Raw genomic sequence first — 47,280 nt, 5'->3', positions numbered from 1 at the left:
ACTTCGGATTTACCGGAGTATTATTCTTATGTACCTCATAATGAAGGTGAGGTCCGGTAGAACGACCGGAATTCCCGGATTTGGCGATAACCTGTCCTACTTTCACTTTATCGTTTACTTTAGCGACTAACTGCGACAAATGTCCGTAAAGAGTTGCCAGTCCGTTTCCGTGAGAAACGATCACACAGTTTCCATATCCTCCTTTCTGTCCGGAAAAAATAACCGTTCCGGCTGCAGTTGCCACGACATCCGATCCGTAAGCAACGGCAATATCCAGTCCTTTATGAAACTGCATCTGATCTGCTTCTGCAGGCGCATTGTTCTTTTCTACTGGTTTTTCAGATCCGGCTGCAACAGATTTTGCTGACGAAGCAGGAGCGGGAGCTGAAGCAGGAGCTTTTGGAGTTACCATTACTTTTACTTCTCTTTTATTTCCATAGCTGTCTGTTACTTCTATAATTTTTTCTACAGGTTCAGCTTTTACTTCCGGAGCTGCGGCTGCAACGGCAGCAGGTTTTGCAGCACTGCTTTTTACGGAGGCTAAAACGGTTTTAAAAGGGATAGGATTTTTTCTCACTCCGAAATTAGACGAAATATAACCTTCAGTAGGCATTCCCAAAGGAACTTCCAGTAACTTTTTCTGAAGATTCATCAGATATTGGCTGTATCGGTTTGCCTGTTTTGCCAGATAAATAGAGTTGGAGATACTGTCTTTACTCAGAATAGTAACTTTCTCGTTGGGAACATCCTTAGATTTAAGGAAAGAATTCAGCTCCGCTACGGTTTGATCCACTAATGTAAGATCAGTTTTCATTTTCAGATAATCTACACTGTCTTTTTCAGTGTTTATTTTTACAAGGTTTACTTCATAATTTTTGTTGTCCTTTTCCGAATACAACTTCGCAATGAAAATACCTTGCGCAAAAACTACTAATAAAAGTCCTCCTAAAAGCACATTTATGTTCTTTTTACTGCTTAGAAATTTCTTCATTTTTCTTCTCTTAGTATAATTACAAAACGGTTTTAAGCCTGCAAATTTAATTAAAAATAAACTTTCAGGCTTATTTTTAACAAAACTTTAGTTTTTTCTGTAATTAACGGTCGATTAGATATTTAATTGTGTTGAAGTGTTAATTTTGTCTAAATTTGGTTTTTATCATGCTCCGAAAATCCTTCTTTCCGTCTTTGTTTTAATATATTTGCAGTTCACATTTCTATTATGGCAAAAAAGAAAACAAATATAGAATCGAACCCGAAGAAAAGCAAAAATGATGTTGCGGTAGGAGTAGTCGGAAGTGGAAGTTTTGCGACTGCTATTGTGAAAATGCTTGTAGAAAACTGTAAAGTCGTGCACTGGTGCGTAAGAAATGAGTACGTAAAAGGAGCGATCGAACAGAGAGGTCATAACCCGACTTATCTTACAGCAGTTAATTTCAATCTTAAAAATTTAAAGCTTACCACAGATATCAACGAGCTTGTTTCTGCGTGTGATATTATTGTCTTGGCAACGCCGTCGATCTATCTTTCCGATACGCTGGAGAAAATGACTTGTGAATATCAGAATAAAATTTTTGTTTCTGCCATTAAAGGAATTATTCCGAAGGTAAATGATGTCGTAGCACATTATTTAAGAGACGAATTTAAAATAGGTTTCAGGAATCAGGCAGTGATTGCAGGACCTTGTCACGCAGAAGAAGTGGCAATGGAAAGACTGTCCTATCTTACCGTTGCAACCGTAGAAGATGAAGTTTCACAGAAACTGGTGGATATTTTCAATTCAGATTTTATTAAAATGCATTCCAGCAAAGATATTTTAGGAAACGAATACAGTGCGATTCTTAAAAATATTTTCGCTATCGGAGCCGGAATTGCGAGTGGTTTAGGATATGGAGACAACTTTACCGCGGTTTTCGTTTCCAATGCGATCCGTGAAATGGAAACTTTTCTGGAGGCCATTTACGAAGCGCCGAGAGATGTTAACGAAAGTGCTTATCTGGGAGATTTACTGGTTACCGCGTATTCATTATTCTCCAGAAACAGAAATTTAGGAAATCTTATAGGAAAAGGATATACCGTAAAATCAGCAATCCAGTCGATGAACATGATTGCAGAAGGATATTATGCCGCGAATTCTATTTATAAAACGTCAAAGGAAAAAGGGCTGAAACTTCCGATTGTAGATACGATCTATGGAATTCTGTATGAAGGAAAAAATGCAGAAAAACAGTTTAAAAAACTCACCGCAAAACTCAATTAATTTTCAATTTTAAATAACACAAAAACATCAGAAGTCTTTTTCTGGTGTTTTTTTATGTTTAGAATTCTTTTTTATTGAGAACTGTTTCCTGCTTTTGCTACTCGCTTTTTTAGGTTTTCGGCGGCGGCTTTGCCGCCGCCGAAAATACAAAAAGAGCTCAGATATGCCGCTCAATCAGTGCTATAAAATAGTCGGATCATAAAAATTCCAGACAATAATTAGCTGTCCGGCATAATAGAATTTAAAACAGATCAATACTTCCACAGATTCTGTAAATTAATTTTTTTGATAAAACCCATATTAAAATCGTTTAACCGAACCCTATTTTAAGAAACTTTTCCCGAACTTTGAAGTAATAAAATTTAAATTATGTCACAATCGCTTACAAGCAGAACGCCGAAACCCAAATACGACGTTGTTCTAATAGGTGGCGGAATTATGAGTGCCACTTTAGCTACCTTATTACACGAATTTGATCCTGAGCTCGAAATAGCTATTTTCGAAAGGCTGGGACGGTTTGCTAAAGAAAGTACAGCAGCCTGGAATAACGCAGGAACAGGTCACTCAGCATTTTGTGAGCTCAATTATACCCCTGAGAAATCCGACGGAACAATTGATATTTCAAAGGCAGAAAGCATCGCCGAACAGTTTGAAATTTCAAAACAGTTCTGGTCTTATTTAATTACAAAAGGTTACATCAGCGAACCGAAGGATTTCATTAATTCCTGTCCGCACATGAGTCTCGTTTTTGGAGAAAAAGATGCGGAATATCTTAAAAAACGTCATGAGAAAATGTCAGAATCCGTTCTCTTTAAAGGGATGGAATTTTCAACCGATCACGATAAATTGAGAGAATGGATTCCTCTGGTGATGAGTAAAAGAAACCAGTCGGAAGTAATGGCGGCAACCAAAATGGATCTGGGAACTGATGTTAATTTCGGAACGTTAACCAGAAAAATGGGAAGACATTTGCTGGAAGATTCCAATGTTGAAGTTTTCCTTTACCACGAAGTAAAAGACATTGATCCGAAAGAAGACGGAAGCTGGGAAATGAAAGTAAAAGACAGAATTCACAGCCACAAACAGGAAGTGGAAGCTGATTTTGTATTTATCGGAGCAGGAGGCTATGCTTTACCGCTGTTAGACAGTTCAGACATCAAAGAAAGCGAAGGATACGGAGGTTTTCCGGTTTCCGGACAATGGCTGGTAACTCATAATCAGGAATTGGTAGAAAAACATCAGGCAAAAGTGTATACACAGGCAACTGTGGATGCACCGCCCATGTCGGTTCCACATTTGGATTTAAGAATAATCGACGGACAGAAAGCTTTACTTTTCGGACCTTTTGCAGGATTTTCAACTAAATTTTTAAAAGAAGGAAGCTATCTGGATTTACCTGAAAGTGTGAATACTAAAAATTTAAGATCGCTTTTCGGAGCTTGGTGGCATAATATTCCTTTAACCAAATATCTGGTTCAGCAGGTCGCCATGACGAAGTCCCAGAGAATTCAGCATTTGAGAGAATTTATTAAAGATGCCAAAGAAGAGGACTGGGAACTGAAAGTTGCCGGACAAAGAGTTCAGATCATTAAAAAGGATGAAAAACATGGTGGAAAACTGGAATTCGGAACCGAAGTAGTGGTAAATAAAAAAGGAACAATTGCTTCTCTGTTGGGAGCTTCTCCCGGAGCGTCAACAGCAGTATATGCAATGCTGAACGTGCTTGAAAAATGCTTCCCCGAAAAACTTCATGGCGAATGGAAAGAAAAACTGCTGGAAATGGTACCTTCCTACGGGCAAAAACTGGCAGATCATCCTGAGCTTACGGAAAAAGTGAGAAACTATTCAAAAGAAAAATTACAACTCGAATATTAAAAAAAAGTGAGCGTTGAATAGTCAGTTTTTTAAATTAAAGTATTAAATTACAAACAATTGACTATTCACTTCTCACAAAGATATTATGTCAGAAACACTTATAAAACCTGTGATCGTGAAAGAATTATTAGAATCCCTTCAAACCAAATTTGAGGAGGAACAGCAGGTTATTGTCCATTGCTGTTTTCCGGCATCACCCTTTTTTGGAAACCTCATCAGAATATGGCAGTCAACCTATCTTTTTGATAATCAGTCGGAACATCAGAGCAAATTAATTCATGCGGAAAATATTACCATTTATCCCAACTGGACCCCGGTTCCTTTTATGAGAGATTTTTGGTTCACCTTGGTGTTTTCAGGGTTGCCGAAAGACTGTAAAAGCTTTGATTTAAAAGAAGTTATTCCGGAAGAAGGCGGATTTTTTGTAGAATCCATTAAAAGGAATTCATCAGACATTTACCGCGTGAAAATTTCAGAATCTTACTGAAAATTTAATCCGCTGAATGGCTTATTTACCGTAAAATCTTTATCGTAAATCATAGTTTTAAGTTCATGAAAAAATACCTACTTATCTTTTTACTCTTTCCACTTCTGATATTTTCTCAAAAATTGTCAAAAGAAGAATCCGAAATTAAAAAATTTCAGAAAGAACTGAATGCTGAATATGTAAACCCGAAAGAAACACCTTTACGCGGCGATAATTTTAAAAATTTCAAACAGCATCCTTTCTTTCCGATCAGTTTAAAATTCAGAATTACTGCAAAATTCGAGAAAACGGAAAACGCAGAACCGTTTGATCTTCCTACCTCTTCAGGCAAAACAAAACCTTACAGAGAATTTGGAAAAGCAACATTTCAGTTAGACGGAAAGTCATATACATTAACAATATATCAAAGTTTGGATTTAATCAAACAGAAAAAATACAAAGACCATTTATTTCTGCCTTTCCGTGATGCCACCAATGAAAAAGAAACCTACGGCGGCGGAAAATATCTGGATTTAACCATCCCAAAAGGCAAAACCATTATTCTGGATTTTAATAAATCGTATCACCCTTACTGTGCTTACAACGCTTACGATTACAACTGTCCCGTTGTTCCCGAAGAAAATAAACTTCCGGTTGAAATTCGGGCAGGAGTAATGTATGAAGACATTTATCATCATTAAATTATGGTAAAATTAAAATTTTACGAACCGAAAGATTTTTCCGGAGTAAGCTATACTTTGGACGAACTGCAGTCACAATACACCGCAACCGCAGAACAGGCATTACAGAAAATTGAAGAGCGGAGCGACACCCTTGCTTTTCCCATCATCATTCTGGAAAATCATCATCCTGCCGGTTTTTTTGTGCTGGATTTCGGAAATGATAAATTAGACCTTACAGACAATCAGAATTCTACGTTATTGCGCTCCCTTTCCATAAATCCTGAATTGCAGGGAAAAGGAATCGGAAAAGCAGCAATGATCCTCCTTGACGAATTTGTTCGGGAACACTTCAAAGATTGCAGCGAAATCGTTCTTGCAGTCAACCAAAACAATAGTTCTGCTTACGAATTATACCTTAAAGTTGGCTATAAATTCGACGGAAAAACAAGAATGGGCAGAAGCGGAATACAATATCTGATGTACAAAAAATTGTAAAACAGAATTTTTGAAAAAATTATCGTTTCAATAAAAAATAGTTTTAGCATAATCCTTAAAAATCAAACTTTAAGAAATTTTTAATTCAGAATTTTCATGTTTGGCGTGAAACTTTCACCTAAATTTGAGTAACATCAAATAATAAAATATGGAAATATCTCTTCACAATCAGGTCGCTGTCGTTACAGGAGCTTCCAGCGGAATCGGTTCGGGAATTGCAAAATCACTCGCTTCAGCCGGAGCAACAGTTATTGTCAATCACTCTTCGGAGCATTCCTCAGACGAAGCCAAAGCCGTTTTAAAAGAAATCACCGATGCAGGCGGAAACGGAATAACCTATCAGTGCGATGTTTCCAAAGAAGATCAGGTCATCAAAATGTTTCAGGATGTGGTTTCACAATTCGGAACAGTCGATATTCTCATCAACAACGCAGGTGTTCAGAAAGACGCAAAATTTACCGAAATGACAATCGATCAGTGGAATACCGTCATCGGAATCAATCTTACTGGGCAATTCTTATGTGCAAGAGAAGCCATTAAAGAATTTCTTCGCCGTGGTATCGATCCTTCGCGTTCCATTGCCTGTGGAAAAATTATTCACATCAGTTCCGTTCACGAAGTCATTCCTTGGGCAGGTCATGCCAATTATGCTTCAAGCAAAGGCGCAATCAGAATGCTCATGCAGACTTTGGCGCAGGAATACGGAGCCGACAAAATCCGTGTGAATTCCATCTGTCCCGGAGCGATTCAGACGCCCATCAACAAAGATGCATGGAGCACTCCCGAAGCGTTAAACTCTTTATTAGATTTGATTCCTTACAATAGAATCGGGCAGCCGCAGGACATCGGAAATATGGCGGCGTTTCTGGCAAGTGACCTTGCAGATTACATCACCGGAGCAAGTATTTTCGTAGATGGCGGAATGACAACGTTCGAAAGCTTTTCAACAGGAGGATAATTTTTTTTGCGCATATTTCCGGCTTTCACTACTCGCTTTTTTGTGCCTTTGCTTTTTCCGGAGCTTACAAAAAGAGCTCAGACAGACCGTTCAATCCGGAGCGCATGGCAGCCGAATAATCAATATAAGTTATTAAAGGAAATTAATGGTGAATCCGCTTCACCGTAAATTTAAAAAAATACATTCAGATTTTCATTTTTCAGAATTAAAATTTACGCAATCAAACCTCATAGGTTTTTAAAACCTATGAGGTTTACCAAAAAATTAAATATTCGTAGTTAATCATCATTTATAAAAAACATGAAAGAAAAAGAAAGACTGTCCGACGTTACATGGAAAAAATGGGGACCTTATGTCAGCAACCGAGAATGGGGTTTGGTGCGCGAAGATTACAGTGCAGATGGTGATGCATGGAACTACACCAATCACGACATTGCGGAAGCCAAAACCTATCGTTGGGGCGAAGAAGGAATCTGCGGTATCTGCGATGACCTTCAGAAACTTGTTTTTTCAGTCGGATTCTGGAACAAAAAAGATAAAATGGTGAAAGAACGCTTCTTTGGCCTATCAAACGGTCAGGGAAACCATGGTGAAGATGTGAAAGAATATTTTTATTATCTCGACTCTACGCCTACGCATTCTTATATGAAAATGCTGTATAAGTATCCTCAAAATGCATTTCCCTACGAAGATCTCATAAAAACCAATGCAGAAAGAGGAAAAGAAGATCCCGAATACGAATTAATCGATACCGGAATTTTCGACCAAAACGAATACTTTGATATTTTTATTGAATACGCCAAAGAAAGTCAGAACGATATTCTGGTAAAACTAACGGTCGTCAATAAATCAGAACAAGAAGCTCCGTTAATCATTCTTCCTACAGTCTGGTTCAGAAATACATGGAATTGGGGATATAATAATTACAAACCACAGATGAATTCTGAAAATTCAGATTGCATCAGGATTAATCATCATGATTTAGAAATCAAAAATGTATACGCAGGAAATGCTCAGAAAGTATTATTCTGCGATAACGAAACGAATAATGAAAGACTTTATCAGTCTCAGAACCAGTCAAAATATACAAAAGACGGAATCAACGATTTTATCATCAACGGAAATTCCCAGTCCGTAAACCCAAAAGATTTCGGAACAAAAGCATCCTTTCTCATCGACGAAAATTTTAAGCCAAAAGAAACAAAAACGTTTGAATTCAGACTTTCGGATCAGGATTTAAAACAGCCTTTTCAGGATTTTGAGAAAATTTTCGTTTCAAGACAGAAAGAAGCAGACGAATTTTATAAAGACATTCAGTGCGGAATAAAAACAGAAGACGAAAAACTGGTTCAGCGACAGGCTTTTGCAGGAATGCTCTGGAACAAAATGTTCTATCATTACAATGTGGAACGTTGGCTGAAAGGAGATCCTTCACAGTTTCCACCGCCAAAATCCCGTGAACACATCAGAAATTCTGAATGGAAGCACCTCAACAACGAGCATATTATTTCCATGCCCGACAAATGGGAATATCCGTGGTACGCAACGTGGGATCTTGCTTTTCATACCATCAGTTTTTCATTAATTGATCCCGATTTTGCAAAACATCAGCTCAAACTGTTTCTTTTTGAGTGGTATATGCATCCAAACGGACAGCTTCCGGCTTATGAATGGGATTTTAGTGATGTAAATCCTCCCGTTCATGCATGGGCAGTTTTCAGGGTTTTTAAAATTGATGAATATCTGAAAGGAAATCCTGATCTGCAATTTCTGGAAAGTGCTTTTCAGAAACTCCTGATGAATTTCACATGGTGGGTCAATAAAAAAGATAACAACGGGAATAATATTTTCGAAGGAGGATTTTTAGGTCTCGACAACATCGGCGTTTTCGACCGGAATATGCCACTTCCAAACGGAGAACATCTTGAGCAATCCGACGGAACGAGCTGGATGGCAATGTTTGCTTTAAATATGATGAGAATTGCTCTGGAACTTGCTTTGTATAACAATGTGTATGAAGAAATGGCGATGAAGTTTTTTGAGCATTTTCTGGCAATTGCCAATTCTCTGGACAACATGGGAGAAGAATGTTTCAGTTTGTGGGATGAAGAAGATGAATTCTTTTATGATGCCATTGCTTCGAGCGATGGAGGTCATATGTATCTGAAATTAAGAACAATTGTGGGACTTATTCCTATGTTTGCCGTGGAGATTATTGATGATGAAATGATTGAGAAGCTTCCGAATTTTAAGAAAAGAATGACCTGGGTTCTGGAAAATAAACCTGAACTGGCTGCTTTGGTTTCTCATTGGGAAGTAAAAGGTGATGAATCCAAACATTTGCTTTCTCTTTTAAGAGGTCATCGTTTAAAGAGATTATTAAGCAGAATGCTCGATCCGGATCAGTTTTTAAGCGAATTCGGCGTTCGTGCGCTGTCAAAAGAATATGAAGACAATCCGTTTACCCTAAATCTCAACGGAACAGATTATAAGGTAAAATATACTCCCGCAGAAAGCGACAGCGGACTTTTCGGAGGAAACAGCAATTGGCGTGGTCCGATCTGGTTTCCGATTAATTTTTTAATTATTGAAAGTCTGCAACGTTTCTTTTTCTATTACAGTCCCGATTTTTTGGTAGAATATCCTACCGGAAGCGGAAACTATTCTAATCTTGATGAAATTGCAGAGGCTTTAAGCAGAAGACTGTCTTCATTATTTTTGAAGGATGAACATGGAAACCGTCCATTTAATTCCCAATACCCCAGATTTCAGACCGATCCGGATTTTAAAGATTATATTTTATTCTATGAATATTTTCACGGAGATACCGGTCGTGGGGTGGGAGCATCGCATCAGACAGGCTGGACAGGACTTATTGCCAAAATTTTAATGCCAAGATTTTCACGGAAAAATATTGCAGAATCTGAGACTGAAACACCGAAAAATGTGGAATTTTAAATCAATAATATCTTACTTAACGCCAATTCTCAGGTGTTAATCATTCAAATATCTGTTGAATAACTTCCAGAGAAGCCGGAATTTTAAAATCGGTGATATGGTAATGATAGTACACGAGTAAGCTGTCTAAAAAGTCTTTCCTGAAATTGGAATGTATTTTAATGCCGTAAGGATTTTCAGCAGAAAGAATTCTTTTCCAGATGGCTGAAACTTCTTCTGTAAACAGTTGGTGCATTATTTCATGGGTAAAAGTTCCTGTTTCAGGATCAAGAAATTTTCCTTCGTTCAATAATGGTGCAACGCCCTGAATTTTTAGAATTTTAATTAAAAAAATAAGATGCGACTGATAGTTGCGGCTTTCCAGCTCATCCGTAAATTCTTCAAGACAGAAAAAAATATGATGATTTTTGTTTTCATGTCTTAAATTCTGATTTAAAAAATCTGAAATAAAAAACACAACCGTATTACAGCGAATATCCGTATAAATATCGTTGCTTTTAATCATTTCAAATTTTGAAATCGTCTGGATTCCGTTTCCTTTTACAGGATTTACAGAGAAATTAAGCTTGCTTAATGGCAGAAGAAGGGCTTTTTTCTTATTTTTCTTAGCATATATTCCTTTCAAAAAATAAGACTGAAACCCGTCTTCTTCAGTGAAACAATGCAAAACCGCATCATTTTCACCATATTTTATATAAGATAATAAAAATCCGCTTTGTGAATTCATTAATTTACGACAGCAATCTTCGCTGTAGCTTTATCGGAGCCGTCTTCATTGGTCATTAATACGAAATATACTCCCGAAGCAACTCTTGTTCCTCTCTGGTTATTGAGATCCCACTCATAATATCCACCTCTTGCCACTGCGGAATGTACAACGTTTCCGGCAGCATCAGCAATTCGGATGTTGGTAACTTCTGCCAAACCTTTAATAGTAACTTTTCCTTTAAAATTAGAATAAACTACAGGGTTTGGATATACCAGAACGTTTCCGAAATTTGATGTTACATCGGCAACATCTCCCTGATACGTCACAATTCCATCATAAGAAACAAAATATACTTTTCCTGTTTTTTTATCAACTTTAATGTCCGTAATGGTATTTGTTGGAAGTGGAGAGTTTTCTTTGGTAAAATGTTTAATGGTCTGCTGTCCGTCTGCGGAAAGATAATACACTCCGCCGCCGTCAACAGAAACCCACTTATGATCTCCCGCATCCACTTCGATCTGTAAAATCTGCCCGTCTCTGAAAAGTTCTTCACCCAATCCGTTCTGTTCAATAATGATAGGTTCCATATTTGCTGTAGAAGGGGTTTTTATTGTTGAAACGGCGTTAGATAAAATTCTTAATCCCACATCTGTACCAATCCATGCGTCTCCCGATTTATCGATAACTACAGAAATCGTTCCATTGGCTGTGGTTGGGAAACCATTGGGCTGGGTTAAAATATAGGCGGTGTCGTCCGATGTACTTTGCGTTTTCTTTGTATCATACGCTATAAAATTATTTGTTCGCGGAGTAGGAATAAAAAGAAGCCCTTCACTGTAAAGAGCCTTTTGTGCCGCTCCAAATTGAGACGTGGTATTTTTTATGACAAAATCATCTCCTGTTCTGTCATATGCACCGATTGCTGTATAAGGCCCAAGTGCAGCACCATCACCGGAGAAAGCTATAGAAGCAAAAAGATTGTTTGAGTCATCAAAGGTTAAACCGACAGGACGTCTTGTGAAGATATTTGTCGTTCCTAAATCATACCTTTTGACGAAAGTAAAATCCTTGTTTCCTGCATTGTATTTCATTTTATAAATTCCGCGTGATCCATCCGTCATGTAGTTTGCAAAAAATACATCAGTTGGATTTACAGGATCTGCAACAACATCCAATACATTGAATACGGTTGAATTTCCTTTAAAATAAGAAGGATAGATCCAGCTCATCCCGTCAAAATAATAGAATCCTGGATTTTTTGAGTTTATAATTGCTGTGTTAAACCTGTTTTCTCTTCCTCCGGTAGAAACCAAAATCTGATTTTCTCCGTAAAGACTGATTTTATAGGCATAATTCTGATAAGGACCATCCGGTTTGAAGGTATTTCCCCCCTCGTTTTTAATTCCTGAAAAAATTGTTCCGCCATAAACACTGCTTCCTATAGTGGTTGCAGTGTTACATTCCTCACCAAAAGTTACGTTTGCGTTAAAGTTTCCGTTGGTTCCGAATGTATACACTCTGCTGAGATCCGTAACTACAATACTGTTATTAGTTACTACAACATCATGAACATTGGTAAATGACTGTGAAAGGGGAGTAAAAGCTCCTCCGTTATATACATAAGCTGTATTGGCTGAAGAAAAGCTCAGAATCCCTTCTGAATCGATATGCTTGAATGTACCTGTCAATTCTGTAGTCCAGGTTGAAAAGACAGGGAAAGTAGTATTCATTTCATGGCTTCTAAGACCGGTGTTGGTTACAGAAAAAACTTTATTTCCGAAGATCGTGGCTTCATTACTTGCCTGATAGACTCCTCCTGATAAAAAGAATGCAGAATCTTTAAATTCTTTCTTCTTCAAATCGAATATTGAAACACCGTAACCTACAGAAATAACAGCAAGGTCTCCGGTAATTGAGATATGGTTGATTTTTTTGCTTCCGTTATATCCGGTCGCAATAGGAATATCAACAACATACGTAATTCCATCCGGAGTGATGACGTCCAGCGAGCCGTTTTGATAACCTACCAAACCGATTTTGTTCTGCGGATTGTAATCAAAAGCTGAAACTTTAACCTCATGTAAACCGTTTGCTTTAGACAGTTTGGTAATTTCACCAGTAGAAATGGTATAGTAGAAAACCCCGCTTTCTGCTGCTGCAACTATTTTTCCGTTATCTTCTTTCATGGCAAGAACATTATTGTAGGAGAATAAGTCTGCCCATTTTTTTGAAGAAATAGTCTGTGCATGTGCAACTTGCAGGGATGCTAAAATACCAAGAGAGATTAAAGAGAGTTTTTTCATGCTTATGCTATTATGCTGCTGTCTATTACCTGATTGTTCCAGGAAATATGTTTTACATTTTTATTAGTGTCAAAGAAGAAATCTATTCTGCCCAACAGAAGACCTGCCCATCCTACCTGATTTACCAAAACACTTTTGCCTGCTCTGTTGGTAAAAGTCTGTGGTTCCGGTAAGAAAGTATGGGTATGGCCGCCCAGAATAATATCAATATTTTCTGTTTTGGAAGCTAAGATTTTATCACTTATTTTATTAGGTTCGTCTTTATAATCGTAACCGATATGTGAAAGGCAGATCACAAGATCACATTTTTGTTCGTTTTTCAGGAAGTTGGAATAATGTTGGGCAACGTCAACAGGATCGGAGTAAACCGTTTCCCCGTATTGTTTTTTGCCAACCAGTCCGTCCAGTTGAATGCCCACTCCGAAAATTCCTACCTTGATTCCGTTTTTATTGAATATTTTGTATGGAGACGTTTTTCCGTCCAGAACGGTATTTTTAAAATCGTAATTTGAACAGATAAAAGGGAATTTTGCATTGGGTAAAACTTTCAAAAATCCGTTCAGTCCGTTATCAAAATCATGATTTCCCATGGTGGAAGCATCATATTTCATCATGGACATTAATTTAAACTCCAATTCACCGCCGAAAAAGTTGAAATAAGGAGTTCCCTGAAAAATATCTCCGGAATCCAGAAGCAAAACATTGTTTTCCTGATTTCTGATCTGTTGTATTAAACCTGCCCTTCTTGCAAAACCTCCCTGATTGGGATTTTTGGTATAGCTTGCGTCAAAAGGCTCTATTCTGCTGTGCTGATCGTTGGTGTGAAGAATAGTAAGTTTCGTTGCGGACTTTAAATCAAGAATGTTTAATTCTTCCGCCATCATCATATTGGGAGCTAAAGCCATTGCTAAAGTTCCGCTACCTATTGTTTTTAAAAAACTTTTTCTATCCATTACTTTTTACCGATAAAATTTAGACGAACATCTGTATTGGGATCTACTTCAGGAGTTTTCTTAAAATAATCGATAAAAAGATCTCTTAATTTAATTCCTGTCGGGATCATTTCCCCTTTCGAGAAGAATTTCATATTGTCGCCTCCCAAAGCCAGATAATCTGAAGTGGCAATATAATAATCCTGTTCAGGATTTACTGTCTTTCCGTTGATTAAAGTTTTGGTTAGCTGTCCGTTATTGGTTTCTATATATAAATGAGACACAGGATTGTTTACCTGATGTTTTGCATAATAATCAAAAAGTCCCTGAAGATCGCTGCCTTTCATTTTTACGATAATCACTTCATTTTCAAAAGGCATCACTTCAAATACACTTTTCAGTAAAATATCTCCTTTCCCGATCGTGGTACGGATTCCTCCGATGTTGATGAGGGCTGCATCTACATTTTTCTGTAAATTTTTCTTCGCCCAAACATCTGCTCCGTCGAAAGTATAATCTGCTAAAAGATTACCTAAGTTACTGTTATCGCCTTGTTTTGTAAGATCTACATTGGTGTGAGAGATCTTTTGGTTCATCTCTTTATCCAGTTTTTGCTTGTAAGGTTCGATAATTTTTACAAATTCCTCATCATTTTTTAGCTCATTATTAATAGAAATATTTTTCTGGGTATTTATCTCTGCAATCTGCATGGAAGAGGCCGATGAAGCCGTCTTACAAGCCGAAAGGGCAGCCAGAGCAATTCCTAATAACAAGAATTTATTTTTCATACGTCGACAATTATATTATTAAGGTATTGGTAATTATCATTCTATTGTATATTGATAAACAATTTAGATGATAACTCCATTATATCTTTTAGTATATGCAAATATAATTATATGTATAATAAAACATTATTAATTATTAGAAATTCTTCTCACAAATGATTAAATTTGGCAAAAATAATTCTAACAGATGAGCATTTTAAAAGGAGTAGGTGTTGCTTTGGTAACGCCCTTTAATGAAGATTTATCCGTAGATTTCGAAAGTTTAACAAAATTGGTAAACTACAATATCGAAAACGGAACCGGTTATTTAGTTGTTTTGGGAACTACAGCGGAGGCTGCAACGCTTTCTGCTGAGGAAAAGAAACAGGTAATTGAGCATATCATTAAGGTTAATAATAAACGTGTTCCTTTGGTTTTGGGAATCGGCGGAAACAATACTCTTGAAGTAAAGAAACAGATTGAAGAAGCAGATCTATCTGAATTTACTGCAGTACTTTCTGTTTCTCCTTATTACAACAAACCCAATCAGGAAGGGCTTTATCAGCATTATAAAATGTTGGCTTCAACCGGAAAAAATATTATTATCTACAACGTTCCTTCGAGAACAGGACAAAATGTTGAAGCAGAAACAACGCTGCGCTTGGCAAGAGAATTCCCTAATTTATTCCTGATTAAAGAAGCGGCTCCGAATATTCTTCAGTACTTCGATATTTTAAGAAAGAAGCCGGAAGGTTTCAATCTGGTTTCTGGGGATGATGAATATACGCTTCCTGTAACTTTGGCAGGTGGAGCAGGGGTAATTTCTGTAATCGGGCAGGCATATCCTAAAGAATTTTCTACCATGGTTCAGTTGGCTTTTGATAAAAAAGTGGATGAAGCCTACGAAATTCATAACAAGCTGGTTGAGATCACAAGACTGATTTTTGCTGAGGGAAATCCTTGCGGAGTTAAAGTGATTCTTGCAGAAATGGGAATCATCAAAAACTATCTGAGACTTCCTTTAGTAGCTGCTTCAGAAGGGCTTCATGCTAAAATTAAAGCTGAAATGGCAAATATTTAAAAGAAAGTTATTAATCTGCTTTGCAGTGATTTGTATATTTATAACATCATTTTGAAGCGATACCAAAATATCAGGTGAAAGAATCAGTTCTTTCACCTTTTTCAATTTTTAAAATGTAATTAAATGAAATTAACAGAAGCAACAGAAAAAGATATTCCGATGATTCAGGATTTGGCAAGAAGATCCTGGGAAAGTGCATATAAGGGGATTATCTCGAATGAACAGATTAATTATATGTTGGAGAAAATGTATTCAGAAGAGGAAATTTCATCCCATTTAAAGAATCCGGATTATCATTATTTTTTAATTTTTGATGAAAATAATCATTCTTTTGAAGGTTTCATGGGATATGAAAACGGTTACGAAGATGCCACGACAAAGCTCCACAGAATCTATCTGGTTCCGGAAAGTAAAGGAAAAGGTTTTGGAAAAGAAGCCCTGAACTTTTTAAAGAAGAAAATTTCTGAGAGTAATGATAAAAGAATTATTCTGAATGTGAATAAAGATAATAACGCTAAACATTTCTACGAATCTCAGGGATTTAAAGTATTTGATGAGGTGGTTCTGGATATAGGAGACGGTTTTGTAATGGATGATTACCTGATGGAATTCAAGCTTTAAAGAAAAGAAGATTGGAATTTTATAAATCTTAAACATAATTCTATAAAATGTGATTTATTTATTTTTCGCATCTTTGCTGTACCAAATCACCTTCAAAAGTACATTCATATGCTTGGTGCTAAGCTTTATTGGCTTTTTATCAGTATATTTTTTTTCATCCTTAGTGTTTAAATTCCTGTATTTAATAATGCAGGAGTTTTTTATTTATGCAAAAAATAGCAGATTTTTATTATTTCACTTTTAATTGAAATAAAATTTTTATATTTACATTGAAACATTAAAGGATATATAAAAGATGAAAATGTACGTAAAATTTGACTTCAATACCCTCTGTAAAAAGATTCTTGATGAGAAACTTCGGGAGCACGGTCTTAAATACAGGCTTCTGAATTTCGGAGAAGTAGAGTTCTATGAATCTCTTACTCAGGAACAGCACAAGAATTTTAAAAAAAACCTTGAAGATTACGGAATAGAAATAATTGAAAATCAAAAGGCTGCGTTGGTACAAAAAATTAAAGATGCCATTGTAGAACTTATTTCTTCCGAAGAAGGAATCTCTGTAAAAGCTTCCATTTACATTGCCGAAAAACTCAATCACAGCTACGGATATCTTTCGAATCTGTTCTCGGAGATTACGCATACTTCCATTGAAAATTTCCTCATTATCCGCAAAATAGAGTTTGCAAAAGAACTGATCATCAGTAAAAAGCTTAGTTTTACGGAGATCGCTTACCGCTTAAATTATTCCAGTGTAGCACATCTCAGCACACAGTTTAAAAATACAACGGGAATGACACCTTCTCAGTTCCAGAAAATTATTTCGCTGAGGAGAAAATTATCCCATATCAACGAACAATATCTGAAGGCTGTATGACCAAAGATTATCTGAATATAATTCTTGTAGAAGAGGACGAAGGAAAACGAATCTTTTTTGAAAATATATTTTCGGACTCAAAAATTGCCCTTAAAACAAATGCTTTTCACAAGATAAAATGTGTGATGGATTTGTTGGATGAAGAAGATATTTTGATTCCTGAAATGCTCTGGATTAATAAAGATATTATTGTAAAAGACGATTTTGATTTTTTTTCAGTAATACAATCACATATGAAATTTAATGATACTGTAATTGTTATTTATTCGGAAAATTTTAAAAATGACGAAGAAGACGATTTCTTGGTAAAAGGAATTAATGTTATTATGAAACTTCCTGATAATTATACAGATATGAAGAAAAAAGTGAGTGAGATTATCGCTATAAACTGGCAATATCACACTTCGGGATTCAATAAAAATAATTTTATCATGAAAGTGTGAAAAATTTGATTAAATTATTTTGGAATTAAAATTAAATTTTTATATTTGTAATGTAATACTCACACAAAGGTGATAATTAAGTAGAAATACATTGATTATCTCTTGAGAAATTACCAAAATTGGAACACAGATTTATCATATCAAAAAACGATAAATGAAGAATGAAAATTGTTTCAGTTTTTTAAAAAAATTATATAAATCACAATGTTAGTTAAACAAAATGAATTATAATAATTTCCAATTAAAAGCGCAGAAGATCTTTAAACAAAACGGTACAATCATGAAAACTTAGTACTGCCAAAGGAGAATATATCGTTTCATTTTTTCAAATCCTTTGTCAGAAACCTAGTTAGTTTTTATAAATAAGCAATTGGAAACTTAATTCATTTTGTTTTTTTTACATCATTTTTTAAGCTTAAACATCATTACAATTACTATATTCATCACACCACATCACAAAATATTAAGCGAAAGGCTTATGTGAATTTTAAAGAAGTAAAGTAATTTTTCTTCAAATAACAGTTTTATAAGGGGGAACCGCGTGAAGACAAGATCTTTTCGCGGTTTTTTGTTTTCAGGAGATTTTACTCCATTTATTTTTTCCTTTGTAATTTCTCAGATAATCATTTTTAATAATCTGGTTTTCCGGTCTGGATAATAGCGGATCCGCTTCAAGTATTTTTTCTATCGTCTTTTTTGTTGCTTTGATAATGGCAGCATCATTCACAAGATCCAGCCTTTTAAAATCCACAACACCACTTTGCTGAGTCCCCAAAATATCTCCCGGACCGCGAAGCTGCATATCTACCTCAGAAATTTTGAAGCCGTCATTGGTTTCTACCATCGTTTTAATACGCGTTCTGCTGTCTTTAGACAATTTATCCGAAGTCATTAAAATACAATAACTCTGTTCCGCACCACGACCGACACGTCCGCGAAGCTGGTGAAGCTGAGAAAGCCCGAATCTTTCAGAACTTTCAATGACCATAACCGAGGCGTTCGGAACATTTACCCCGACTTCAATTACGGTGGTAGCAACCATAATTTCTGCTTTTCCGGAGGCAAAATAATTCATGGCAGCATCTTTTTCATCCGGTTTCATCTTTCCGTGGAGCATGGCTACGTTATAGTGTGTGAAATTATCCATCACATTTTCCAGACCTTCCATCAGGTTTTTGTAGTCTAAAGTTTCAGATTCTTCAATTAAAGGGTACACAAAATAAACCTGCCGTCCTTTATGGATTTCCTCGCGGCAGAAATTATAAACATAAGCGCGGTCTTTTTCCCTTCTGTGAGCCGTGATGATGGGTTTTCTTCCAACAGGAAGCTCATCGATAACCGAGACATCAAGATCCGAATAAAAACTCATCGCAAGAGTTCTCGGAATCGGCGTTGCTGTCATGACCAGAATATGAGGCGGAATTTTATTTTTTGCCCAAAGTTTTGCTCTTTGTGCCACACCAAACCGATGCTGCTCGTCGATGATTGCCAAGCCGAGATTCTTAAATTTCACTTTATCTTCCAAAACCGCATGAGTTCCCACAAGAATAGAAAGTTCGCCGCTTTCCAGTTCTTCATGAATTTTATTCCGTTCAGATTTTTTTGTAGAACCTGTTAAAAGCCGGATCTTAACTTCTGTCTTTTCTAAAAGTTCCTTAATTCCGTTATAATGTTGCTGAGCAAGAATTTCCGTAGGAGCCATGATGCAGCTCTGGAAACCGTTGTCTTTCGCAATTAGCATCGTTAAAAGAGCAACCATGGTTTTTCCGGAACCTACATCTCCCTGCAAAAGACGGTTCATCTGGATCGGACGTTTCATATCCATCCGGATTTCTTTGAGTACTCTTTTCTGAGCTCCCGTTAAATCAAACGGAAGATGATTTTCATAAAAATCATTAAAATAATCTCCAACGATGGGGAAAGGGTTTCCTGCGGTATGACTTTTGTGGTGAAGTTTTTTCAGCCCGAATCCTAACTGAAAGAAAAATGATTCTTCAAATTTTAAACGGTAATCGGCTTTCTCAAAATGCTCCATATCCTTCGGAAAATGAATATTGAGATAGGTGTGCTGCCTTGATAAAAACTTAAATGCCTTCATCAGATAATCCGGAAAATTCTCATGAATAAGATTCGGGATTTCTTTGCAGACATTTCGTAAAACTACCTGAAAAAATCTTTGATTCAGTCCTCTTTTGGTCAGTTTTTCCGAACTTGGATAAATGGGTCTTAAACGGTTTTCGGAATCTTTCTTTTCTTCAATTTCTATTTCGGGATGCGGCATAGAAAACTGGTTGTTGAAAACATTGATTTTCCCGAAAATAAAAACTTCTTTATTCACAGGAAGCTGTTCTTTCAGCCATTTTGAATACTGAAACCAAACCAGATCCATCGATCCTGTATCATCATTGAATTTCGCAGAAAGCCTTTTGGTTTTTCCGGTCTGTATTTCCTGAATGTTGGTGATTTTCCCTTTCAGTTGCACGTCTGTGGAAACGTCTCCAAGCTGCGAAATTTTATGAACTTTGCTCTTATCCAGATAACGGAGCGGGTAGAAATTCAGGAGATCTTCCACGGTGGAAATTCCCAGAACGCTTTTGATGAGTTTGGCTTTTTCCGGACCGATTCCTTTTACGTATTCTATGGAGGTTTCTAAATTCATTTTTAGGAGCCACGAATTTCGGGAAAAATTAGAAATTAAAAAAGGCTCTCATTGCTGAAAGCCTGTATTTTTATTCTTTTATTTTAGATTTAAATTTTTTCTGATAATCTTCCCACTGCTCCCGCGAACGGATTTTCTTGAAAAGATCTTTAGAAATAAATTCCAGATAAGGTTCTAATTCCTTTGCGGATAATTCTCCCTGCAAAATGGTGATTGGATTACCGCTTTCATCCAGAAAAACCGTACTCGGAACGGCTGCAACATTCATATACTGAGTGAATTCGTGTAAGGAATTTCTTCCTTTCTTATGTTCTGTATTCGGATTAGAAAACTTTCTTCCAAAAATTTCGATCTCCTTTTTATCTTCCGCATTGAATTTTACCGGATAATAACTTTCATTCAGCATATCAGCAATTACCTGATGTCCGTATGTTTTTTTATCCATGATCTTACACGGAGCGCACCAGTCTGCGTAAAAATCGATGAGAATTTTTTTAGGATTTTCTTTCTGTGCTTTCAGTGCTTCTTCAATCGTCATCCATTTTACCTGCGCAAAACTGAAAGTGACTAAAAAGAGTGCTATTAAACTTATAATTTTCTTCATGATTTGGTATTTTTGAAGTAAATGTAAGCATTTACTTCTTTTTATTTTACATCCTGCATTAATTTTTTCACAAGCGGGGAAATCAAAATTAATACCACTCCGGCAATTACCGCGTACAATCCCAATTGTTTATATCCATCGGTATAAGTGATCAAAGCATCATAGTTGGTAGAACCTTCTTTTGCAGTCGCCAAACCTGCCCCGATAATTCCTGCCACGTACTGTCCGTAAGCCGAAGCCAGAAACCACATTCCCATCATCATTCCCTGAAGATTTTTCGTGGAAAGTTTCGTCATGATGGATAATCCGATAGGAGAGAGGCATAGTTCTCCCAGAGTGATAACGAGTAAAGCGATGGTAAAGAAATTAAGAGAGGTAATCCCCTGAAGATTGGCAAAAAGTCTAGTTGCGAACAAAATATAGTATCCTAAACCTAAGAAAATGAATCCCAAACCAAATTTAATAATGGTGTTTGGTTCAATTTTTCTTTTACCCAGCCAAATCCAAAGTAATCCGATTAAAGGAGCTAAAAAGATAATAAAGAATGCACCTCCGGAATTATTAACGCCATTCGGATCCAATCCCAATAAATCTTTATTTAAATTTTTTGCTGCGAAAATGCTTAATGAACCTCCGCTTTGCTCATAAATTCCCCAGAATAAAATGGAAAACAGGATGAACACCAATGCTGCCCAAAGTTTATTACGTTCAGCAGAGGTTACTTTGGTCATTTCATAAAATAAATAGATCAGAGTAAGCGGTCCTATTGTCCACATAAAATAATCCGTATATTCTGTTTTGGCAACCATCACCATGATAATCGGAACAAAGATTAATGACAATGCATATACTCCATATTCCTGCCATTTTGGGATAGGTGAGGACTTTACCTCATTTTCAGGATGACCGGGCTGAAGTCCGATCGTTCCTAAGCTTCTCTGGGTAAAAACAAAATTAATTAAACTGATAACCATTACAAAAGCGGCTAATCCAAAAGCTATATTCCATTGAAATTCTGAAGGAATTAATCCTTTTCCTAATTGCCATGCTCCTAACTCTATATATCCAACCTTACCAATTGAAATACATGTATATCCGCCTAATAATGCACCTAAATTGATTCCTGCATAAAATAATGAAAAACCTGCATCAGCTCTTTCATCATTTGGTTTGTATAGCTGACCGACCATTGATGAAATGTTGGGTTTAAAGAACCCTGTTCCCACTACAGTAAACGCGATTCCCAGAAAGAAAAACTTATGAGGATCTGTTGCAAGAATTAAACTTCCGACAATCATTAAAAGTCCACCCCAAAACAAAGATTTTCTGAAACCTAAAATTTTATCTGCAAATAAACCTCCGATAAAGGTAAAAGCATAGACGAAAGCCTGCGTTGCACCATATTGAAGATTGGCTTCACTTTCATGAAAATTAAGCTGCGAGATCATGAAAAAGACAAGCATTCCTCTCATTCCGTAGAAGCAGAAGCGTTCCCACATTTCGGAAAAGAAAAGGCTCCAGATCTGTTTTGGATATTTCCCTTTAAAATTTTGTATTTCGTCTAAAGTTAAACTCATAATTGTTTATATGATTAAATTTTAATTATATTTTCAGTCTATGTAATCCATCACAGTGACGTCTCAACGGATGAACATACTAAAATATAAAAAACCTCCGACTTAGCGGAGGTTTTTAATTTATTTTATTTGATGCAGATTAGTTTACACCGTGCATCATTTTCTTTAAGATTGGTGAAATTAATGCTAAAATTACAGCTGCGATACCACAAAGAACAACGAATACCATGAAGAATTCAAATAAGTTGTGGATCTCAAATCCTACAAAAGTCGGATTTGCCAACGGCAACTGTGCCTTTTCGAAAGCAGCTACCTGATCTGCATTTAACGTTACTTTTTTATCTAAAACATCCTGAAGATTAATTCCCATTTCCTGTGCTTTAGAGAATTTATCTCCCGTTGCAGGAATCAATGCTCCCAAAGAACCTGCTAAAGCATAACCTGCTGCATTGGAAATAAAGAATACTCCGTATAATAAGGATGCAAATCTTTTTGGAGCCAGTTTACCTACCAAAGACAATCCGATTGGAGATAAACAAAGTTCACCACAAGTCTGAATGAAATAAAGTAACATTAACCATTTGATTGCCAATAATCCTGAGTTTCCTAAATCTTTTACGTTATGTGCAATGATGAAGTAACTTAATGCGATCAGAGCAAGTCCCATTGCCTGCTTCATCGGGGAAACCGGTTCTTTTCCTTTAGCTCTTAATTTGTCCCAGATCAAACTGAAAGGAACCGCCAAAGCAACAACGAAAATACCGTTGAAAATCTGTACCATTGAAGGAGGCATATTCCAACCTAAGATGTTTCTGTCGGTTTGATTATCAGCGATAAATGTTAATGAAGATCCGGCCTGTTCGAAAGCAGCCCAGAAGAAAATAATGAAGAATGACACGATATAGATTACCCAGATTCTCTGTCTTTCTACTTTATTTTCGGCAGAACTCATGATCAGGAATGCAAGAGAAATCCCTGCTGCATAAATGAAAGGATAAATAATTCCTTTAATAAGCTGTCCCATTTCTACGGCATTAAACCCGAATTCTCCTACCAAAAGATATCTGAAAGCAAAGAAAAGAATAACGAATAATCCTCCTGTAATTCCTAAAGCGGATCCTGAGAATTTAGCAGTCTGCGTTTCTCCTTCTTCAAAATCTGCGCTTGTATTGTTTTTCGGAAGTCCACCGATAGGTCTTCCTTCCGGTGTAACTACATATTTGTTTTTAAGAATAAAGAAAGTAATGGTACCAATTACCATTGCAATGGAAGCGGCTAAGAATCCCCATTTGAAGGCGAAAATATCTCTTACACCGGTTGTCGCATCTTTTACGTCTCCTACATATGGACAGATAAACTGTCCTAAGAATGCTCCAATGTTGATTCCCATATAGAAAATCGTGAAAGCAGAGTCCAGTTTTGATTTTTCCTGTTTCGGATAAAGGCTTCCTACCATCGAAGAAATATTCGGTTTGAAAAATCCGTTACCGAAAATGATGATGAAAAGAGCAAGCCACATAAACATTTTTGCACTGTCTAAGCTTCCTGAAAAGGTAGAAGCACTAATGAAAAGCAAAAACTGGCCAATTGCCATTAATGTTCCTCCGATAAGAATTGCGTTTCTGTTACCGATATATTTGTCGGCGATGAAACCTCCCAAAAGCGGAGTAAGATAACATAAAGCTAAAAATCCACCATAGATGATTGCTGCATCAGCTTCTTTTATCAATAAGGAATTTACCATGAAGAGCGTTAATAAAGCTCTCATTCCATAAAAGTTGAAACGCTCCCACATTTCTGTTCCGAAAAGAACCCATAACCCTTTCGGATGTCTGGAATTCTTGTTCTCTACAAATTCATCCGGTTTCGGACTCAATGCTTCAGTATTATCCATTTTTATTGTTAATTTTTGTTAAGACTGACAAATATAGTTTTTTTTGTGTTTTCAGCAAGGTTTTAATTTTATATTTAAATAAAAAAGCCGCAGAATAATTCCGCAGCTTGCTTTTCTGTATTGTGAACAGGGATTAATGCCCTTTTTCTTTCATGATTTTGTTTAGTCTTTTCAGCATGGATAAACCTAAAAGGGTTGCAAAGATCAGTAAAGCAAAGTTCACTAAAAAGTAATTCATTTTATTGTCGTAATTATACCATGTACTGGCTAAAATTCCTGAAAGTTTGTTTCCTACGGAGTTGGCAAGGAAAAATCCGCCCATCATCAATGCTGTAATTCTTGCAGGAGAAAGTTTGGAAACGAAGGATAATCCCATGGGTGAAAGACATAATTCTCCTACGGTAATGACTCCGTAACTTGCAACCAGCCACCACGGCGAAACTTTTACGGCTCCGTTATCTCCTGCCCAGACTGCCAAAACCATAACCAGACAAGATAATCCTGAAATGAAAAGTCCCAAAACAATTTTTGTAGGCGTTAAAGGCTCTTTTCCTTTTCGTCTTAATAATGCCCAGAAACCAACCACAACAGGCGTTAAAGCGATTACCCAAAACGGATTGATGGACTGAAACAATTCTGTATTGTAAAGATAGGTTTTCGCCTGAGGATTTTTCTCCAGTTCTACTCGTTGCTCGGGAGAAATATTTTTAAAATAAACATCTTTTCCCTGAACTTTTATTGTGTTCCCATCCTTATCTTTCTGAGACTGAAACTGTTCGTCGTAAACAGGAACTTCTTTGTCTTCATAACTTTTTCCGTCTACCATGTAAATGCTTTCCAAAGGTTTTTCCATGGAGGCAGGTACACTTCTGTCGGTGTAATAATTTGCCCATCTCGTTAAAGCGGTTCCGTTTTGTTTGAAAACTGCCCAAAAGAACATACTGATGAGGAAAACCGATAATAAGGCTCCGATAGACGATTTTTCGTCCGGTTTTGCCTTAAAATAAAGGGAAGCATAGAAGTAAATAACAGGAATGCAGGCAAAAATAAATGCATCTGTATTGTCGCTTCCGAAAATATTTCCGGGAATGATCCAGCCGATTGCACCTGCAATAATAGCAGGTAAAAAGACCTTCATTAATATTTCAGAAAGTTTGGTATCTCCTTCCTGAACAGGCTTCATCTGAGCGGCATGAATGTAGTGTTTTCTTCCGATGGTAAAGATAATTAATCCGACTAGCATTCCGACTCCGGCAGTGATGAAGGCTTCACCCCAACCGAATTTGTTTCGCATAAAAGCCGCAATAATGTTGCAGATAAATGCGCCGATGTTGATTCCCATGTAAAAAATATTGTATCCGGAATCTTTATTGGCTTTATAAGGTTCTTCGGAATATAGATTTCCAAGCAAAGTAGAAATAGTAGGTTTAAAGAAACCGTTTCCGATGATAATGAGCGCTAAAGAAGAATAAAATAAAGTAAGATCTTTAAAAATCCCCATTCCGATATATCCTGCAGCCATCAGAACGCCTCCGATATAAATGGATTTGATGTATCCTAAAACTCTGTCCGCAAGAAATCCTCCGATAAAAGGAGTTAAATACGTTAAAGCAATATAGGTTCCGAAAATATCGTCTGCGGTTTTGTCGGGAAGTCCGAGACCGCCTTTTGCTCCGGTAGGTTCAATTACATACAATACAAAAATTCCGAGGATAAGATAGTACCCGAAACGCTCCCACATTTCCGTAAAGAAGAGGAAAGGCAATCCTTTAGGATGTTTAGTCTTCATAGTTTACAAATTTCAAATTTCACAAATATAGAATTTTAAAAATAATAATCGAATTTTATTAACTTTGATGGAAATAAAGATGAAGAAAATGGAAATTACGTTAAAAGATTTAGAAGACAATATCAGAACACTTCCTGAAAATTTTTATGAAGAGGTGAATGATTTTATTGATTTTTTGAAGACAAAATATAACAGAACAGATGAAAATGATTGGTCGGGAATAATATCCGAGCCTCAAAGAGAATCAATAAAAAAAGGAGTTGATGACATAGAAAACGACAGAACTTTAAGTCATGAATCTGCTCAGAAGAAAATCAAAGATTATATTGCTTCAAAGAAATAATAATGGAAATTATTTGGTCTGAAGAAACTTTAAAGAATTATTTAAAGGTAATTGATTATTTGTTTGAAAACTGGACAATTAAAGAAATCGAAAGATTTGAAAATCATTTTAATAGATTGATTGATAATCTGAAAAGTAATGCTGCGATTTGCCCAAAATCTAAGATACTTAATTTAAGAAAATGTATGATTGATGAAAACAATTCTTTAATCTATCAGGAAATAAACAATAAAATTTTCCTTGTAACGATTATTGATAACCGAAGTTTTCATTTTTATTAATTTAATAAACCGAATATGAATACAGTATTTCATTTATCCTCTGCGGATGAAATTAATGAAGATTTAATTAAAAGTATAAAAGCTGCATTTAAAAACAAGCCAATATCAGTAACTATTGAGGAAGACTTCTCCATTCCTAATTGGCAGAAGGAGGAAGTAAAAAGAAGAGCTCAATATGCAAAAGAAAATCCGGAATCCCTTTTGGATTTTGACGACTTTATTGAAAGTTTTGAGAAAAAAATATTTGATGAAGAAAGCTAAAATTGTTATCTCTAAAAATGCGAATTTTGATTTAAAAGAAATTTCGGATTGGTATAATAGGCTAAATAAGAAATTAATTTGGATATTTTTAAAAGATTTTAAAGAAAAAGTAAAATATATTTCTGAAAACCCTCTTGCTTGTGAAACTAGGTATGAAAATTATAGGATAGCATTTTTAAAGAAATTTCCCTTTGGAATTCATTATTCTTACAACGCAGAAGAAAATATAATTGAAATATACTCAGTTTTTCATACCTCCAGAAATACAAAACAATTAGAAGACAGAAAATAAAAATCCGAATCTAAACTTTAGATCCGGATTTTTTATGCTTAAATTTTCGAATTATAAATTCTCCAAAATAAAATCAGTCATTTTCTGATACAGTTGTGGTCTTGTCTGTCCGCCATAAATTCCGTGGTTTTTATCCGGATAAGCCATAAAATCAAACTGTTTTTTGTTCTGGATCAAAGCTTCCGAGAATTCCATTGAATTTTGGAAATGTACATTATCATCGGCAGTTCCGTGAATTAATAAGAATTTCCCTTTCAATAAATTCGCATATTCAGTCGGTGAATTTTTATCGTATCCGTCCGGATTTTCCTGTGGTGTTCTCATGAATCTTTCCGTGTAAACAGAATCATAATATCTCCAGTTCGTTACCGGCGCCACTGCGATTCCCATTTTGAAAACATCGGCTCCTTTTGTCATTGCCAGACTCGTCATATACCCTCCGAAACTCCATCCGAACATTCCGATTCTGGATTTATCAATGTATGATTGATTTCCGAACCATTTTGCTGCCGCAATCTGATCTTCAATTTCATATTTCCCTAAATTCATGTACGTTACTTTCTTGAATTTAGCGCCTTTATAACCTGTTCCGCGTCCGTCGACACAAGCTACGATATATCCTTTCTGAGCAAGCATTTCAAACCAGATTCCGTTTCCGTTATCCCATGAATTGGCAACCTGCTGAGAACCGGGACCAGAATACTGGAACATAAACAATGGATATTTTTTGTTTTTATCAAAGTTTTTAGGCTTGATGATCCATGCATTCATCTGATCTCCCGCTTCATTCGGAATCGTAATAAATTCTTTTTCTACGAAATTATCAGCTTTTAATTTCTGTAGCTGAGCTTCATTATTCTGAAGTTCTTTTACCGTTTTACCGTTTCCGTCCTTTAAAACATAAATATAAGGTTTTGCAGCCGTAGATGAGGTTTCGATGAAATAATTATAGTTTTTGCTGAAATTGGCAGAATTATTTCCTTCCGCATTTGAAATCAACTGGGATTTTCCGTTTTCGATATTTACTTTGGAAACTACTTTGTTGATGCTTCCTTTTTCTGTGGTCTGAATGTAGATCTCCTTTGATTTTGGATTAAATCCGTAATAATCTGTTACTTCCCAGTTTCCTTTCGTAACCTGTTTTTTCAGTTTACCATCTTTGTCGTACCAGTATAAATGGCGGTTACCGTCTCTTTCGGAGCCCCAAAGGAAAGAATTGTCCTCTAAAAATTCCAGAGTCGGGCTGTCTGTATCGATCCATTTTTCATCGGTTTCGGTGAATAATTTCTGTACAGCTCCTGTTTTTGTATTTACTTTTAAAACATCAGAAGCGTTCTGAATTCTGTCTGAAGTAATTAAAACAATTTCGTCCGGTTTTGCCGTCTGAATTACATTCGGAATATAATAATGCTTGAAACTGTCTAAATTAACGGTTGTCTTTTTACCGTCACTCAACTGATAAATATGTGCTGAAGCAACAGAGTTTTTTTCTCCTGCTTTTGGATATTTGTAACGCATTTCGCTTGGATAAAGCGTTTTTCCATAAATCGGAATATAGATTTCCGGAACTTCCGTTTCGTCTAATTTTACGAAAAGAATCGCATCCGAGTTTTTTGTCCATTCGTACAGTCTTGCGTGTCCGAATTCTTCTTCATAAACCCAGTCTGCAAGTCCGTTTAAAATTTTATTTTTAACACCATGCTGAGTAATCTGTGTGATTTTTCCTGAGTTCAGATCCTGATAAAACAGATTATTATCTGCAATGAAAGCCACTTTTGTAGCATCCGGTGAGAATCTTGGCTCCTGAACAAATTTTCCTTCATTAAGACTTACTGTTTTTCCGGATTTCAGATCTTTTACTTCATATTTTCCTAAAAACGAATGTCTGTAAATCGGTTCACTGTCTTTCAGTAACAAAATTTTAGATTCATCATCAGAAAATTCATAGCTCTGGAACTGTCCATCCACAAGGTTTCCTTCTTTTTGAGAAGTTTTGTAAGAATATTTTGCAATTCCTCCCTGTTCGATAACCAGATAATTTTCACCGTTTTTCATGGAGGTAATTCCGGCAATGCCTTTTCCGCGGTAATATCCTGAATATATTTTATCTAAAGTAATTTCCTGAGCGGATAAACTTTGAAATGCCACAGCAACTGTAAGCGTTAGTAAGAATTTTTTCATTTCTAATTTTAAAAGATTTCAAATTTAATAATTCTTTACTAAGATGACAATATAAAAGAAACTAACATGAATTTTTATAATATTAATAATTTTTTTATTATTAATTATTCACAGAATAAATTATTTCATTAATCATTTTTTGTTAAAAGTTACCACATAAAGTATTATTTTTGTGAAAAACTGAGATATAAATGAAATTTTCCCTTATTGAGAACAAAATTTATTTTGTTCTCATACCCATTATGCTTACATTAAAAATGCAGGCACAAGTATCGTCTTCTTCAGAGATTGATGAAATACAGAAAAATATCCTTATAACAGAAAATAATTCAGAAGATTTTAGAAATAGAATTATTCTTCAGAAAAGTAGTATCGATAAATCCCGAAAGATTAATTATTTGAAAGGTGAAATTACCGGTTATCTCAATTTAGCTGAGATGTATCAAGAAATTAACAGACCGAAAGAATGTTTTTATTTTTTAAATAAAGCTGAAGAAAAACTGAAATATTTTAACAGCGCCGAATTACAGGCAAAGCTGAATCTTCTCTACGGAACCTATTATCATGGTGTTCAGCTTTATCAGCAGGCTATCAAAAAATTTAATCAGTCATTAAATTATGTTTATAAGATTGATGATGAAAATCTGCAAAATAAATTCAGATACAGTATTTATGAAGGCAAAAGATCAAGTTTTGAGTCTTTAAACCAAATGGATTCGGTATATAATAATGAAAGAAAATGTATGATCTCGCCGATGCTGTATGTAACAATAGCAAACAGACATCTGAAAAAAGGCTATGTGGATTCTGCAAAGTATTTTATTGATAAGGCTAATAAAATGTCTTTGGCTAAAGATGCTTCCAACAAAGATAAATCCATTGTATTGCAGGCCTACGGAAAGGTATACATCAAGAAAGGAGAAAATAAAAAAGCCTTAAAATATCTTTTTCAATCTCTTGAGCTTACTAAAAATAAAAATTTCTATAAAGTAGATTTGGAAACATATAAGCTTTTGTATGAAGCATATGGAAATCTGGATAATCTTCAAAAAGAAAATGAGTATATGGGAAAGTATACTGCATTGAATGACAGCTTGATTTTGGCAGAAAAAAAACAATCTTATCTTCCTTTGGAAGAACTGGAAAAACGCCTCAGCGATCAGAATGAGCAGAATAAAAAGAATAGATACAGTTTTTATTATATTATTGCTGCCATTATTGCCATAAGTACAATTACTATTCTCATACTGACAAAGATTTTTACAAAAAAAGAAAAGGAAAAAAATAACATTATCGATCAAAAGCTTAACGAGACAGATGATTTAAAGAAAAAACTTGCTGTACCAATTGAAGATGTTGTACATCTCGCCATAGATGATGATCCTTGCTTTTTAATTAAATTTAAAGAACTGTATTCCGATTTTTATAACAATCTTCTGTCAGAATTTCCTCATCTCACAAATAATGATATGAAGTTTCTCGCTTTGATAAAATTAAAGTTTTCCAATAAAGAAATTGCAGAATATGCTCATATTTCGATAAGAACCGTAGAGTCTAAAAAATACAGATTGCGAAAAAAAATTGGTCTCGATCCGGATGTTGATTTTAATAAATGGGTCATCAATAGATAGTATTCCTTTAATTTTTTTTAATTCTTAAATATTTGATTTTCATTTTTTTAGTGTGTTGCAGTGTAAATGCAGTGCTATAGCTTTTTACAAAGTTTATAACTTTACAAAGCAAACTTTTTTTAAAAACACTGAGATAACTTTTAAATTAAAAAACTATGAAGAACAAAACAATTATTATGATTATGATTGGGATTTTACTTCCATTATTATCATTCTCTCAAGTGGGGGTTAATAATGCAAATCCTCAGGGAACTTTTCATGTAGATGGTGCTAAAGATAATCCTGCGCTTGGAGTTCCGTCTGCTTCACAGCAACTCAATGATTTTACAGTTGCCAACGATGGAAAAGTGGGGATAGGAACATCAACACCCAATACGAAATTAACCATTACGACTCCGGATAACAGCTTTGGGATAAATAATACAAACGGAACAATTAGCTTAAGATCATATCTTGGCGGTGGTGCAGCATCGTTTGGTACAACAACACTGCATGATTTCAAATTGCAGACCAACGGTACTTCCAGAATTATGGTAACTTCCAATGGAAATGTGGGAATAAATAACGATCTTCCCACAGAGACACTCGATGTAAAAGGAAACATTTCATTATCTTCGAATGAGGGAGGAGCTTCATCAATAAAATTTTACGAAAATAGTACTAAGGGAGTTAATAAAGTAACTGTAATAGCACCGGATGAATTAATTCTCGATAGAACCTTTACACTGCCAAGTAATGATCCAGTCCCTGGGCAAGTATTGATGGTAGCTGCTGGCGGCAATACAAGGTGGGCACCTATTCTTAGTCCTACTTCTAACTCTTTCGCATCTATAGCTTATAAAACTCCAAATAATGAAAAAGTTGATGTAAATCCACCTGCTAATGCGATTCTCTCTTTAAGATTTTTTCAGAAATTTGACACTACAGTTACCGATCCAAACAATGTTTTTAACGTTACAAACGGGACATACACAGCACCGGTTACCGGAAACTACTTAATAACGGCATACATAGTTCCGAACGCTGCTCCGGCTATAAATACACCCAATTATTATTATCCTGTGAATCTGGAAATTAGGAAGAATTGTACTTCGGGTAATCCAAGCTCAGGTATTAATATAATTGATACTTCTACAATTAGATATGCAACTCCTGATCTTACTTTACGATATACACTGGGATTGAACGGAATGGTCGCTTTAAATGAAGGAGATACTTTAAATTTAGTTGTCTTTCTGAGTGGATTTAATGTAACGAGTGCCGCATTTCCTAATGGAGGACAGTCTTTTCCGCCTGAATTCACTTATTCAACTGGTGTTGCTCATAAGGCCTTCTTTAGTGTAACCGCCCTTTAACTCGAATGATCTTCTGATTCTAAAAATACAAAACTAATCCCTGTAAAACATTCTTTTTTAAGAATGTTTTTTTATATACATAGGGTTTGGCAGAAAATTGGATGTATCCATAACAATCAAATTAAAATATAATTATGGAAACGAATGCTTTTAACCAAAAACTGAACCGATACGAACTGGACGATAAAATAGTATATACAGGATTTTCAAGTTATAAAGACGCACAGGAATGTGCTGATAAAAAAGGAGGGGAACTGGTAGAAGTTGGCTTTAAAGATGGGAATGATAACCCTGAAATCAGTAATGAAGCGGGATTGCTGGAAAAACAGCTGCACTATTTTGTAGATGCGGGAGAGGAATATAAATTTATCCATTCATCAGATCCCGGATTCAGAAAATATGCCGATGAACTGCAGAAAATTAAAGCAAAACTACAGCAGTCTCCACCGGATGAAAGATACATTGCCAATTTTGAAATTGAAAATACAGAAGACCCGATTGTAGTAATTAAAAATGGTCATTTCGAATCGGTAACTTCCAGAGAGCGTTCTAAATATCTGAAGCACGCTCAGGTTTACGAAATCGGAGTTTCTTTACCAAAATCATAAAATATTAATACAATGAGCAAGACAAAATATTCAGAAAAAGCTCAGGACAAAGTAGGAAAAGTAATGCATGAATTCAAGGAAGGAAAACTGAAATCTTCTTCCGGCGAAAAAGTGACGAGCAGAAAACAGGCAGTCGCCATCGGAATTTCTGAAGCGAAACACGAGGGCTTAAAAGTCCCTAAAAAGATAAAAGATTAACCTAAATAAACAAGGCTTGGAAAATTTTTCCGAGCCTTGTTTGTTTCATATTTTGTACCATTAAAATTGATTAAGAAGTTAGGTTTCTTTAAGATTTATCATTTCTGATTTAATATAGCGTCATCAAAACTTAAATAATGCTTAACTTCTTAAATCGACCTTAATGGTTTAAAAGCTTATTAACAATTAACAATTAACAATTAACAATTAACAATTAACAATTAACAATTAACAATTAACAATTAACTTTAATCATTATACATAATTCTGTAATACTCATCCGCCATTCTGTCGCTGTTAAACTGATCTTTAACATCATTCATAGCATTATACTGAATTTTTCGCCACTGATCCGGCTTGTCATAATATGTTGGAAGGATTTCGTTTTCCAGAATTTCGTATAATTTGTTAAGATCATAATTATCCTGTTCATAAATACTCATGTTTTCATAATCCGCTTTCGGGACTACAAAAGAATTTTCTCCATGTTTGGCAAATTCAGGAATCCATCCGTCATCTGTGGAAAGATTTACAGAACCATTCATTGAAGCCGTCATTCCGGAGGTTCCGGAAGCTTCTCTCGGAACTCTTGGATTATTCAGCCAAAGATCAGAACCCTGCTTTAAAGATTTACTCAAGGACAGCTCATAGCCTGTAAGAACCGCCATATTTTTATGATTTTTGCTTTCTTCTACAAGAGAATTGAAGGTTGAAATCGCAGAATAATCCATCGGATAAGGCTTTCCTGCCCAAATGATCTGAACCGGATATTTCGGATGATTCAGCAATTTGTAGAATCGGTCTTTGTCATGTAAAAGCAGATCGGCACGTTTATACCCTGCAAATCTTCTCGCCCAGACAATCGTGAAAACATTTGGATTGAATAAATTTCCGGTCTGGTCGGCTACGATTTTAAATAATCTTTTCTTTAAATGCTTTTTACGGTAATCGAAAACCGTTTCGTCGTTTTCATCTTTGGCATTGTAAAGCGGTTTGTCTGCCCAATATTTGAATTCCTGCGCATTCGTAATCGAAGTAATCTCACAGATTCCCGGATATTTGCTCCACATCGCTCTGGAAACTACCCCATGAAGCTGGGAAACTCCGTTGGCTATTCTTGCCATTTTCAGCGCGCAAAGAGAATGGTTGAAACGGTCGTCATCAGAACCTTCAATATTTTTTACCTCTTCCATGCTGAAGCCTGAAAAATAAGACATATCATAACAAAGTCTCATATTGTGCTTTTCATTTCCAGCTTCTTCAGGAGTATGCGTGGTGAAAACCAGCTTTTCTTTCACTTTATTCAGGTTTCCGCCGTATTTTTTCAGCAGATGGAACGCTGCAGGAAGTCCGTGAGCTTCATTTAAATGATAAACATCTCTTTCAATGTTCATTTCATCCAGCAGTTTAGCCCCTCCTTTTCCTAAAAGAATGTATTGTGCCAGTTTTGTAGATTCATTGGCATCATACAGTTTATGACAGATGGTTTTAGAAATGTGGTCATTTTCAGGAACATCCGTTGATAGGAAAAACATTGGAGCCGTGTGGAAAATCTCAGGATCAAGATACCATACTTTTACCCAAACCGGAGCGCTGTGGATTTCTATCTGAAATTTTATGCCGGTATCTTCCAGAAAGCTGTACATTTTTTTCGTCCATGTCGGTTGTAACGTCTGATCATGATTTCTTGCCTGATCGTAATACCCGAATTTCCAGAGAATTCCGATTCCGATAAGATCCTGTTTCAGATTGTAAGCACTTCTCATGTGGGAACCCGCCAGAAATCCTAATCCTCCCGAATATATTTTCAGCACCTGCTCAATCGCAAATTCCATAGAAAAATAAGCAACTTTCTTGGAATACTGCGGATTTACGCTAAAAGGTATTTTAAAATTTTTAAAATCCATGTGTAACAGTTTATTAAGTGAGGAGGCAAAGGTATTAATTATGAAAATAAACTCTACATTAATTATTTTATAAATTAACGTTAAAAATACTTTTTGAATCTGTTTTTTATTTACCTTTAATATGTAAATTTTTGATAATCAAAACTTCATGATCTGAAACCGGAAGCTTTATGTCTTCCATAACAATAAAATAATAAGCAGATGAAAAAGGCATTTTCTGATGAAGATTTAATTAAAAATCTGAGCTTATATTATCTGAACCGACACTTGAAAAAGAAGCCGATAGAGAAGTATCATCGTAAAATAGACGAATCTCCGCTTCACGACCGCGAAAAATATAAAAAGAAAGCGGAAATTTTACTGCTCAACTCCTTTATGCATCATTTCCCTGAAGTTAAATTTGAAGATTTAACCTGCGAAAGCCCCGACTTTATCGCAAAATTCAACGACAAGAAAATCGGAATCGAACTTACCGAAGTGATCAATCATCTTGAAATGAAGAAAGTTGAAAGCAATCTGAACAAGATTTTCCGTCAGGCAGAAATATTATTGGAACAGGAAGACACTACGAAATTTCGTGGTGTTTATTTTTTAGAATTTCACTCAAACATCAAACTGGATTCTCTGGAAAATCAGCAGGAAATTATTTTAAATATCTGTAAAAGCATCAAAAAAGGAAAACCTGTAGGAAATGTAAAAGGAATCCGAAAGTCTTTCCACCGCAGAAATGTTTTTATTACCCATGAATACAATATGAATCTTTTTGATGAATTATGTTCTGAGAAAATTGTAGAGCTGATTGAAAAAAAGAACGAAAAATTTCCTTACTACGATACTTCGGTCGACGAATGTTGGCTCGTTATTGTTTCGGATATGAATTCCATTGCTTCACGGTATACTTTTATTCAGGATAAAGAACATCTGCAAAAGGTAAAAAGCCCGTTTCATAAGATTTTTCATCTCGAAAATCTTTGCGGAAATATCACAAGTATCAAGTAATAGCTGAAAATATTTCATTTTTAATCAGCTTTTATTGAATTATTTTCGTTGAATCTGTTATTTTTAATTGGAATTGTTTATATTTGATAGACAACAAATTACCGCACAAATTAATAACCAAATTCAACATGATATGAAAAAAACTCTACTTCTTTTCTTACTTTTTATTTCATCTTTTATTTTCGCTCAGGCAGACTGTTCATCAGCACTTGCGGTATGCGGAAATTCTAGTATAACGTATTCTCCGACGGGAATCGGGGCCGTTAATGAAAATTTAGGAGGATGTTTATCTTCCGGTGAGCACAATTCAATCTGGTATAAATTTACCATTGCAACAGGCGGAACGCTTACTTTCGATCTCGTTCCTACAGATCCGGGAGCAGATTACGACTGGGCGATTTACGGACCGAATGTGAACTGTTCAAGTCTTGGTTCTCCGGTTCGCTGTAACGCAGCCACCGTTATCGGAGTCGGAGCTTCCACAGGCATGAATATGACAAGCACCATTATAAGTGCTGCAGGAGGATCGTTAACGCCTTACTGTAAATATATGGATGTTTTACCGGGACAGACTTACTATTTGTATATAGATAACTGGGTAGATGTTTTTAATCCTACAATGGCTCCGTTTTCTCTAAATTGGGGAGGAACGGCAACATTGGCTTCGCCGTTTACAGATCCTAATATTCAGACTCAGCCTTTTCTTCCGCCCGGAGTTCCGGCTGCCAATCCTGCCAATCCGCGAGAAATTATTGTCTGCGAAAATCCCATGGTTTTTAATTTCAGTACCTTGTCTTCCGGTATTCTTAATGGCAACAGCAATTTCCAGATCAGTTATCATACTTCACAGAATGAAGCACTTTCCGGAGCAAATCCTATTGTGTCGCCGATTACCGTTAATACTGCCACAACGTATTATTACAGTATCCATTATCAGGATCCTGCAAACCCGAATAACCCGATCAATTCCTGCAGACAGGTGGGAGCTTTCAAATTTAAATACGGAAATATCTCAGGAACCAATGTTACGCTGTACAGTTGTAATAACAACAATGCCGGAACCGGAACTTACGATTTAACTTCCGCTGCTGTTTTTGGAGATCCTACCGCGGTGAAGGTTTATTATAATTCACTTTCAGATCTTAATGCGGGAATAAATCCTATTACAAACACGACTAATTTCGTTTCGGCAGAAGGAACGGTATATGTTAAAATTACTTCTCAATATGGTTGTGTGGCAATTGCACAGATTATTCTGAAATTTTATCCGGTCGTTGTCGTTACAGAAGCTACTTTAAGAACCTGCTTTATTGAGTCCAATCCTTCAACGGGAGCATTTAATCTCAGTCTTGCAGCCGTCACCACGCAAAGCGGAACGACTAAAAAATATTATCCTTCTTTAGCAGATGCCCAAAACGGAACCAATGAAATTGTATTATTCTCAAATTACATCGCTCCAAATGGCGTTATTTACATCAAAGTATTTAATTCTAACAATTGTTTTGCAATTGCGAAAGTGAATTTAGTAGTCATTCAGCCGGTATATTCCAATGTCCTGAAAGACAAAATTATCTGTATGGAAGACCGAACCACACTGGATGCAGGTTCCGGCTTTACGAGCTATGAGTGGAGTACAGGTGCAACCACACAGACCATCAATAATGTAGGAGTAGGAACGTATTGGGTGAAATTAAAAAGCGGCGACTGTATTACCAAGCAAAGTGTAAAAGTGTATGCTTCGGAACAGCCGGTAATTTCATCAGTTGATATTACCAATAATACCATAACGGTAAATGTTTCAGGTGGAACCGCTCCATACAAATATTCTCTTGACGGAATCAAGTGGCAGGATTCCAATGTATTTACCAACCTTCCGAGAGGAGACAGTAGAGTTTTTGTAAAAGATGCCTACAATTGCGAACCGATTGATATTACTGTGGTTGTCCCTAATTTGGTAAATGTAATTACACCGAACGGAGACGGAGTAAATGATGTGATCAATTATTCAGCTTTAGGATACAAACAGAATTTGGTATTGAGTGTTTTCGACAGATACGGAACACTTGTTTTCAAGGCGGATAAATTCAGAAATTATACGTGGGACGGAACCATCGGAGGCAAAAAAGTCCCAACAGGAACTTACTGGTATTCGGTTTCTTGGAATGAAAATGATAAGAAGAACACCTTATTTAAGTATTCAGGTTGGGTAATGGTGAAAAACCGAGAATAATTTTCAGAACTCAATAGAAAACCGTTGCCTGTGTAACGGTTTTTGTTTTGTAAAATCCTTATCTTAGATATTCAAATTTACATCATGAAAGATTTATTGATAAAACGTTTTGAATACTATAAAATGCTCGGTGATCAATCTTTTGAGCAGCTTTCAGATGAACAGATTTTCTGGCAGTTTAATGAAGAAAGCAATTCTGTAGCGATTATTGTTAAGCATATCTCCGGAAATATGTTATCCAGATGGACTAATTTTTTAACCGAAGACGGCGAAAAATCATGGCGGAACAGGGATGAAGAATTTGTTGATACTTTTAAAACGAAAGCTGAAGTTCTGGAATATTGGGAACAAGGCTGGAAATGTTTTTTTGACGCTCTGAACCAGATGAATGATGAAAATATACATTCCGTAATTTACATAAGAAATGAAGCACATACGTTTATGGATGCCATTTTCCGTCAGTTGGCGCATTATCCTTATCATATCGGACAGATTGTGTATATCGCAAAAATGATGAAGAATGAAGACTGGAAAAGTCTTTCTATTCCGAGAAACAAATCGCAGGAATTTAATTCTGAAATGATTACTAAATTCAGACAGCAGTAATGAAGAACTTTACCATTCAAAATAAAGGAATTATTTCTGATGAATTTTTAAATAGAAACATCACAGATTTTCATTCTGCGTGCCAATATATTTCAATGCTCCCTTACAAAAGAAATAATGATAAAAGCAGAACCGAATGTATTTTTGATGATTTTGGCGGAACCTGCAGTACAAAACACGCCGCCCTGAGAAAACTTGCTCTCGAAAACCATCACAGCGATGTAAAACTCATTCTTGGAATTTTTAAAATGGATGCAGAATACACTCCGAAAATTCGTGGTACTTTGCAAAAATTTAATTTGAAATACATTCCGGAAGCGCATAATTATCTCAAAATTGATGACGAATATTACGATTTTACGAACCGCAGTTCAAATTATCATCAATTTAAAGATAAACTGCTGATTGAACAGGAAATAGAATTCAACGAAATTGGCGTTCAGAAAATTTCATTTCACAAAGATTTTCTTGGAAAATGACTGAATGAAGAACACATCACTTACAGTTTAGATGAATTGTGGAATATCAGAGAACAATGTATCAGAGATTTGCAGCAAATTGATGAGCATGAAATTCATAATTCGTCTCTCGTTTGTTACCAGAACAGTTCTGAGGTAAGAGACGAATACAGACAATAATCATAAACAGATGCCCCAGATAAATCGTCAACAGTCACATTTTAAATGAGTTTTTTTGTTTTTCGGAATTTTCCATATATTCCGAAGGAGTTATACCTTCCAGTTGTTTAAAAACACGATTAAACGTAGACTGGCTGGTAAAGCCTGCTTCAGTATAAATATACATGAGCGTTATTTTTTTCATATCACTTTCTTCTATTATTTTTTTTACATAGGAGATGCGGTGTGTGTTTATATAATGGTTGAAATTAGTATAACCATGAACTCTTATTGCTTTTGAAATATAATTGTTACTTATTTTCAGTATTGTACTCAGTGTCGAAATATTCAGATCCGGGTTGGTAAAAAGTTTATTACCTACAACTTCATGTTCTATTTTTTCAAAAAGAGAATCTGCCATTTCCAGTACTCTTTCATTAAGGGTAACCGGAAGGATAATTTTTTCCTTTTCTTCTATTTTGATGAGGGTGTTAACTTCCCTCATTTCATCTTTATAATAGGCTAACAAACCAACGACAAGAATGTTGGATAGAATCAGAAGAGTATCCTTACAGTGTATCTTTTCGGGAATATGTTTTGTAAAGTTAAACGTAAAGAATTTATTGAGCATACACCCAAGAATTATAATGAAGCAGCAGTATAAAGAGTAAAGTATAACTTCTTTTCTAGCGAAAAATATATAAGCTCCAAAAGGAAGGGGGATGAGCCACACACATTGTCCTGTGGATACTTTCCAAAACTTTAGGATGATGTAAAATGCATATAAAGGAGCAATAATGAAATATGTATGCAGTATCTTATTCATTAGATTGTAGTAACATGTTCTTAGCCAAACCAATGTCAATAGCAATAAAATAACCCCTGCTGATAGATAATATACCAAAAAAATATCTTTCATAGCCGTTAGATAAATGGTAATATGCAATAGAAGTATAATACACATCAAATAAATATATCTTTCCGCTAATTCTTTTTTAAGCTTTAAAATCTGGCGTTCCCGGAGTGCTCTGTTATCTGTTAAAAGATATTGGGAATGCGCTTTAGATAAGTCATTAATCACTTTTGATATTCTTATTTTATTGATTATGAGCTTTTTTATCAATTTTTTCATTTTGTGTTTTTTTTCCATTTTACAATATATATATGTATTAATCAATAATCATTATTGGCTAATATTAATGAGGTTTCTATTTCAGTGATGAGCAGAAGTAAAATTATCTTTGTTGAAAATAAACGGAAGTAAAAATTCAAATCTTCTTTTAAGAATATTCTTGTTTTACAAGTAGGTAATAAGGGCATTCATTTGCCTGTGCGAACCTTAAAAGTCGAAAAGATTTGAAAGCACGAATTTATAAAAAAATCTGATAAAGCACGTCATTGTATCATTTTTTTAACAAATGGCAGCTATTTTCAGCAAAATCTTTTACAAAACATCAGGTTGTGCTGTAATTATACTTATTATCATTTTAAAATATTAATCAAATATTATAATAACATTATGAAAATCAAATTTATTTCTCTATTAGCAGTTTTTCCTACAGTTTTATTTTACGCTCAAAATGGTAAAGTAGGGATTAATACCACCACTCCTGGGAACACCTTGGAAATTAAATCCGATTCCAACGGAACATCCGGCTTAAGATTCAGTAATCTTAACAGCTCTTCGAATACATCAGAAGGAAAGCCTCTTGGAGTAAACAGTAGTGGAGATGTAGTCACTATTACCGGAGGAGCGACTGTACTTTCAAAAACTTTTACTTTAACAGACAGTTACATTGCTGGACATCTCTCTCAAAACGTTTCTAATGACTCTTCCATTTCTTCTAATCTTTTGTCGATAGATGGTATTCTAATGGATGTTTTAGTATATTCCGCGGCTGAATATGTACCAAGAATAAAAAACCTCACAGGTAATACAATAAATGTAGCCTACGTTTCAAATATTGATATTTCGGTAGTAGGAAATACAACAGCAACTGATGTTTCTGTAAACAATGGAAGCAGCCTGAGTTTATCTTCTGCACCGGTAAGTTGGGTGGCGCCAACCAATTCGAGAATCGTTATTTCAATTAATAATACAAGTTGGTACGAGCTTAAATGGTTTTGCTACACAAAAGGAATTCCCGGAGTTAAATACATTTTTATATCTGCACAGCGCATCCTGTAAAAGAATAATTAAAGAAAAAACTCTGTCAATGTAAGCAGGACTACATTTAGTTTTTTAATTGTAGCCCTGCTTAAAACCACTTTCAGAATTAGCTGCAAAAGAGGCAAAAGATAATAATGCAGCGTATTTACGGAATAACCAAAACGCCCAATACAATAAAAATCAAGGATTTTTAAAAATTTAATTTATCTTTTGCGACTTTTGTGGGTAAATAAAACTTTAAATAGCATTTTAGGATTTACGTGTTGTTTTTCCGGTCTGAAATTTTTGTTTTCCGTTTTCTATCAATTTTATGATGACACTATAATAGACTGAATCAATTCAGAATTCATCTTAAAATGATTATCTTTGCACCCACAAAATTCAGAATCAATAAATGTCTCAATTTCAAAGAACTGCCGCATTTCATACTCTTGGCTGCAAATTAAATTTTGCGGAAACATCTACCATTGCCCGTCAATTAACAGAAGCCGGTTACGAAAAGGTAAGTTTTGATGAAAAGGCGAATGTGTATGTTATCAATACCTGTTCGGTAACTGAAAATGCCGACCGCGAATGCAAACTTCACGTAAAAAGAGCCATGAAAGCCAATCCGGATGGTCTGGTTGTAATCGTGGGATGTTATGCACAGTTGAAACCGGAGGAAATTTCACAGATTGAAGGGGTAGATTTGGTTTTAGGAGCCAAAGAAAAATTCAATATTCTGAGCTATCTTGATGATCTGGAGAAATCTGAAAACGAAGGTATCGTTCATTCATGCGAAATTGAAGAAACAGATTTTTTTATTGGAAGTTACTCCATCGGAGACAGAACCCGAGCTTTTCTGAAAGTTCAGGACGGTTGCGATTACAAATGTACGTACTGTACAATTCCTTTGGCAAGAGGAATTTCCCGTTCCGATACCATCGAAAATGTATTAAAAAATGCCAAAGAAATTGCTGAAAGAGACATCAAGGAAATCGTTCTTACAGGCGTAAACATCGGAGATTACGGGAAAGGTGAATTTGGAAACAAAAGACACGAACATACTTTTTTAGATTTAATTTCTGAGCTTGATCAGGTTGAAGGGATCGAAAGAATCCGAATTTCTTCCATCGAGCCGAATCTGTTGAAAGATGAAAGCATAGAACTGGTTTCGAAAAGCAAAAGCTTTGTTCCGCATTTTCATATTCCTTTACAATCGGGAAGTGATGAATTGCTGAAAAAAATGAAGCGCCGTTATTTAACGAAATTATATACCGACAGAGTCAATAAAATCCGTGAGGTAATGCAGGATGCAGCGATTGGTGTGGATGTAATTGTCGGTTTTCCCGGAGAAACAGAAGAACTGTTTATGGAAACATATAACTTCCTGAATGAGCTTCCAATAACTTATCTGCACGTTTTCACCTATTCTGAAAGGGAAAATACGGAGGCGGCAGAAATGGAAGGCGTAGTTCCGATTCCCGAAAGAAAAAGACGCAATAAAATGCTTAGAATTTTATCTGAAAAGAAAAAGATGGCATTTTACCAGACCCAGCTTGGAAAAACACTTCCTGTACTTTGGGAACACGAAAACAAAGACGGGAAAATGTTTGGCTTCACAGAGAATTATGTGAGGGTTCAGAAGAATTTCGATCAGGCTTCAGTCAATCAGATTGAATTCTTAAAGCTTGAAAAAATAGAAGCGGACGGAACGGTTTCTGTGATGAATTCCTTTGAGAGTTTTCTGGAGAAAATATAATATTCTTTAAATAATTCATTTAAAATAATTCAGGCATTGCTATCAGAGTGATGTCTTTTTTTTGTTTTAATGAAATCGAAACCTGAAATCATCACATTTAATCCAAAAATAACTTCTTTCATTCATCTTTTTGATGTTTCTCAGACCGTTCATATCAATTTAAATTCTTTAACTTTGGTAAAATTCAAAATGATATGAGAGACAAATTTTTGCTTTGGGGAGCTATTATTCTCGTCGTTGCGTGGTCGGTTGCTTTTTTAATAAGGGCAGATTGGTGGATTCCTGTTTTGCTAACCATTGTGTATGCAATCGGAATTTATAATATTACCCAATCTAAACATGCTATTCTACGAAATTTTCCTGTTTTGGGCTATTTCAGATACTTTTTTGAGAGTATTTCACCGGAAATGCAGCAGTATTTTATCGAAAGAGAAACCGATGGAAAACCATTTCCGAGAAATCAGCGTTCTGCGGTGTACAGAAGGGCGAAAAATTTAAGTGACACTGTGCCTTTCGGAACACAGCTCGAAGTTAACCACAGAAAATATGAAGGAATTAAGCATTCCATTTATGCAAAATCTCCGATGGAAGAGCTTCCGAGAGTCTGGGTAGGAGGAGAGCAGTGTTCTCAGCCTTATCATGCTTCGTTATTTAATATTTCGGCAATGAGTTTCGGGGCGTTAAGCGACCGCGCTCAGATTTCTTTAAACAGAGGCGCAAAAAAAGGAAACTTTTACCACAATACGGGAGAAGGGGGAATTTCTCCGCATCATCTGGAAGGAGGCGATCTTTGCTGGCAGATTGGAACCGGATATTTCGGCTGTCGTGATGAAGAAGGGAAATTCAATCCGGAATTGTTTAAAAAATATTCCACTTTACCCAATGTAAAGATGATCGAAATTAAATTGTCTCAAGGGGCAAAACCAGGTCATGGCGGAGTTTTACCGGCTGTTAAAAATACTCCGGAAATTGCCAGAATCCGTCACGTCACTCCGGGAATGACGATTATTTCACCGCCTTCACATACTTCTTTTTCCGATGCGGCAGGCTTGTTGAGGTTTGTACAGCAGTTAAGAGATCTTTCAGGAGGAAAACCTGTTGGTTTTAAATTGTGTATCGGAGACACCAAAGAATTTGAAGATATTTGCGTTCAGATGAATGTTTTGAAGATTTATCCTGATTTTATAACCATTGACGGAGCGGAAGGGGGAACAGGAGCTGCACCACCTGAGTTTTCAGATGGAGTAGGAATGCCTTTGGAACCTGCTTTGATTTTTGTTAACAGAACGCTGAATAATTATAATTTAAGAAGTAAATTAAGAGTGATTGCAAGTGGAAAAGTTCTTACAAGTCTTGACATTTTAAGAGCAATCGCGATGGGTGCAGATATGTGTAATAATGCGAGAGGATTTATGTTCTCTTTGGGCTGTATTCAGGCTTTAAGGTGTAATAACAACAATTGTCCGACAGGAGTTGCCACACAGGATAAAATGTTAATTAAAGGTCTGGATGTTACAGATAAAGCAGAAAGAGTATATCATTTTCATAAAAATACGCTTCATACTTGCAATGAACTGATTGCAGCGGCAGGAAGAAGTTCTTACGAAGAAGTAGATGCCACGATGTTTATGAGAGGTGACGAGTTTGATCATTTAGCAGATCTCTATTTTCCGGATATTTTAGGAAATGTAAAGCAGAAAGCTAAGTATTAATTTTAAGCAAATAAAAAAGCGCTTCTTATTGGGAAGCGCTTTTTATTTTTTATTGTTCTAGAACAGGTCTCTGATTAGCTTTGTAAATTTGAAAATTGAATACAAAACAATTATTTTGGAGTGAATACCCTGTATAATTATAGTGGGTATCTCTTCCGAAAGCAGCTCTTGAAGGAACGATAATTACCCCCTGTAAATTATATGCGTCTCCGTCTGATAGATTTGCATATCCCTGAAAATACTTTAATCCTTCTTGTAAACCTTCTATTTCGTAGTATTTTCTTAGTTTGGCAGCATCAGTTGTAGCATCCGTCATTGTTTTTTTCTTCACATAATAAAACAACGGATCAGTTAAAGGAGAACCACTTCCGTTGATTGTGTTGGCTAAAACTCCCGATGTTGTAAATGCTACATTACCATCGGTATTTGTTGCAAGGTAATAATTTGCTCTCATCATCGTTCTGATCTGAGTGGCATTTGTTGCTTCCGGATTCGTTTCAAGAGTTACTCCTGAAGTTGGCTGTGCTCCGTTTCTTACAATATAAATAACCCCGGAAGAAAGTTTTACAGGACTCAGCTCAGATAATTTTTTCTCATTATCATCAGAAGTATCTGTAGAGCTGAATGCTTTTATATTTCCTTGTGAATCAAGGTAATTGTCATTCATAAACTTTTGGATCGCCTGATCATCATATGAATTTCTTACCGAGATATCTTCCGGTTCTAAAAATGTTTCAACTTCATCATCCTTTTTACATGCCGTGAAACAAAGAGATCCAGCAAGGATATATAAAAATATTTTTTTCATTTTTCAAAAAACTTTAATTACTTTACAAATAATATAACGACAAAAGTATAAAAAATTATGAGAATAGATAAATTTTTATGGAGCATTCGTTTTTATAAGACCAGAACCATTGCTACTGAGGAGATTAAAAAGAACAGAGTGTCTATCGGTGCATCGGTTGTAAAGTCTTCTAAAGAGGTGAAGGAAGGAGATGTAATTAAGATCCGTAAAAATCAAATTGACTATCAAATTAAAGTAATTCAGATTCCTAAAAGCAGGATCGGAGCAAAGCTTGTTCCTCTTCATATAAAAGATGTGACTGATAAGGAACAGTATGAGTTGTTAAAAATGCGTAAAATGTCTCAGGATTATTACCGAAATAAAGGTGAGGGAAGACCTACGAAAAAAGACCGCAGAGATATGGACGATTACGTAGAAAATGATATTGCCTCAGATTTTACGGACTGGGACGATTTCTTTGGCGAAAATGGGGACGACTCTGAAAACGAAGATTAACAAAAAGCTCTAGAGATAGAGCTTTTCTGTTATTTCATTCACAATGTCTTCTGGAGTTCTGTTGTCTGTAATTATGCTGATCTGTGCTTTATTATAAAAATCATTCCTTTCGAATAAATGCTTGGCTATAAATTCTGCAAGATTTTCATCAGTAATATTTGCAATTAAAGGTCTTTTTTCCTTCTGTTTAGAAAGTCTTTCTGTTAAAGTAGCAACAGAAGCCCTTAAAAAAACACTTTTTGAATTATGGTTGATGATTTCCATATTATTATAGTAAACAGGAGTTCCGCCCCCCAGACTTAAAATCGTATTTTTTTCGGACGCAAGAATTTCTTCCAATGTCTCTCTTTCCAGCTTTCTAAAATAGATTTCTCCCTTTTTATCGAAGATTTCAGGGATTGTCATTTTGTTTCTTTTGGAAATTTCTTTATCCAGATCAATTAATTTAAAATTGAGTTTATCGCTTAATATTTTGGAAATGTGAGATTTGCCACTTCCCATGTATCCGACCAGTGAAATTATCATGCTTTTTTTTTAAACAAATTTGCAAAAAAGTTTTGAGATAAAGAAAAAACTCATATCTTTGCACCACTAAAAACGAGGGACATTATCACTGTGTTAATCGTTGATAAAGTGACCGACTCGGTAGCTCAGCTGGTAGAGCAATACACTTTTAATGTATGGGTCCTGGGTTCGAATCCCAGCCGGGTCACAAGCAAAAAAAGATTACTGGATTTTTGTAGTTTTTATTGCCTGCGTGGTGAAATTGGTAGACACGCCATCTTGAGGGGGTGGTTTCCTAAGGATGTGCTGGTTCGAGTCCAGTCGCAGGCACAATGCAGAAAATTTGAATAATTAATAGTAAAGTTTAGAATTTTAATTTTATCCTATTAATTGTGA

Annotated in this window: 42 protein-coding genes and 2 tRNA genes; 29 read left to right on the top strand and 15 right to left on the bottom strand. The window is 35.7% G+C overall.

Features of this window, described 5'->3' with window-relative positions:
* Positions 1–991 (bottom strand): M23 family metallopeptidase (locus tag QWT87_RS17105; RefSeq protein WP_302717486.1); only part of this gene is annotated, 991 nt, incomplete at its 3' end.
* A 228-nt stretch (positions 992–1,219) separates the two neighbouring features.
* On the opposite strand from QWT87_RS17105, the gene QWT87_RS17100 reads away from it, so the two are divergent.
* The 7 genes from QWT87_RS17100 to QWT87_RS17070 all read left to right on the top strand — a co-directional run bounded on the left by QWT87_RS17100 (position 1,220) and on the right by QWT87_RS17070 (position 9,692).
* On the top strand, positions 1,220–2,257 hold the full coding sequence (locus QWT87_RS17100; protein WP_302717484.1) for an NAD(P)H-dependent glycerol-3-phosphate dehydrogenase: 1,038 nt from the start codon (positions 1,220–1,222) through the stop codon (positions 2,255–2,257).
* A 369-nt stretch (positions 2,258–2,626) separates the two neighbouring features.
* On the top strand, positions 2,627–4,132 hold the full coding sequence (mqo, locus tag QWT87_RS17095; RefSeq protein ID WP_302717482.1) for a malate dehydrogenase (quinone): 1,506 nt from the start codon (positions 2,627–2,629) through the stop codon (positions 4,130–4,132).
* An 85-nt stretch (positions 4,133–4,217) separates the two neighbouring features.
* On the top strand, positions 4,218–4,619 hold the full coding sequence (locus QWT87_RS17090) for a hypothetical protein (protein ID WP_087708974.1): 402 nt from the start codon (positions 4,218–4,220) through the stop codon (positions 4,617–4,619).
* Between the two features lie 122 nt (positions 4,620–4,741).
* On the top strand, positions 4,742–5,299 hold the full coding sequence (locus QWT87_RS17085; RefSeq protein ID WP_302717480.1) for a DUF1684 domain-containing protein: 558 nt from the start codon (positions 4,742–4,744) through the stop codon (positions 5,297–5,299).
* A 3-nt stretch (positions 5,300–5,302) separates the two neighbouring features.
* Positions 5,303–5,776, top strand: a complete 474-nt coding sequence (locus QWT87_RS17080) for a GNAT family N-acetyltransferase (RefSeq protein WP_302717478.1) — start codon at positions 5,303–5,305, stop codon at positions 5,774–5,776.
* Positions 5,777–5,924: 148 nt separating this feature from the next.
* Positions 5,925–6,734: a glucose 1-dehydrogenase gene (locus QWT87_RS17075; protein ID WP_302717476.1), complete on the top strand. Its 810-nt coding sequence runs from the start codon at positions 5,925–5,927 to the stop codon at positions 6,732–6,734.
* Between the two features lie 300 nt (positions 6,735–7,034).
* Positions 7,035–9,692: an MGH1-like glycoside hydrolase domain-containing protein gene (locus QWT87_RS17070; RefSeq protein ID WP_302717475.1), complete on the top strand. Its 2,658-nt coding sequence runs from the start codon at positions 7,035–7,037 to the stop codon at positions 9,690–9,692.
* Positions 9,693–9,732: 40 nt separating this feature from the next.
* On the opposite strand, the gene recO is transcribed toward QWT87_RS17070, so the two are convergent.
* The 4 genes from recO to QWT87_RS17050 are packed head-to-tail and all read right to left on the bottom strand — an operon-like array spanning position 9,733 to position 14,424.
* Entirely contained in the window at positions 9,733–10,419 is a 687-nt protein-coding gene (gene recO / locus QWT87_RS17065) for a DNA repair protein RecO (RefSeq protein WP_116098778.1), read from the bottom strand.
* Positions 10,419–12,704, bottom strand: coding sequence for a type IX secretion system anionic LPS delivery protein PorZ (gene porZ / locus QWT87_RS17060; protein WP_302717474.1), 2,286 nt, complete (start codon positions 12,702–12,704; stop codon positions 10,419–10,421). Before porZ ends, recO begins: the two co-directional genes overlap by 1 nt.
* Positions 12,705–12,706: 2 nt before the next feature.
* Positions 12,707–13,657 (bottom strand): bifunctional metallophosphatase/5'-nucleotidase, encoded by a 951-nt coding sequence (locus tag QWT87_RS17055; RefSeq protein WP_302717473.1) that lies wholly within the window; start codon positions 13,655–13,657, stop codon positions 12,707–12,709.
* Entirely contained in the window at positions 13,657–14,424 is a 768-nt protein-coding gene (locus tag QWT87_RS17050; RefSeq protein WP_302717472.1) for a 5'-nucleotidase C-terminal domain-containing protein, read from the bottom strand. The genes QWT87_RS17055 and QWT87_RS17050 overlap by 1 nt, the downstream gene beginning before the upstream one ends.
* Before the next feature lie 187 nt (positions 14,425–14,611).
* On the opposite strand from QWT87_RS17050, the gene dapA reads away from it, so the two are divergent.
* The 4 genes from dapA (at position 14,612) to QWT87_RS17030 (ending at position 17,422) form a co-directional block, all read left to right on the top strand.
* Positions 14,612–15,484 (top strand): 4-hydroxy-tetrahydrodipicolinate synthase, encoded by an 873-nt coding sequence (dapA, locus tag QWT87_RS17045; protein ID WP_288458429.1) that lies wholly within the window; start codon positions 14,612–14,614, stop codon positions 15,482–15,484.
* 123 nt (positions 15,485–15,607) lie between these two features.
* Complete coding sequence (locus QWT87_RS17040) at positions 15,608–16,105, top strand: GNAT family N-acetyltransferase (RefSeq protein WP_302717471.1); 498 nt, start codon at positions 15,608–15,610, stop codon at positions 16,103–16,105.
* Positions 16,106–16,400: 295 nt separating this feature from the next.
* Positions 16,401–16,979 carry a helix-turn-helix domain-containing protein gene (locus tag QWT87_RS17035; protein WP_087708992.1) on the top strand — a complete coding sequence of 193 codons (579 nt, stop codon included), beginning with the start codon at positions 16,401–16,403 and terminating at the stop codon, positions 16,977–16,979.
* Positions 16,976–17,422 carry a response regulator gene (locus tag QWT87_RS17030; protein WP_302717470.1) on the top strand — a complete coding sequence of 149 codons (447 nt, stop codon included), beginning with the start codon at positions 16,976–16,978 and terminating at the stop codon, positions 17,420–17,422. The genes QWT87_RS17035 and QWT87_RS17030 overlap by 4 nt, the downstream gene beginning before the upstream one ends.
* Positions 17,423–17,996: 574 nt before the next feature.
* Here the strand turns inward: QWT87_RS17030 and recG are convergent.
* The 5 genes from recG to QWT87_RS17005 all read right to left on the bottom strand — a co-directional run bounded on the left by recG (position 17,997) and on the right by QWT87_RS17005 (position 25,945).
* Positions 17,997–20,081, bottom strand: a complete 2,085-nt coding sequence (gene recG / locus QWT87_RS17025; protein WP_302717469.1) for an ATP-dependent DNA helicase RecG — start codon at positions 20,079–20,081, stop codon at positions 17,997–17,999.
* A gap of 70 nt (positions 20,082–20,151) precedes the next feature.
* Positions 20,152–20,685 carry a thioredoxin family protein gene (locus tag QWT87_RS17020; RefSeq protein WP_271160572.1) on the bottom strand — a complete coding sequence of 178 codons (534 nt, stop codon included), beginning with the start codon at positions 20,683–20,685 and terminating at the stop codon, positions 20,152–20,154.
* A gap of 41 nt (positions 20,686–20,726) precedes the next feature.
* Positions 20,727–22,262: a peptide MFS transporter gene (locus tag QWT87_RS17015; protein ID WP_302717468.1), complete on the bottom strand. Its 1,536-nt coding sequence runs from the start codon at positions 22,260–22,262 to the stop codon at positions 20,727–20,729.
* A 139-nt stretch (positions 22,263–22,401) separates the two neighbouring features.
* Positions 22,402–24,156 (bottom strand): peptide MFS transporter, encoded by a 1,755-nt coding sequence (locus QWT87_RS17010; RefSeq protein ID WP_302717467.1) that lies wholly within the window; start codon positions 24,154–24,156, stop codon positions 22,402–22,404.
* 133 nt (positions 24,157–24,289) lie between these two features.
* Positions 24,290–25,945 (bottom strand): peptide MFS transporter, encoded by a 1,656-nt coding sequence (locus tag QWT87_RS17005; RefSeq protein ID WP_302717466.1) that lies wholly within the window; start codon positions 25,943–25,945, stop codon positions 24,290–24,292.
* 88 nt (positions 25,946–26,033) lie between these two features.
* Here QWT87_RS17005 and QWT87_RS17000 point away from each other — a divergent pair, with 88 nt between their 5' ends.
* Genes QWT87_RS17000 through QWT87_RS16985 form a run of 4 tightly spaced genes read left to right on the top strand, consistent with a single transcriptional unit; the run spans position 26,034 to position 27,122 of the window.
* Positions 26,034–26,288 carry a DUF2281 domain-containing protein gene (locus QWT87_RS17000; RefSeq protein WP_194304464.1) on the top strand — a complete coding sequence of 85 codons (255 nt, stop codon included), beginning with the start codon at positions 26,034–26,036 and terminating at the stop codon, positions 26,286–26,288.
* A 2-nt stretch (positions 26,289–26,290) separates the two neighbouring features.
* Positions 26,291–26,569, top strand: coding sequence for a type II toxin-antitoxin system RelE/ParE family toxin (locus tag QWT87_RS16995; protein ID WP_302717465.1), 279 nt, complete (start codon positions 26,291–26,293; stop codon positions 26,567–26,569).
* Between the two features lie 15 nt (positions 26,570–26,584).
* A complete protein-coding gene (locus tag QWT87_RS16990; protein ID WP_302717464.1) occupies positions 26,585–26,830 on the top strand; it encodes an addiction module protein in 246 nt (81 codons plus the stop codon).
* On the top strand, positions 26,817–27,122 hold the full coding sequence (locus tag QWT87_RS16985; RefSeq protein WP_165763027.1) for a type II toxin-antitoxin system RelE/ParE family toxin: 306 nt from the start codon (positions 26,817–26,819) through the stop codon (positions 27,120–27,122). The genes QWT87_RS16990 and QWT87_RS16985 overlap by 14 nt, the downstream gene beginning before the upstream one ends.
* Before the next feature lie 51 nt (positions 27,123–27,173).
* Here the strand turns inward: QWT87_RS16985 and QWT87_RS16980 are convergent, their stop codons facing one another.
* On the bottom strand, positions 27,174–29,303 hold the full coding sequence (locus tag QWT87_RS16980) for a S9 family peptidase (protein WP_302717462.1): 2,130 nt from the start codon (positions 29,301–29,303) through the stop codon (positions 27,174–27,176).
* Between the two features lie 257 nt (positions 29,304–29,560).
* Between QWT87_RS16980 and QWT87_RS16975 the strand changes: the two genes are divergently transcribed.
* The 4 genes from QWT87_RS16975 to QWT87_RS16960 all read left to right on the top strand — a co-directional run bounded on the left by QWT87_RS16975 (position 29,561) and on the right by QWT87_RS16960 (position 33,095).
* Positions 29,561–30,934 carry a helix-turn-helix domain-containing protein gene (locus QWT87_RS16975; protein WP_302717460.1) on the top strand — a complete coding sequence of 458 codons (1,374 nt, stop codon included), beginning with the start codon at positions 29,561–29,563 and terminating at the stop codon, positions 30,932–30,934.
* Positions 30,935–31,089: 155 nt separating this feature from the next.
* Entirely contained in the window at positions 31,090–32,289 is a 1,200-nt protein-coding gene (locus tag QWT87_RS16970; protein WP_302717457.1) for a hypothetical protein, read from the top strand.
* A 134-nt stretch (positions 32,290–32,423) separates the two neighbouring features.
* Positions 32,424–32,897: a hypothetical protein gene (locus tag QWT87_RS16965; protein ID WP_302717455.1), complete on the top strand. Its 474-nt coding sequence runs from the start codon at positions 32,424–32,426 to the stop codon at positions 32,895–32,897.
* A 12-nt stretch (positions 32,898–32,909) separates the two neighbouring features.
* Positions 32,910–33,095, top strand: a complete 186-nt coding sequence (locus tag QWT87_RS16960) for a DUF6496 domain-containing protein (RefSeq protein WP_302717453.1) — start codon at positions 32,910–32,912, stop codon at positions 33,093–33,095.
* Between the two features lie 248 nt (positions 33,096–33,343).
* Here QWT87_RS16960 and glgP read toward each other — a convergent pair whose 3' ends face one another.
* Positions 33,344–35,002, bottom strand: a complete 1,659-nt coding sequence (gene glgP, locus QWT87_RS16955; RefSeq protein ID WP_302717451.1) for an alpha-glucan family phosphorylase — start codon at positions 35,000–35,002, stop codon at positions 33,344–33,346.
* A gap of 201 nt (positions 35,003–35,203) precedes the next feature.
* Between glgP and QWT87_RS16950 the strand changes: the two genes are divergently transcribed.
* The 4 genes from QWT87_RS16950 to QWT87_RS16935 all read left to right on the top strand — a co-directional run bounded on the left by QWT87_RS16950 (position 35,204) and on the right by QWT87_RS16935 (position 39,316).
* Positions 35,204–36,001, top strand: coding sequence for a hypothetical protein (locus QWT87_RS16950; protein WP_185206649.1), 798 nt, complete (start codon positions 35,204–35,206; stop codon positions 35,999–36,001).
* A gap of 133 nt (positions 36,002–36,134) precedes the next feature.
* Positions 36,135–38,231, top strand: coding sequence for a T9SS type B sorting domain-containing protein (locus QWT87_RS16945; protein WP_302717450.1), 2,097 nt, complete (start codon positions 36,135–36,137; stop codon positions 38,229–38,231).
* Positions 38,232–38,315: 84 nt separating this feature from the next.
* Positions 38,316–38,837, top strand: a complete 522-nt coding sequence (locus QWT87_RS16940) for a DUF1572 domain-containing protein (protein ID WP_302717449.1) — start codon at positions 38,316–38,318, stop codon at positions 38,835–38,837.
* Positions 38,837–39,316, top strand: a complete 480-nt coding sequence (locus QWT87_RS16935; RefSeq protein ID WP_302717447.1) for a hypothetical protein — start codon at positions 38,837–38,839, stop codon at positions 39,314–39,316. Before QWT87_RS16940 ends, QWT87_RS16935 begins: the two co-directional genes overlap by 1 nt.
* 193 nt (positions 39,317–39,509) lie before the next feature.
* Here QWT87_RS16935 and QWT87_RS16930 read toward each other — a convergent pair whose 3' ends face one another.
* On the bottom strand, positions 39,510–40,085 hold the full coding sequence (locus QWT87_RS16930; RefSeq protein WP_157967255.1) for a helix-turn-helix domain-containing protein: 576 nt from the start codon (positions 40,083–40,085) through the stop codon (positions 39,510–39,512).
* Between the two features lie 888 nt (positions 40,086–40,973).
* Between QWT87_RS16930 and QWT87_RS16925 the strand changes: the two genes are divergently transcribed.
* The 3 genes from QWT87_RS16925 (at position 40,974) to QWT87_RS16915 (ending at position 45,077) form a co-directional block, all read left to right on the top strand.
* The gene (locus QWT87_RS16925) at positions 40,974–41,642 is read left to right on the top strand and encodes a hypothetical protein (protein WP_185206637.1); all 669 of its coding nucleotides are present in this window, start codon (positions 40,974–40,976) and stop codon (positions 41,640–41,642) included.
* 376 nt (positions 41,643–42,018) lie between these two features.
* Positions 42,019–43,365: a tRNA (N(6)-L-threonylcarbamoyladenosine(37)-C(2))-methylthiotransferase MtaB gene (gene mtaB, locus QWT87_RS16920; protein ID WP_302717443.1), complete on the top strand. Its 1,347-nt coding sequence runs from the start codon at positions 42,019–42,021 to the stop codon at positions 43,363–43,365.
* Positions 43,366–43,559: 194 nt separating this feature from the next.
* Positions 43,560–45,077: an FMN-binding glutamate synthase family protein gene (locus tag QWT87_RS16915; protein WP_302717441.1), complete on the top strand. Its 1,518-nt coding sequence runs from the start codon at positions 43,560–43,562 to the stop codon at positions 45,075–45,077.
* Between the two features lie 49 nt (positions 45,078–45,126).
* Here QWT87_RS16915 and QWT87_RS16910 read toward each other — a convergent pair whose 3' ends face one another.
* Complete coding sequence (locus QWT87_RS16910) at positions 45,127–45,885, bottom strand: hypothetical protein (RefSeq protein ID WP_302717439.1); 759 nt, start codon at positions 45,883–45,885, stop codon at positions 45,127–45,129.
* Between the two features lie 57 nt (positions 45,886–45,942).
* Here QWT87_RS16910 and QWT87_RS16905 point away from each other — a divergent pair, with 57 nt between their 5' ends.
* Entirely contained in the window at positions 45,943–46,380 is a 438-nt protein-coding gene (locus QWT87_RS16905; protein WP_076392689.1) for an RNA-binding S4 domain-containing protein, read from the top strand.
* A 9-nt stretch (positions 46,381–46,389) separates the two neighbouring features.
* On the opposite strand, the gene QWT87_RS16900 is transcribed toward QWT87_RS16905, so the two are convergent.
* On the bottom strand, positions 46,390–46,905 hold the full coding sequence (locus QWT87_RS16900; RefSeq protein WP_076392687.1) for a shikimate kinase: 516 nt from the start codon (positions 46,903–46,905) through the stop codon (positions 46,390–46,392).
* A gap of 114 nt (positions 46,906–47,019) precedes the next feature.
* Between QWT87_RS16900 and QWT87_RS16895 the strand changes: the two genes are divergently transcribed.
* Together QWT87_RS16895 and QWT87_RS16890 are read left to right on the top strand one after the other, a co-directional pair.
* Positions 47,020–47,092, top strand: a tRNA-Lys gene (locus QWT87_RS16895).
* A gap of 39 nt (positions 47,093–47,131) precedes the next feature.
* A tRNA-Leu gene (locus QWT87_RS16890) sits at positions 47,132–47,214 on the top strand.
* Positions 47,215–47,280: the final 66 nt, after the last annotated feature.

The sequence above is a fragment of the Chryseobacterium urinae genome (assembly GCF_030518295.1).
GTDB lineage: Bacteria > Bacteroidota > Bacteroidia > Flavobacteriales > Weeksellaceae > Chryseobacterium > Chryseobacterium mucoviscidosis.
Note: the sequence above shows the minus strand (reverse complement) of the source record. Positions and strands in the feature narration are given on the sequence as shown.

Excerpts from the sequence above, each read along its gene's own strand:
- QWT87_RS17100 (WP_302717484.1), top strand. The coding sequence starts at position 1,220 with ATGGCAAAAAAGAAAACAAATATAGAATCGAACCCGAAGAAAAGCAAA.
- mqo (WP_302717482.1), top strand. The coding sequence starts at position 2,627 with ATGTCACAATCGCTTACAAGCAGAACGCCGAAACCCAAATACGACGTT.
- QWT87_RS17090 (WP_087708974.1), top strand. The coding sequence starts at position 4,218 with ATGTCAGAAACACTTATAAAACCTGTGATCGTGAAAGAATTATTAGAA.
- QWT87_RS17080 (WP_302717478.1), top strand. The coding sequence starts at position 5,303 with ATGGTAAAATTAAAATTTTACGAACCGAAAGATTTTTCCGGAGTAAGC.
- QWT87_RS17075 (WP_302717476.1), top strand. The coding sequence starts at position 5,925 with ATGGAAATATCTCTTCACAATCAGGTCGCTGTCGTTACAGGAGCTTCC.
- QWT87_RS17070 (WP_302717475.1), top strand. The coding sequence starts at position 7,035 with ATGAAAGAAAAAGAAAGACTGTCCGACGTTACATGGAAAAAATGGGGA.
- recO (WP_116098778.1), bottom strand. The coding sequence starts at position 10,419 with ATGAATTCACAAAGCGGATTTTTATTATCTTATATAAAATATGGTGAA.
- porZ (WP_302717474.1), bottom strand. The coding sequence starts at position 12,704 with ATGAAAAAACTCTCTTTAATCTCTCTTGGTATTTTAGCATCCCTGCAA.
- QWT87_RS17055 (WP_302717473.1), bottom strand. The coding sequence starts at position 13,657 with ATGGATAGAAAAAGTTTTTTAAAAACAATAGGTAGCGGAACTTTAGCA.
- QWT87_RS17050 (WP_302717472.1), bottom strand. The coding sequence starts at position 14,424 with ATGAAAAATAAATTCTTGTTATTAGGAATTGCTCTGGCTGCCCTTTCG.
- dapA (WP_288458429.1), top strand. The coding sequence starts at position 14,612 with ATGAGCATTTTAAAAGGAGTAGGTGTTGCTTTGGTAACGCCCTTTAAT.
- QWT87_RS17040 (WP_302717471.1), top strand. The coding sequence starts at position 15,608 with ATGAAATTAACAGAAGCAACAGAAAAAGATATTCCGATGATTCAGGAT.
- QWT87_RS17035 (WP_087708992.1), top strand. The coding sequence starts at position 16,401 with ATGAAAATGTACGTAAAATTTGACTTCAATACCCTCTGTAAAAAGATT.
- QWT87_RS17030 (WP_302717470.1), top strand. The coding sequence starts at position 16,976 with ATGACCAAAGATTATCTGAATATAATTCTTGTAGAAGAGGACGAAGGA.
- recG (WP_302717469.1), bottom strand. The coding sequence starts at position 20,081 with ATGAATTTAGAAACCTCCATAGAATACGTAAAAGGAATCGGTCCGGAA.
- QWT87_RS17020 (WP_271160572.1), bottom strand. The coding sequence starts at position 20,685 with ATGAAGAAAATTATAAGTTTAATAGCACTCTTTTTAGTCACTTTCAGT.
- QWT87_RS17015 (WP_302717468.1), bottom strand. The coding sequence starts at position 22,262 with ATGAGTTTAACTTTAGACGAAATACAAAATTTTAAAGGGAAATATCCA.
- QWT87_RS17010 (WP_302717467.1), bottom strand. The coding sequence starts at position 24,156 with ATGGATAATACTGAAGCATTGAGTCCGAAACCGGATGAATTTGTAGAG.
- QWT87_RS17005 (WP_302717466.1), bottom strand. The coding sequence starts at position 25,945 with ATGAAGACTAAACATCCTAAAGGATTGCCTTTCCTCTTCTTTACGGAA.
- QWT87_RS17000 (WP_194304464.1), top strand. The coding sequence starts at position 26,034 with ATGGAAATTACGTTAAAAGATTTAGAAGACAATATCAGAACACTTCCT.
- QWT87_RS16995 (WP_302717465.1), top strand. The coding sequence starts at position 26,291 with ATGGAAATTATTTGGTCTGAAGAAACTTTAAAGAATTATTTAAAGGTA.
- QWT87_RS16990 (WP_302717464.1), top strand. The coding sequence starts at position 26,585 with ATGAATACAGTATTTCATTTATCCTCTGCGGATGAAATTAATGAAGAT.
- QWT87_RS16985 (WP_165763027.1), top strand. The coding sequence starts at position 26,817 with ATGAAGAAAGCTAAAATTGTTATCTCTAAAAATGCGAATTTTGATTTA.
- QWT87_RS16980 (WP_302717462.1), bottom strand. The coding sequence starts at position 29,303 with ATGAAAAAATTCTTACTAACGCTTACAGTTGCTGTGGCATTTCAAAGT.
- QWT87_RS16975 (WP_302717460.1), top strand. The coding sequence starts at position 29,561 with ATGCAGGCACAAGTATCGTCTTCTTCAGAGATTGATGAAATACAGAAA.
- QWT87_RS16970 (WP_302717457.1), top strand. The coding sequence starts at position 31,090 with ATGAAGAACAAAACAATTATTATGATTATGATTGGGATTTTACTTCCA.
- QWT87_RS16965 (WP_302717455.1), top strand. The coding sequence starts at position 32,424 with ATGGAAACGAATGCTTTTAACCAAAAACTGAACCGATACGAACTGGAC.
- QWT87_RS16960 (WP_302717453.1), top strand. The coding sequence starts at position 32,910 with ATGAGCAAGACAAAATATTCAGAAAAAGCTCAGGACAAAGTAGGAAAA.
- glgP (WP_302717451.1), bottom strand. The coding sequence starts at position 35,002 with ATGGATTTTAAAAATTTTAAAATACCTTTTAGCGTAAATCCGCAGTAT.
- QWT87_RS16950 (WP_185206649.1), top strand. The coding sequence starts at position 35,204 with ATGAAAAAGGCATTTTCTGATGAAGATTTAATTAAAAATCTGAGCTTA.
- QWT87_RS16945 (WP_302717450.1), top strand. The coding sequence starts at position 36,135 with ATGAAAAAAACTCTACTTCTTTTCTTACTTTTTATTTCATCTTTTATT.
- QWT87_RS16940 (WP_302717449.1), top strand. The coding sequence starts at position 38,316 with ATGAAAGATTTATTGATAAAACGTTTTGAATACTATAAAATGCTCGGT.
- QWT87_RS16935 (WP_302717447.1), top strand. The coding sequence starts at position 38,837 with ATGAAGAACTTTACCATTCAAAATAAAGGAATTATTTCTGATGAATTT.
- QWT87_RS16930 (WP_157967255.1), bottom strand. The coding sequence starts at position 40,085 with ATGCTCAATAAATTCTTTACGTTTAACTTTACAAAACATATTCCCGAA.
- QWT87_RS16925 (WP_185206637.1), top strand. The coding sequence starts at position 40,974 with ATGAAAATCAAATTTATTTCTCTATTAGCAGTTTTTCCTACAGTTTTA.
- mtaB (WP_302717443.1), top strand. The coding sequence starts at position 42,019 with ATGTCTCAATTTCAAAGAACTGCCGCATTTCATACTCTTGGCTGCAAA.
- QWT87_RS16915 (WP_302717441.1), top strand. The coding sequence starts at position 43,560 with ATGAGAGACAAATTTTTGCTTTGGGGAGCTATTATTCTCGTCGTTGCG.
- QWT87_RS16910 (WP_302717439.1), bottom strand. The coding sequence starts at position 45,885 with ATGAAAAAAATATTTTTATATATCCTTGCTGGATCTCTTTGTTTCACG.
- QWT87_RS16905 (WP_076392689.1), top strand. The coding sequence starts at position 45,943 with ATGAGAATAGATAAATTTTTATGGAGCATTCGTTTTTATAAGACCAGA.
- QWT87_RS16900 (WP_076392687.1), bottom strand. The coding sequence starts at position 46,905 with ATGATAATTTCACTGGTCGGATACATGGGAAGTGGCAAATCTCACATT.